Origin of the sequence: Streptomyces sp. NPDC056361 (assembly GCF_042262805.1) — a bacterium.
Lineage (GTDB): Bacteria > Actinomycetota > Actinomycetes > Streptomycetales > Streptomycetaceae > Streptomyces.
Window position 1 is genome coordinate 1 of record NZ_JBHJQI010000038.1, and the last position, 57,671, is coordinate 57,671.

38 protein-coding genes (1 of these 38 running past the window's edge) are annotated in these 57,671 nt (G+C 73.8%); 13 read left to right on the top strand and 25 right to left on the bottom strand.

All coding sequences use genetic code 11. The features are described 5' to 3' along the window. Positions 1-35: 35 nt before the first annotated feature. Positions 36-530: an Lrp/AsnC family transcriptional regulator gene (locus tag ACFCY7_RS15085; protein WP_376484857.1), complete on the bottom strand. Its 495-nt coding sequence runs from the start codon at positions 528-530 to the stop codon at positions 36-38. Between the two features lie 159 nt (positions 531-689). On the opposite strand from ACFCY7_RS15085, the gene ACFCY7_RS15090 reads away from it, so the two are divergent. After that, a complete protein-coding gene (locus ACFCY7_RS15090) occupies positions 690-1,700 on the top strand; it encodes a DMT family transporter (protein WP_376484860.1) in 1,011 nt (336 codons plus the stop codon). Beyond that, positions 1,693-2,880 (top strand): aromatic amino acid transaminase, encoded by a 1,188-nt coding sequence (locus ACFCY7_RS15095; protein WP_376484863.1) that lies wholly within the window; start codon positions 1,693-1,695, stop codon positions 2,878-2,880. Before ACFCY7_RS15090 ends, ACFCY7_RS15095 begins: the two co-directional genes overlap by 8 nt. 9 nt (positions 2,881-2,889) lie before the next feature. On the opposite strand, the gene ACFCY7_RS15100 is transcribed toward ACFCY7_RS15095, so the two are convergent. The 4 genes from ACFCY7_RS15100 to ACFCY7_RS15115 all read right to left on the bottom strand — a co-directional run bounded on the left by ACFCY7_RS15100 (position 2,890) and on the right by ACFCY7_RS15115 (position 6,672). Beyond that, positions 2,890-3,756: a hypothetical protein gene (locus tag ACFCY7_RS15100; RefSeq protein ID WP_376484866.1), complete on the bottom strand. Its 867-nt coding sequence runs from the start codon at positions 3,754-3,756 to the stop codon at positions 2,890-2,892. Beyond that, positions 3,753-5,594, bottom strand: coding sequence for a GMC family oxidoreductase (locus ACFCY7_RS15105; protein ID WP_376484868.1), 1,842 nt, complete (start codon positions 5,592-5,594; stop codon positions 3,753-3,755). Before ACFCY7_RS15105 ends, ACFCY7_RS15100 begins: the two co-directional genes overlap by 4 nt. Continuing rightward, a complete protein-coding gene (locus ACFCY7_RS15110; protein WP_376484870.1) occupies positions 5,591-5,965 on the bottom strand; it encodes a hypothetical protein in 375 nt (124 codons plus the stop codon). The genes ACFCY7_RS15105 and ACFCY7_RS15110 overlap by 4 nt, the downstream gene beginning before the upstream one ends. Before the next feature lie 137 nt (positions 5,966-6,102). Then, positions 6,103-6,672 (bottom strand): TetR/AcrR family transcriptional regulator, encoded by a 570-nt coding sequence (locus ACFCY7_RS15115; RefSeq protein ID WP_376484872.1) that lies wholly within the window; start codon positions 6,670-6,672, stop codon positions 6,103-6,105. A gap of 63 nt (positions 6,673-6,735) precedes the next feature. Here ACFCY7_RS15115 and ACFCY7_RS15120 point away from each other — a divergent pair, with 63 nt between their 5' ends. Then, the gene (locus tag ACFCY7_RS15120; RefSeq protein ID WP_376484875.1) at positions 6,736-7,848 is read left to right on the top strand and encodes an FAD-dependent monooxygenase; all 1,113 of its coding nucleotides are present in this window, start codon (positions 6,736-6,738) and stop codon (positions 7,846-7,848) included. 177 nt (positions 7,849-8,025) lie between these two features. Here the strand turns inward: ACFCY7_RS15120 and ACFCY7_RS15125 are convergent, their stop codons facing one another. The 3 genes from ACFCY7_RS15125 to ACFCY7_RS15135 form a co-directional block, all read right to left on the bottom strand. Further along, positions 8,026-8,934, bottom strand: coding sequence for a M56 family metallopeptidase (locus ACFCY7_RS15125; protein WP_376484877.1), 909 nt, complete (start codon positions 8,932-8,934; stop codon positions 8,026-8,028). Continuing rightward, positions 8,931-9,299 carry a BlaI/MecI/CopY family transcriptional regulator gene (locus ACFCY7_RS15130; RefSeq protein ID WP_376484879.1) on the bottom strand — a complete coding sequence of 123 codons (369 nt, stop codon included), beginning with the start codon at positions 9,297-9,299 and terminating at the stop codon, positions 8,931-8,933. Before ACFCY7_RS15130 ends, ACFCY7_RS15125 begins: the two co-directional genes overlap by 4 nt. Before the next feature lie 80 nt (positions 9,300-9,379). Further along, the gene (locus ACFCY7_RS15135; protein ID WP_376484881.1) at positions 9,380-10,420 is read right to left on the bottom strand and encodes an NlpC/P60 family protein; all 1,041 of its coding nucleotides are present in this window, start codon (positions 10,418-10,420) and stop codon (positions 9,380-9,382) included. Positions 10,421-10,612: 192 nt separating this feature from the next. On the opposite strand from ACFCY7_RS15135, the gene ACFCY7_RS15140 reads away from it, so the two are divergent. Further along, positions 10,613-11,611, top strand: coding sequence for a DUF5937 family protein (locus ACFCY7_RS15140; RefSeq protein WP_376484884.1), 999 nt, complete (start codon positions 10,613-10,615; stop codon positions 11,609-11,611). Positions 11,612-11,668: 57 nt separating this feature from the next. Here the strand turns inward: ACFCY7_RS15140 and ACFCY7_RS15145 are convergent, their stop codons facing one another. Then, positions 11,669-12,655, bottom strand: a complete 987-nt coding sequence (locus ACFCY7_RS15145) for an FG-GAP repeat domain-containing protein (protein ID WP_376484887.1) — start codon at positions 12,653-12,655, stop codon at positions 11,669-11,671. A 189-nt stretch (positions 12,656-12,844) separates the two neighbouring features. Continuing rightward, positions 12,845-16,219: a pyruvate carboxylase gene (locus ACFCY7_RS15150; protein ID WP_376484889.1), complete on the bottom strand. Its 3,375-nt coding sequence runs from the start codon at positions 16,217-16,219 to the stop codon at positions 12,845-12,847. A gap of 372 nt (positions 16,220-16,591) precedes the next feature. On the opposite strand from ACFCY7_RS15150, the gene ACFCY7_RS15155 reads away from it, so the two are divergent. Beyond that, complete coding sequence (locus ACFCY7_RS15155; protein ID WP_376484891.1) at positions 16,592-17,782, top strand: serine hydrolase domain-containing protein; 1,191 nt, start codon at positions 16,592-16,594, stop codon at positions 17,780-17,782. A 64-nt stretch (positions 17,783-17,846) separates the two neighbouring features. On the opposite strand, the gene ACFCY7_RS15160 is transcribed toward ACFCY7_RS15155, so the two are convergent. Then, positions 17,847-21,089, bottom strand: a complete 3,243-nt coding sequence (locus ACFCY7_RS15160; RefSeq protein WP_376484894.1) for a hypothetical protein — start codon at positions 21,087-21,089, stop codon at positions 17,847-17,849. A 364-nt stretch (positions 21,090-21,453) separates the two neighbouring features. Between ACFCY7_RS15160 and ACFCY7_RS15165 the strand changes: the two genes are divergently transcribed. The 4 genes from ACFCY7_RS15165 (at position 21,454) to ACFCY7_RS15180 (ending at position 27,917) form a co-directional block, all read left to right on the top strand. Next, complete coding sequence (locus ACFCY7_RS15165) at positions 21,454-22,434, top strand: LysR family transcriptional regulator (RefSeq protein ID WP_376484897.1); 981 nt, start codon at positions 21,454-21,456, stop codon at positions 22,432-22,434. 617 nt (positions 22,435-23,051) lie between these two features. Then, entirely contained in the window at positions 23,052-24,653 is a 1,602-nt protein-coding gene (locus ACFCY7_RS15170; RefSeq protein WP_376484899.1) for a M4 family metallopeptidase, read from the top strand. A gap of 207 nt (positions 24,654-24,860) precedes the next feature. Next, entirely contained in the window at positions 24,861-26,006 is a 1,146-nt protein-coding gene (locus ACFCY7_RS15175) for a 4-hydroxybenzoate 3-monooxygenase (protein WP_376484959.1), read from the top strand. Between the two features lie 108 nt (positions 26,007-26,114). Next, positions 26,115-27,917, top strand: a complete 1,803-nt coding sequence (locus tag ACFCY7_RS15180) for a methyltransferase (protein WP_376484902.1) — start codon at positions 26,115-26,117, stop codon at positions 27,915-27,917. Positions 27,918-28,070: 153 nt separating this feature from the next. On the opposite strand, the gene ACFCY7_RS15185 is transcribed toward ACFCY7_RS15180, so the two are convergent. The 9 genes from ACFCY7_RS15185 to ACFCY7_RS15225 form a co-directional block, all read right to left on the bottom strand. After that, positions 28,071-29,465 (bottom strand): Ig-like domain-containing protein, encoded by a 1,395-nt coding sequence (locus ACFCY7_RS15185; RefSeq protein WP_376484905.1) that lies wholly within the window; start codon positions 29,463-29,465, stop codon positions 28,071-28,073. Positions 29,466-29,503: 38 nt separating this feature from the next. Beyond that, positions 29,504-30,610: a WD40 repeat domain-containing protein gene (locus ACFCY7_RS15190; RefSeq protein ID WP_376484907.1), complete on the bottom strand. Its 1,107-nt coding sequence runs from the start codon at positions 30,608-30,610 to the stop codon at positions 29,504-29,506. Further along, positions 30,607-32,325, bottom strand: a complete 1,719-nt coding sequence (locus ACFCY7_RS15195; protein ID WP_376484909.1) for a hypothetical protein — start codon at positions 32,323-32,325, stop codon at positions 30,607-30,609. The genes ACFCY7_RS15190 and ACFCY7_RS15195 overlap by 4 nt, the downstream gene beginning before the upstream one ends. 2 nt (positions 32,326-32,327) lie before the next feature. Then, positions 32,328-36,998 carry a hypothetical protein gene (locus ACFCY7_RS15200; RefSeq protein WP_376484912.1) on the bottom strand — a complete coding sequence of 1,557 codons (4,671 nt, stop codon included), beginning with the start codon at positions 36,996-36,998 and terminating at the stop codon, positions 32,328-32,330. A gap of 14 nt (positions 36,999-37,012) precedes the next feature. After that, positions 37,013-40,570 carry a hypothetical protein gene (locus ACFCY7_RS15205; RefSeq protein WP_376484915.1) on the bottom strand — a complete coding sequence of 1,186 codons (3,558 nt, stop codon included), beginning with the start codon at positions 40,568-40,570 and terminating at the stop codon, positions 37,013-37,015. Then, entirely contained in the window at positions 40,567-43,248 is a 2,682-nt protein-coding gene (locus ACFCY7_RS15210) for a DUF6603 domain-containing protein (RefSeq protein WP_376484917.1), read from the bottom strand. The genes ACFCY7_RS15205 and ACFCY7_RS15210 overlap by 4 nt, the downstream gene beginning before the upstream one ends. A 224-nt stretch (positions 43,249-43,472) precedes the next feature. Next, a complete protein-coding gene (locus ACFCY7_RS15215) occupies positions 43,473-43,724 on the bottom strand; it encodes a hypothetical protein (protein WP_376484920.1) in 252 nt (83 codons plus the stop codon). 121 nt (positions 43,725-43,845) lie between these two features. Further along, on the bottom strand, positions 43,846-44,316 hold the full coding sequence (locus tag ACFCY7_RS15220) for a hypothetical protein (protein ID WP_376484923.1): 471 nt from the start codon (positions 44,314-44,316) through the stop codon (positions 43,846-43,848). Positions 44,317-44,466: 150 nt separating this feature from the next. Further along, the gene (locus ACFCY7_RS15225) at positions 44,467-44,616 is read right to left on the bottom strand and encodes a hypothetical protein (RefSeq protein ID WP_376484925.1); all 150 of its coding nucleotides are present in this window, start codon (positions 44,614-44,616) and stop codon (positions 44,467-44,469) included. Between the two features lie 148 nt (positions 44,617-44,764). Between ACFCY7_RS15225 and ACFCY7_RS15230 the strand changes: the two genes are divergently transcribed. From ACFCY7_RS15230 to ACFCY7_RS15245, 4 genes are all read left to right on the top strand, one after another. After that, positions 44,765-45,844, top strand: a complete 1,080-nt coding sequence (locus tag ACFCY7_RS15230) for a ferritin-like protein (protein ID WP_376484927.1) — start codon at positions 44,765-44,767, stop codon at positions 45,842-45,844. A gap of 287 nt (positions 45,845-46,131) precedes the next feature. Beyond that, positions 46,132-49,077, top strand: coding sequence for an AAA family ATPase (locus tag ACFCY7_RS15235; RefSeq protein ID WP_376484929.1), 2,946 nt, complete (start codon positions 46,132-46,134; stop codon positions 49,075-49,077). 260 nt (positions 49,078-49,337) lie between these two features. Continuing rightward, entirely contained in the window at positions 49,338-49,823 is a 486-nt protein-coding gene (locus tag ACFCY7_RS15240) for an ATP-binding protein (protein WP_376484931.1), read from the top strand. Between the two features lie 142 nt (positions 49,824-49,965). Beyond that, a complete protein-coding gene (locus tag ACFCY7_RS15245) occupies positions 49,966-50,643 on the top strand; it encodes a class I SAM-dependent methyltransferase (RefSeq protein ID WP_376484934.1) in 678 nt (225 codons plus the stop codon). 17 nt (positions 50,644-50,660) lie between these two features. Here the strand turns inward: ACFCY7_RS15245 and ACFCY7_RS15250 are convergent, their stop codons facing one another. The 5 genes in view from ACFCY7_RS15250 to ACFCY7_RS15270 are tightly spaced (at most 56 nt apart) and all read right to left on the bottom strand, a layout consistent with a single transcriptional unit that may run on beyond the window. After that, positions 50,661-51,917, bottom strand: a complete 1,257-nt coding sequence (locus tag ACFCY7_RS15250; RefSeq protein ID WP_376484937.1) for a TIR domain-containing protein — start codon at positions 51,915-51,917, stop codon at positions 50,661-50,663. 5 nt (positions 51,918-51,922) lie between these two features. Then, positions 51,923-54,850, bottom strand: a complete 2,928-nt coding sequence (locus tag ACFCY7_RS15255; RefSeq protein WP_376484939.1) for a hypothetical protein — start codon at positions 54,848-54,850, stop codon at positions 51,923-51,925. Between the two features lie 50 nt (positions 54,851-54,900). Further along, the gene (locus ACFCY7_RS15260; RefSeq protein WP_376484942.1) at positions 54,901-56,007 is read right to left on the bottom strand and encodes a hypothetical protein; all 1,107 of its coding nucleotides are present in this window, start codon (positions 56,005-56,007) and stop codon (positions 54,901-54,903) included. Beyond that, complete coding sequence (locus ACFCY7_RS15265; protein ID WP_376484944.1) at positions 56,004-56,885, bottom strand: AAA family ATPase; 882 nt, start codon at positions 56,883-56,885, stop codon at positions 56,004-56,006. Before ACFCY7_RS15265 ends, ACFCY7_RS15260 begins: the two co-directional genes overlap by 4 nt. A gap of 56 nt (positions 56,886-56,941) precedes the next feature. Further along, positions 56,942-57,671, bottom strand: the end of a protein-coding gene (locus tag ACFCY7_RS15270) for an NACHT domain-containing protein (RefSeq protein ID WP_376484946.1). The gene runs 1,445 nt beyond the window's last position; 730 of the gene's 2,175 nt are visible here — the last part of the coding sequence; its start codon lies off the right edge, out of view — the gene reads right to left on this strand; it ends in the stop codon at positions 56,942-56,944.

Consider the following 57,671-nt stretch of genomic DNA (forward strand, 5'->3'; position numbering starts at 1 on the left):
CGCCGGGCGGGCAGCCGTCGGTGGCCGACCCGGGATCAGCCGCCGGTGCCACCGGTGCGCGGGCGGGACGGGACGCCCGGCCGGGGGTAGACCCTCGACTGCTTGACGCTGCCGAAGGCGAAGCTGGACTCGATCGACGCGATGCCGGGGATGGCGTGGATACGGGTGCGGACGAGGGCCTCGTAGGCCTCCAGGCTCTCGATGACGACCCTGAGCAGGTAGTCGCTGCTGCCGGCCATCAGATAGCAGTCCTGGATGTGGTCGATGAGGCCGACGTGCTGCTCGAACACGTTGACCGCCTCCGCCGTGTGGCGCTCCAGGCGGATCCGCACGAAGACGGTGATCGGAAGGCCGAAGGCGACCTGGTCGACGGTGGCCGTGTAGCCGCCGATCAGTCCCGACTCCTCCAGGCGGCGCACCCGGCGCAGACAGGGGGAGGGGGACAGCCGGATCCGGTCGGCGAGGTCCTGGTTCGACAGGCGCCCGTCCGCCTGAAGCTCGTGGATGATCTGGAAGTCCACGGCGTCCATGGGCTCTCCTTGGCTGGACTTGGCAGATTCTGCCCCCACGCTATGCCTGGAGGGCATAACTGGCAATCGTCTGCCCCGCCCGAAGCCCTAGCGTTGCTGTTCGGGGGTGAAGCCGGACGTCGGTTCCGCCCGAAGGGCTACGAGCGGGAGGAATGGCCGGTGGCCGTAACGCAATCGGCGGGGGAGAGCACGGCGGAGGCGCCGGACAGGCGGGCTCCGTCCGGCGGACAGGACGCGCAACCCCGCACCGGACGGTTCCCGGGGCTCTCGCCGCACGCCGTCGGCATGCTCGCGCTGCTGCTCACCGTGACCATCTGGGCCGCGTTCGCGCTCAGCGCCCGCGCCCTGAGCAGCTCGACGCTGCTGCCCGCGGACGCCGCGCTGCTGCGCTTCGGCGTGCCCCTCGTGGTCCTCGCCCCGGCCCTGTGGCGGCGCAGGCGCCGGCTGGCCGCCGTGCGGTTCGGCCCCGCCGCAAAGATCATCTGCGGTGCGGGGGTCCCGTTCTTCCTCGCCGCCATGTACGGCGGATCCCTCACGTCGGCGGCCTTCGTCGGCGCGATCGTGCCCGGCATGGTCCCGCTGTTCGTCTCGGCCCTCATGGTCGCGGGCGGCAAGAGCGCCCCGCGCGGCACCCAGGCGGCCGGCCTCGCCCTCATCGTGGCCGGCGTCGTGGCCCTGGTGTGGCGCTACACCGCGTCCCTCGACGCGGACGTCCTCCTCGGCACGGGAACGCTGCTCGTGGCCAGCGGACTGTGGGCGCTCTACACCGTGGGCCTGCGGGAGGTCGACCTCGACCCCGTCGGCTCCATCGGCCTGCTGTGCCTGCCCTCCTTCGCCGTCATCGCGCTGCTGAGCCTGACCGGCGTCCTGCCCACCGGCCTCGCCCGCGCGGAGGGCGGCGACATCGCGCTCTTCCTCGTCGTCCAGGGCCTGGGCGTCGGCCTGTGCGCGGGACTGCTCTACGCCTTCGCGATCCGCCGGCTCGGCCCGGAGCGCAGCTCCGTCGTCGGCAGCCTCAGCCCCGTCGCCGTCGTCCTGCTCGCCGTTCCCCTGCTCCACGAGTCGCCGACCCTGCCCGTCGTGGTCGGCGTCCCCCTGATCACCCTCGGTGTCGCGCTCGCCAACCGACGCCGACGCTCCTCCCGAACCAAGGTGTCCGCCGATGCTTGAGCTGCTCCCCGCCCCGCCCGTGGACCCGCTGTGGGACCTGACCGCCGAGTACGCCGCCGACCCGCGCCCGGACCGCCTCAACCTCGTCCTCGGCGTCTACCGCGACCACACCGGGGTCACTCCGGTCATGGCGGCGGTCAAGGAGGCCGAGATGCGCCTGGCGGAACGCTCCGGCTCCAAGGAGTACCTGGGCCTGTCGGGCAACACCGCCTTCAACGACGCCATGCTCACCACCGTCCTCGGCACCGAGGCCCTCACCTCGCGCGCGACGGCCGTCCAGACCGTGGCGGGCACCGGCGCCCTGCGCCTCCTCGCCGACCTCGTACGGCAGACCCGCCCCGGCACCACGGTGTGGATCAGCGACCCGGCGTACGTCAACCACCGCCCCATCCTCGAAGGCGCGGGCCTCACCGTCCGCACGTACCGCTGGCTCGGCCCCGCCGGGCGGCCGGACGACGAGGACCTCCTGGACGACCTCCGCGAGGCGGGTCCCGGCGACGTCGTCCTGCTGCAGGGCTGCTGCCACAACCCCACCGGAGCCGACCCCTCCTTCGGCACGTGGGAACGGCTCGCCGGGCTCGCCGCGGCCAACGGCTGGGTCCCCTTCGTCGACCTCGCCTACCACGGCCTCGGCGACGGCCTCGACGCCGACCTCGGCCCGACCCGGATGCTGGCCGAACGCCTCCCCGAAGTGCTGATCGCCGTCAGCTGCTCCAAGAACTTCGGCCTCTACAGCGACCGCACCGGCTGCGCCGTCGTCCTCGGCTCCTCCGCACGGGCGCTCCGGCACGTCGAGACCGCCCTGCAGAACGCCGCCCGCACCCTCTACTCGATGCCGCCGGACCACGGCGCCGCCGTCGTCGCCACCGTCCTGGGCGACGAGCGCCTGAAGGCCGTGTGGCTCGCCGAACTCGACGTCATGCGCCACCGCGTCACGGCCAACCGGACGGACCTCGTCGCCCACCTGGCCGCCCTCGGCCACGAGGAGCCGGCGCGGGCCCTCGCACGGCAGAAGGGCATGTTCTCGATGCTGCCCCTCACTCCCGAGCAGATGCGCCGGATGCGGCACCGGTCCGGCATCTACGGCACCACGTCCGGCCGCATCAACATCGCGGGCGTCCCCGCGCACCGGATCCCGTTCCTGGCCCGGGGCATCGCCGACGCCCTGCGCACCGCCTGATCGGCACCCCTACGGCCGCGGCCCCGCCGACAGGTAGTACGGGCGGTTGTGGGCGGCCACCGGGGGTGACTGGTACGTCCAGGCGCCCGCCGCCGGTGTGCCGTCCGGGAGGACCGTGCGGAGGTCGCGGCCCAGGTCGCCGTCCGGGGCGTGGACGGTGAGGCGGGTGCGCCCGGAGTGCTCGGCGGCGGAGAGGTCGTACCAGGAGTAGGGCTGGTAGACGTTCATCGGTCCGGCGAGCAGGCGGCCCTCGCGGTCGGTGCCGTAGCCGGTGATCGGGGCGGAGTCGGCCGCGACGGCGGTCAGGCCGTCCAGCCTGGCCGCGAGGTCGAGCAGCGGCGCCGATCCCCGTTCCAGGACGTCGTCCGGACCGACCTCGGCGGCCTTGCAGCGCACGGTCCAGGTCGCGCCCGCGGGTCCGTTGAGGGACGGCAGGCCGACCTCGAACCAGCCGGGGTACTTGGGTTCGGCGTACAGCTCGCGCCCGGCCCTGATCGCGAACGGGTTGTCGCAGACGACGTGCAGGCGGGCGATGCCGAGCAGCTTCGTCTGGTCCCAGCCCCGCGCGTACCGCTCGTAGGTCAGCCGGGGCAGCCGGTCCGCTTCGGCGGTCGGGAAGGCGATGACGTTGAACTCGATCTCCTGGGTGACGCCGCCGCCGAACGCGTACTGGGCGAAGTACAGCTGGTAGTCGAGCGAGACCAGCGCGCGTCCGTCGTCGAACGTGGCCGCGGTCAGGTCCGGATGGTGTTTGGCGAGCAGGGTGTGGACCGGGTCGGGGTCCACCAGCCAGTCGACGCCGATCTGGTGCAACGCCCCGTAGTGGAACGGCAGCTGGAAGGGCTCGGGCACGGGCGGCAGGGGCAGCGGGGTCACGAGGGGGCTCCCGGGGTGGTCGGGCCGGTGGTCGGCAGTCGGTCGCGGGCCGTCAGGTCCGCCTCGACGCGCTCGGCGCTGCGCAGTGCCAGCGCGGCCATGGTCAGGGTCGGGTTGGAGGTGGCCACCGACGGCATGCTGCCGCAGCCCACCGCGTACAGGCCGGGGTGGTCCCAGCAGCGCTGCCAGGCGTCCACCACCGAGGTGGCGGGGGAGTCGCCCATGATGTGGGTCCCGGCCGCGTGGCCGGCCCCGCGGTAGCCGTAGGTGCGGCCGCGGTGCTCGAAGCGCCCCGGCCAGGCCGCCGACGGCGTGTAGTCCGTGTGGTCCTCGGCGCCGAGCAGCGCGAAGAGCTGGTCCGACACGGCACGGGCGGCCGCCATGCCCTCCTTGACGTGCTCGTCGAGGTCGTAGGTGACCAGGGGCCGGGGGAGGCCCAGCGCATCGCGCTCGGACGGGTGGAGGGTGACCCGGTTCGCCGGGTCGGCGCCCTGCTCCATCTCGAACTGGAGGGCGAACTGCCGGCGGAGCCTGTCCCCGAGCGCCGCCCTCAACTCCCCGCCGAGCAGTCCGCGTTCGGTCAGGAAGTGGTCCACGTCGGTCTCGACCGGCCCCTTCGCCCAGATCCAGCCCCACGTCCCGAACTCCACGCGGAACGGCGCCCGCAGCCGGCGCGCCGGGCCCCCGCGGAAGCCCTCGAAGCCCGAGACGGACCCGGGCCCCCGGTAGGACCCCCCGTGCTCGCCCTCGGGCAGCAGCCCCCAGGTCAGCAGGACCGGATGGTCCATCAGGTTCCGGCCCACCTGGCCGCTGCGCCCGGCGAGCCCGGACAGGAGCAGCAGTCGGGCGTTCTCCACCGCGTGGGCGGCGAGCACGACGACGTCGGCGTGCGCGACGGACACCTCCCCGTCGTACGAGCGGTACTCCACGCCCGTGGCGCGCCCCCGCCCGTCGACGAGGACGCGGCTCACCACGGACCGGTCCCGGAGCGTGACGGACGTGCTCCACCGCCCCTGGGTCCTGAGCGGGGTGTACTTCGCGTACGAGGGGCAGTGCGGGATGCAACTCGCGTTGCCCACGCACCGGTTGTCCGGATCGGGCCGCCCGTCCCGTCCGCGCGGGACGTAGCCCCGGCCGCCGTCGAACCGGGGGTCCGGGACGCCGTTGCGGGCGTGCGGGGTGCCGACCACCTTCAGTTCGACCTCGCTCAGGGCGACGGGGTCCTTGACGCGCCGCCCGTCGAGCCGGGTCGCGAGGACGCGGTCCAGACGCGCGGCGGGCAGCGGCCGCATGGGGAACGCGTAACCGTCGGGGAAGCGCAGGCCGAGGTGCGCGCGCTGCTCGTCGGCGTCCGCGGCGACCCCCAGGTGTTCCTCCGCCGCCCGGTAGTGGGGTTCCAGGTCGTCGTAGCCGAGCGGCCACCGCCGCCCGTACCCGAACGACTCGGTGTCGAAGTCCTCCGGCAGCATGCGGGGCGCGAGCCCCGTCCACACGTTGCCGGTGCCGCCGTTCACGCGGACGTATCCGCTGGCGTACGGGAGCGGGCCGTCCTGGCGCAGGTGCCCGGCCGCCCTGAAGCCGGGCGTCCCGTCCGTGCCGGCGAGGTCCGTCACCTCGGGCCAGGGCGCGGCCGGATGGGGCCGGTGGCCGGTGCCGGGCAGTCGGCCCGCGGCCGTCAGGTACGCGGTCAGCGGGTCGGTGTCGGCGCCGTGGGGGCGGGGGTCGGCCGCGCCCGCCTCCAGGACCAGGACCCGGCGCCGCCCGCCCCGGCCGAGCCGGTGTGCGACGAGGGAACCCGCGACGCCGGCGCCGACGACGATCACGTCGTACCGCGTCACCGGCCCGCCCCCTCGGCCCAGCTGCCGTACCCTCCGGGAGCCGCGGCGGGGGCCGTGAGGCCGGCCGCTTTCCACACCAGGCCCTCGGCGTAGGCCCGCGGGGACACCAGGAGCGGTGGGGGACCCGGCCAACTGCCCGTGTACCAGAGGTACGTCAACGCGCGGGCCGACACCCCCAGCTCGCCGTCCAGGGCGCCGGCCGGTTCCTCCGTCCCGCTCAGGAGGCGCCGGTACGGCTCCGCGCCGAGCCGTTCCGCGGCCACCGCCCGGTACGTCTCGACGAGCCCGGTGGCCGTCAGTTCCTCGTCGCCGAAGCCGGTCAGCCGTGCCGACAAGGCGGTGAATCGCTGTGTCTCGTCTGTGTGGGGCACGCGACCATCGGTGCCCCACCGCCCGTCGGCCCATGCCCCGCGCCCTGGGTTCGGCTTGATCGTGACGCTGGGCGCTCCCTCACACGGATGGCGCGGGTCGACCGGGCGTTCGGTGCACGGTCACGTGCGCGAAGGGCTCACGGTCGCGGGCGCAGGCCGTCCATCAGGACGGTGAGGTAGGCCTCGGTCGGGTCGTGGTCCGCGGTCCGGCCGCGGGCGACGGCGTACGCGGTCCGGCCGACGAGCGTCGTCAGGAGGCCGGCGTCGAGGTCGGTGCGCAGGAGCCCGGCTCCGCGTCCGCGGTCGATCATCTCCTCGACGGCGGCGACGAGTTCGGCGCGCAGGGCGTCGGTGGCAGGCAGGTCGAGGCCGGAGAGCCGGTCGCCGACGCCGTGGTGCGCGGCGTGGACGTCCATGAGTTCGGCGAGGAACGTGCGGAGTGCCTCGTCCGGCCGGGTGCTCCCGCGCAGTTCCCGCGCGCGCAGGACGATCGGTTCGAGCAGGCCCGCCACGGCGGCGTCGAGGAGGGCCTCCTTGCCGCCGAAGGCCCGTACGACCGTCCCGGCGCCCAGGCCGGCGCGCTTCGCGATGGCCTCGACGGTCAGGGCGGCGTCCGGCTCGGACAGCAGTTCCGTGGCCGCTTCCAGCGCGAGCCCCCGGTTGCGGACCGCGTCGGCGCGGCGCCCGGCACTCCCCGGCGTTGACATCTGGAACGCTCCTTCCACATACTCATCTGGAATCGTTGTTCCAATTAGCATAGAGGAGAGCACATGAACGAGCGCATCCTCATCTCCGGCGCGAGCATCGCAGGTCTCACCCTCGCCCACCGGCTCGCCCGGCACGGATTCCGCCCGACCGTCGTCGAACGCGCACCCGCCCCGCGCACCGGCGGCAACGGCGTCGACCTGCGCGGCCAAGCCCTGGAGGTTGCCGCGGACATGGGCATCGGGCCCGCCGTCGAGGCCGCGGCCGCCGACGTCCACGGCATGAAGTTCGTCGACGCCGACGGCCGCACCACCGCCCGCATCGACATCCGCACCCCCGGCGCCGTCGAGATCATGCGCGGCGACCTGGTCGCCCTGCTCCGGGAGGAGACCGACGTCGAGTACCTCTTCGGCGCGTCGATCCACACCCTGGAGCAGGACGGGAACGGCGTCACCGTCACCTTCGACGGCGCCGCCCCGCGCCGCTTCGACCTGGTCGTCGGCGCCGACGGCCTCCACTCGAACGTCCGCCGCCTCGCCTTCGGGCCCACCGAACGCTTCCTCCGCTTCAAGGGCCACTACTTCGCCTTCGCCGACGCCGACCCCGCCCTCGGCGAGAACCGCTGGGTCACGATGCACAACACCCCCGGCAAAATGGCCGGCGTCTACCGCTCGGGCAACCACGCCCGGGCCAAGGCCTACTTCATGTTCCGCTCGACGCCCCTCGCCCACGACCACCGCGACACCGGCCGGCAACGGCGTTTCCTGCGCGACGCGTTCGGCGGCGACACCTCCTGGCACGTGCCCCGCCTCCTCGCGGACGCGCTCGACGACCCGGCGCTCTACTTCGACGCCCTCGGCCAGATCCACCTCCCCGCCTGGTCCACCGGCCGCGTCGCCCTCGTCGGCGACGCCGCCTGGTGCGCCTCGCCCGCCTCCGGCGCGGGCGCCGAACTCGCCCTCGTCGGGGCCCACCGGCTCGCGGCCGCGCTCGCCGACCGCCCCGACGACCACACGGCCGCCTTCGCCCGCTACCACGCCACCCACAGCCCCCTGGTGCGCAGGAAGCAGCGCATCGGCCTCAACGTCCGCCTCATGGTCCCCAGGACCGCCGGCGGGCGCCGCGCCCGCGACACCCTCGCCCGCCTCCCCCTCCTCGCCCGGGGGTCCGGCTCCTGAGCGCGCCGGGACGCCCCACCCCCATGTACGGCCAGGTCGTCCACTGCGGACTGCTCAAGGCCGCGGAGCCGGTACGCCTCGACACGGGCCGACCGGACCGCACCGTCGAGTTCAGGCCCACGGGCTCGACGGCCACCTGAAGCAGCCCCCGTGGCGCGGCGCCCGGCCCCGGAGGGATCAGAAGCCGGGCGGGCAGGCGACCAGCAGCGGAAGCAGCGGGACGGCGAGGGCGAGCGAGGCCATGGAGCCGCGGAACGCCGGGTGCGGAGTCCGGTGGGGGCCGAGGACGCGGCTCATGCGGAGCAGCGCCGTCGACCCGCCCACGGCGAAGGCGCCCTCGGGGGCGCGGCTCGCGGCCATCTCGTACATCGCGGTCGCGAGGACCTCGCGGGAGTGGTGTCGCAGCGCGCGATCGTCCGCCGCCATCTCCAGGAGGACGGCCAGCTGCTCGCGGGCGAGGCGCGCCAGCGGAAGCCGGGGGAAGACGGTGGCGAAACCGTGCGCGGCGGCGAGGAGCACGTGGTGGCGGCCGGAGACGTGCGCCCGCTCGTGGGCGAGGACCGCGCCCATCTGCTCCTCCGTCAGGAGCTCCACGGCGGCGTCGCTGACGACGATCCGCGAGCGGAATCCCGGCAGGCAGTACGCCCCCGGCGTGGCATGGGGGAGGACCGTGACGCGGAGGCGCTCGCAGCGCACCCCCACCTTGTCGAGCCGGTCGCGGTGCCGGGCGCGGACGAGCCCCGTGCGGGCGAGGTGGAAGAGGGACGCGGCGACGACGGCGGTGACGACGGCGAGGGGCAAGGCCAGGGCCAGTCGTTGCGCGGTGGAGGGGCTCGGCGCAGGCGCCGGGGCGCCGAGACCGCAGGCGTGCAGCAGGCCGAGCAGCCCCGCGTGGAGGTGCTCGGTCGGCGTCGCGAGCTGGGAGGCGGCGAGCGCCACCGCGAGCGTGAACGACACGGTCAGGGCGAGCCACACGGCCGCGGCCGGCGCGGGGGTCCGGTACGGCCAGGCGCTGCGCGTCATCAGGCGCGGCACGGCGAAGCCCACGACGGCCGCGTACCCCAGCAGGGCCGGGGCCGCGTTCACCCCTTGTCCCGCCGTCCGACGCCGCGGAGGGCCTTGCGGAGGGCGGCGATCTCGTCGGCGTCGAGGTTCTCCACGAACCGGGCGAGAGCCGCCGGCCGGTCCTCGCTGGCCCCCAGGCCGTCCTCCATGAGCGCCGCGGCGTACGCCTCGCGTGACGCGACGGCCTCGTAGTGCCAGACCCGCCCCTCGCGGGTGCGTGTGAGGTGGCCCTTGTGGAAGAGGATGCTCGTGACCGTGGTCACCGTGGTGTAGGCGACGTCCCGGTCCTGGTTGATGTCGTCGACGACCTCGCGGACGGTCGCGGGGCGGTCCCATCTCCAGAAGCGGTCCATGATCTCCGCCTCGAGCTCCCCCAGCCGACGCATGCGCCGTGTCCTCTCCGCCGTTCCCGCACTCGGTTTCATAGTAGACGGGCAGGTCGGGGGGCCGTCGACGGTGCGGGGCGTCAGCCGACGCGCACGCCCCACATGAAGGGCATGCCGCTGCGGGCGATGGACTCGTAGCGCACCTTCGCGCCCGGCTTGGGGGAGTGGAGGATCTGCCCGTTGCCCGCGTAGAAGCCGACGTGGCTCAGGTCGGTGCGCATGATGACGAGGTCGCCGGGCCTGAGGGCGCCGAGGGAGTCGATGCGGGTGCCGATGTTCGCCTGCGCCTGCGACGTGCGCGGTATGGACACGTCGGCCTGACGGAACGCCCACGAGGTGAGGCCCGAGCAGTCGAAGGACGTCGGTCCGCTCGCACCCCAGACGTACGGCAGGCCGACACGGCTCTTGGCGGCGGCGAAGGCGGCGGCCGCGCGCGTCGACGCGCTCGTCTCGTCGCCCAGGTCGACCCGGGCGCTCGCGCGGTCGGCGCGGTCCTCCGCCTCCGCGATCCGCGCACGCTCCTTCGCCGTCAGGGTGTTGAGGAGCCGCTGGGCCTCGCGGAGCTTGCCCTGGATCTCGCCCTTCCGCCGGCCGAGCTCCGTCTGCACCTCGTCCAGGTCGCGCAGTTTCTCGGACGCCTCCGCGCGCTGCTGCCGGAGCGCCCGCTGCTGGGAGAGGAACTGCTGCAGGACGGCCGTCTGCCGGTCCCCGGCCCGGTCGAGGGTGGACGCCCTCTCCAGATAGGTGTCCGGATCGCCGGAGAGGAAGAGCTGCAGGGCGGGGTCGAGACCCCCCGCGCGGTACTGGCCGGCCGCCACCGTGCCGATCCGGTCGCGGAGTTCGTTGAGCTCGCCCTGCTTGCGCGCGGCGGCGTCCTGCAGCGTCGCCACCTGCTTCTTCAGCGTCTCGGCCTTCTCGCCGGCCCCGTTGTACTTCTCCGTCGCCTGTGTCGCCTGCTCGTAGAGCCGATCGATCTGCGCCTGCACGCCCTTCTTGTTCGGGTCGGGCAGCGGGTCCGCGGAGGCGGCCTGCGTGGAGAGGGCGACAGCCGCCGCGGCCGTCACGGTGAGAACCCCGGTACGGCGCGGACCGGTCTGCTTCGGGCGGCGGTGGGAAGCCACGGAGGAGCTCCTTCTCGTCTTGCTCGACCCGCCGGTCGGGGCTGCGCCCCGCGGGCACGGCGGAGCCCCCGCCGCCGCCCGGGTGGGCGGCAGGCCGTGCGAAGGCTCCGCGAATTCTAAGCTTCTTAGTTGCTAAGTCTCAACGAGACGGCCCGGAGGTGCCCGCCGACCGCCGGCGGTACGCTCCCTGGCGTGATCGAGATCATCTTCGGGCCCGACGATCTGACGCGGATACGGTTCGCACGCTCCCCGCTGGAGGAGCTCGTGCACAGCGTCCCCGTGCTCGCCGGCACGCGCCACGCCGTGGTGCACCGGCCCTGGCTGGAGTTCGCGACCGGACGGGTGCGCGGCCTCGACCTGAGGGTGCTGTGCGCGCTCGCCCAGGGCCCGCGGATCGTGCCGGACTTCCTCGCCCCGCCGCCGGAGGCGCTCACCGGACACTTCCGCGACGAACTGGACGCCATCGCCGCGACACCCGCCGACGTCGTACGGACGGCACTGGACGAACTGGGCACGGGGGACGGCCTGCCCGCCCTCCTGCGACCGCTGTACGAGGACCCGGAGCGGGAACTGCCCGGCGTCGTGGACGCGATGGCCGCGTACTGGCGGGCGGCCGTCGAACCGGTGTGGCCTCGGTTGAGGGCCCTGCACGACGCCGACATCGCGCACCGGGCGGGCCAGCTCACCACGGGCGGCCTCGCCAAGGTCTTCGACGACCTCCATCCCGAGGCGCGCTACGAGGTGGACCGGCTCCTCATCGACAAACCCCTCCACTCGGCACGGCGTTCGCCGGACGGTGCCGGTCTGCTGCTCGTCCCGTGCGTCTTCGCGTGGCCGCGGCTCCTCGTCCTGCACAACGAGCCGTACCAGCCGACCCTCACGTACTCGCCGCGGGGGATCGGCCGACTGTGGACGGACGAGGCGTCCGGCGGGACGGCGCAACCGCTCGCCGAGCTGATCGGGCGGAGCAGGGCCGCGCTGCTCGCCCACCTCGATCTGCCGCTGTCGACCAGCCAGTTGGCGTCCTACCTGGACCTCACGTCGGCCGCCGTGTCCCAGCACCTGTCGGTGCTGCGGCGCTGCAGCCTCGTCACCTCGCGCCGCTCGGGGCGCTGGATGCTGCACCAGCGAACGCCGCTGGCGGGGGAGTTGCTGGGCGCTCCGGGGCAGCAAGCGGCCCCGGGACCCTAGGCCCCGGGGCCGCCTCCCCCGTGTGCTGCCGTCCCTGTGGACCCCCGTACCGCAGGATCAGGCGAAGTAGATGCCCTTGGGGTCGACGGCGGACCAGCCGGCGCCGGCGCCGACGGCCGCGGCCCAGTTCGTGTGGCCGCTGCCGGAGCCGTTGTTGGGGAAGTACCTCAGGGCGTCGCCGGTCTTCTGGACGAGATCGGCGCGGTTGTCGCCGGTGAGGTCGGCGAACCAGACGCCCGCCGGGTCCTGGCCGGACCAGCCGCTGCCGGTGAAGTACGCGGTGCCCCACGGCCAACCACCATTGCCTCCGGTGGTGTTGGGGGCGACCAGGAAGCTGTCCCCGAACTTCTCGATGCGCTCGGCGCGCCGGTCGCCGTTGAGGTCGGCGAACCAGATCGCCCGCGGGTCGTGACCGCCGTAGCCGTAGCCGATGGTCACCGCCGAGCCCCAGCTGTTGCCGCTGCCGAGGTTGGGGAAGTACCGGAGCTCGTCGCCGTTCCGGTCGATGAGGTCGGCCCGCCCGTCGCCGTCGACGTCCGCGAACCAGATCGCCGACGGGTCGTGGCCGGACCAGCCGCCGCCGGTGCGGAACGGCAGTCCGGTCCACGGGTTGGCGCCGAACGTCGCCGTGCCGTTGTGGTACCAGACGCGGAAGCTGTCGCCGTCCAGCTGCACGAGGTCCTTGTACCCGTCGTCGTTCAGGTCGGCGAAGTACACCTTGGCCGGGTCGACGCCGCTCCAGCCGCTGCCGTTGACCGCGCTGTCACCGGACCAGGGCCAGACCCGGTCGTCCCCGTCGACGTTCTGCCAGATGCGGAACGAGTCGCCCTCCTTCTTCACCAGCTCGGCGCTCGCGTCGCCGGTGAAGGAGGCGCCGCCCGGGGACAGGGAGCCGGCGGCGGCCGGCGTGGCGGTCCCGGTCGTCCCCGCGACCCCGAGCGCGAGCGCGGTCAGGCCGAGGGCGAGCGCCTTCAGGCCTCGGAGCACACGGGTGGGGCGGGCGGCCGCCGGGCTCGTCCCGGCGGCGGTGGTCATGCTGGTCATGGCCGTCCTCACGGTGGAAGGTGGTGTGGATGTCGGCCCCCGTCACCGGGTGCCGGGACGACCTTCCGCCGAGCGCCCCCACCCCGACCACCATTTCGTCACCGCTTAAACGGAGCCGGGGCCGCTAGGGGGTGTCCTGCCGAGCCCGGCACCATCGGCAGGACACCCCCTGGGTCCTGTCCGGACCCGTCACCCGATCTCGACGAGGAGGTCGCCGCCTTCCACCTGCTGGATCCGCGTGATGGCCAGGCGGGACACCCGTCCGCCGCGCGGGGCGGTGATCGAGGCCTCCATCTTCATCGCCTCGATGGTCGCCACCGTCGCACCGGCCTCGACCTCGTCGCCCTCGGCGACGGCCAGGGTGACCACGCCCGCGAACGGCGCGGCGACATGGCCGGGGTCGGACCGGTCGGCCTTCTCGGTCACCGGGAGGTCGGCGGCCGCGGCGTTGTCCCGCACCTGGATGGGCCGGAGCTGGCCGTTCAGGGTGGACATCACGGTGCGCATGCCGCGCTCGTCGGCCTCGCCGATGGCCTCCAGCTCGATGAGCAGCCGCACGCCGGGACCGAAGTCGACGGTGTACTCCTTCCCCGGGCGGAGCCCGTAGAAGAAGTCCTTGCTGTCGAGCACGCTGGTGTCGCCGTAGGCCTGGCGGTGTGCCTCGTACGCCTGCGTCGGGCCGGGGAAGAGGAGGCGGTTCAGCGTGGCGCGCCGGTCCTTGGCGAGTGCGGCGCGGTCCTCCGCGGTGAGGTCCCGCGGAGGCTTGGGGGCGGGGCGGCCCTCCAGGGCCTTGGTGCGGAAGGGCTCCGGCCAGCCGCCGGGCGGCGTGCCCAGCTCGCCGCGCAGGAAGCCGACGACCGAGTCGGGGATGTCGAACCGGTTCGGCGCGGCCTCGAAGTCCTCGGGCGCGACCCCGGCACCCACCAGGTGCAGGGCGAGGTCGCCCACCACCTTCGACGACGGCGTGACCTTCACCAGCCGGCCCAGCATCCGGTCCGCGGCGGCGTACGTCGACTCGACGTCCTCGAAGCGGTCCCCGAGACCGAGCGCGACGGCCTGCGTGCGCAGGTTGGACAGCTGCCCGCCGGGGATCTCGTGGTGGTACACGCGCCCGGTCGGCGAGTCCAGACCCGCCTCGAAGGGCGCGTAGATCCTGCGGACGCTCTCCCAGTACGGCTCCAGGTCGCCGACCGCCTGGAGGTCGAGGCCGGTGGGCCGCTCGGAGTGGTCGGTCGCGGCCACGATCGCCGACAGCGACGGCTGCGAGGTGGTCCCCGCCATGGAGGCGACCGCGCCGTCCACCGCGTCCGCCCCGGCCTGGATCGCCGCGAGGTACGTGGCCAGCTGACCGCCCGCCGTGTCGTGGGTGTGGAGGTGCACCGGCAGGTCGAACTCCCTGCGCAGCGCCGAGACCAGCGTGGCCGCGGCGGGCGCGCGCAGCAGGCCGGCCATGTCCTTGACCGCGAGGACGTGCGCCCCGGCGGCGACGATCTTCTCGGCCAGCCGCAGGTAGTAGTCCAGCGTGTAGAGCTTCTCCGCCGGGTCGGAGAGGTCGGACGTGTAGCAGAGGGCCACCTCCGCCACCGCCGTGCCGGTCTCCCGCACGGCCTCGATGGCGGGCCGCATCTGGTCGACGTCGTTGAGCGCGTCGAAGATCCGGAAGATGTCGATGCCGGTGGCGGCGGCCTCCTGCACGAACGCGTCCGTCACCTCCGTGGGGTACGGGGTGTACCCCACGGTGTTGCGGCCCCGCAGCAGCATCTGCAGGCAGATGTTCGGCACGGCCTCGCGCAGCGCGGCCAGCCGCTCCCACGGGTCCTCGGCGAGGAAGCGCAGCGCGACGTCGTACGTCGCGCCGCCCCAGCACTCCAGGGACAGCAGCTGCGGCATGGTGTGCGCCACCGCCGGGGCGACGGCCAGCAGGTCCTTCGTCCGGACCCGGGTCGCGAGGAGCGACTGGTGGGCGTCGCGGAAGGTGGTGTCCGTGACCCCCAGGGTCGGCGACTCGCGCAGGCTCCTCGCGAAGTCCTCGGGGCCGAGCGCGGCCAGCCGCTGCCGGGAGCCGGCCTGCGGCTCCCCCGCGGGCAGCCGGGGCAGCTTGGTGGCCGGTGCGACCAGCTCGGGCCGCGGGCCGTGCGGCCTGTTCACGGTCACGTCGGCGAGGTACGTGAGCAGCTTCGTGCCCCGGTCGGCCGAGTGACGCGCGGTCAGCAGGTGCGGCCGCTGCTCGATGAACGCCGTCGTGACGCGGCCGGCCTGGAAGTCCGGGTCGTCGAGCACGGCCTGGAGGAACGGGATGTTCGTGGACACGCCCCGGATGCGGAACTCGGCCACCGCGCGCCGCGCCCGGTCGACGGCGGTCCTGAAGTCGCGGCCCCGGCAGGTCAGCTTGACCAGCATCGAGTCGAAGTGGGCGCTGACCTCCGTGCCGGCATGGGTGGTGCCGCCGTCGAGCCGGATGCCGGAGCCTCCCGGCGAGCGGTACGCGCTGATCATGCCGGTGTCCGGGCGGAAGCCGTTGGCCGGGTCCTCGGTGGTGATCCGGCACTGCAGGGCGGCGCCGCGCAGGACGACGGACTCCTGCGTCAGGCCGAGGTCCGCGAGGGTCTCCCCGGCGGCGATGCGCAGCTGCGACTGGACCAGGTCGATGTCGGTGACCTCCTCGGTCACCGTGTGCTCGACCTGGATGCGCGGGTTCATCTCGATGAAGACGTGGTTGCCGTCGGGGTCGAGGAGGAACTCCACGGTGCCCGCGTTGCGGTAGCCGATCCGGCGGGCGAACCGCACCGCGTCGTCGCAGATCCGCTGCCGCACCGCCGGGTCGAGGTTCGGGGCGGGCGCGAGTTCGATCACCTTCTGGTGGCGGCGCTGCAGCGAGCAGTCGCGCTCGAACAGGTGGATGACACCGCCCTCGCCGTCGGCGAGGATCTGCACCTCGATGTGACGCGGGTCGATGACGGCCTTCTCCAGGAAGACGGTCGCGTCGCCGAACGCGGACTCCGCCTCGCGCGCCGCCGCCTCGATGGACTCCCGCAGCGTCGCCGGGTCCTCGACCCGTCGCATGCCCCGGCCGCCGCCGCCGGCGACGGCCTTGACGAACACGGGGAAGCCGATGCCCTCGGCCGCCGCCACGAGTTCGTCCACGTCGGTGGAGGGCGCCGAGGAACCGAGCACGGGCACGCCCGCCTCGCGCGCGGCCGCCACGGCCCGCGCCTTGTTCCCGGTGAGCTCCAGGGTCGGCGCGGACGGGCCCACGAACGTGATGCCCGCCTCCTCGCACGCGCGCGCCAGTTCCGGGTTCTCGGAGAGGAAGCCGTAACCCGGGTAGACGGCGTCGGCACCCGCCAGACGGGCCGCCCGGATGACCTCCTCCACGGAGAGGTAGGCCCGCACCGGATGGCCCGGCTCACCGATCTCGTACGCCTCGTCGGCCTTCAGCCGGTGCAGAGAGTTGCGGTCCTCGTGGGGGAAGACGGCCACCGTGCGCGCCCCCAGTTCGTAGCCAGCGCGGAACGCGCGAATCGCGATCTCCCCGCGGTTCGCTACCAGCACCTTGCGGAACATCCTGCTCCCTTCACCCTGCCGGTGATGAGCCCTACGGGTCGCCGACACCACCCCGGGTGCGCACCGCCCTCGGAGCGGCACCCGCCCGCGTCGCGCCCGGCTCGTTACGGCAACGCTAAGGGCTGCCCCGTGGCCTCCTGAAGGTCCCATGGCAGTGACACGGATCATCGCCGCCACGCTGTGCGCGCCGCGCGCGGAGCGCCCGCCCGCCGGAGCACCGCACCCCCTCGCGTCCGCCGCGCGCCGGGAGCCGGGGCACGCGCTCCTGGGCCGGATGGAGCATCGGGACGGGCGGCCTCCGACGGCGCGTCCGATGCTGAGGCGGACCCTCCCGACCGGGCGTCCGCCCGGCGTCCCCCCGAAGGAGTTCCCGTGCCGGCACGCCCCGCAGCCCGCTCCCGCTCGCGCGCACGTCTGCGCCTGCCCGTCGCGGGCCTGGCCGCGTCCGCGGCGCTCGCCGCCCTCGTCCAGCCCGCACAGGCGGCGGCCACGCCGAAGCCCCCGGACAAGGCCCTCCAGAAGCAGCTGGACGACCTCGTCCGCACGGCCGGAGGGCCGCCCGGGGTGATCGTGCTCCTGCGGCAGGGCGACCGTACGAAGGTCTACCGGGCCGGCGTCTCCGACACGAGCACCGGCCGCCCGCCCCACGCGACCGACCACATGCGGATCGCGAGCGTCGCCAAGGCGTTCAGCGGCGCGGTCGCCCTGCGCCTGGTGGACCGGCACCGGCTGGACCTCGACGACACCATCGGCGAACGCCTGCCGTCGCTGCCCACCGCCTGGCACCGGGTGACGCTCCGCCAGCTCCTCAACCACACCAGCGGGCTGCCCGACTACTCGAAGGCGCCGGCCTTCATCGACATCCTGCGGCAGGACCCCCGGCACCACTTCGACTCCCGCCGACTGCTCGACTTCGTCGCCGACAAGGACCTGGAGTTCCCTCCGGGATCGCAGTACGCGTACTCGAACTCCGACAACATCGCCGTCGCGCTGATGGCCGAGGCCGCCACGGGACGGCCGTACGAGCGACTGCTCGACCGCCTCGTGTACCGGCCCCTCGACCTGCGGCAGACCAGCCTGCCGCAGGGCTACCGCCTGCCGAGGCCGTACCTCCACGGCTACGAGGTGATCCCGCCCGAGCCGCCGGTGGACATCAGCGAGCTCATCGGCGCGTCGGGCATCTGGGCCTCCGGCGGCGTCGTCTCCACCCCGAAGGACCTCAACGCCTTCGTCCGCGCCTGGGCCGGCGGGCACGACTACCTCTCCGAGAAGACCCGCCGCGCACAGCGCACCTTCATCCCCGGCGCAGCCTCGGAGCCCGCCGGGCCCGGCGCCAACTCCGCCGGACTCGCGATCTTCCGCTACAAGACGCGGTGCGGCACCGTCTTCGGCCACACCGGCAACACCCCGGGCTACACCCAGTTCGCGGCCGGCACGGCCGACGGCACGCGCTCCCTCACCTTCTCGATCACCACCCAGACCAGCAAGACCGTCAAGCCGGACCTCCTGGCCAAGCTCCGCGCCGTCCAGGAGGACTTCGTCTGCGCCCTGCTGCGGCACTGACCCAGGGCGGTCCCGGCGGTCCCGGGCGGCCGGGGCCGGGGTCCGAGCGCCCCGGCCCCCCGTCTCAGTAGTTCCCGAGGCGGATGTTGTCCTGGATGTACCGGAAGTACGGGTCGGTCAGCGCCTTGTTGCCCTCCAGCTGCGCGAAGCCCGCCTTCGGATCGGTCTTGTTGCGGGCGTACTTGTTGAACCAGTCGGAGACGATCTGGGCCTGGCCCTCGATGGTGAAGCCGCCGGCGAACTCCGGGCCGGCCGGACCGTACTGGTACGAACCGCTTCCCTCGACCGTGGCGGACACGGCGTCGGCGAACCAGGAGGGGGCGAAGCCCGTCCACTTGATCTGCCACGCGTGGGTGAGCTCGTGGACGAGGGTCTCGTACGGGATGATCGGGAGCTTGGTCTGCCCCACCTCGCCGGTGTCGTAGCCGACGGGGTCGGCGAAGCCGGCCGGGCCCATGTTGAGGCGGATCTTGTCGCCGACGGGCGACGACATCGTGAAGGCCGCCGTCCCGCCGCTCCCGCCGACCGCGGCGACGTTGGTGATGCGGAGGTCCCCGTGCGCGGGAAGGGTGCGGCCGAAGACGTGCTCGTTGATGAGGTCGTACGCCTCCCTGGGGATCTCCTTCTCGTCGTAGGCGAGTTCGGTGATGGCGTGGGCGGCGATGGCGAGCAGGGTGTTCCCCGGCCCGGCCATCCACAGGACGTTCTCCACGATCACCGCGCCGGCGCCGAACTCCCCGGTGGCGATGAGCGAGCCGAGCTCGACCCCGATGAAGATCGCGAGCCCACCGGCCACGTCACCGATCAGGGACCCCACCAGCCACTTGAGCCCGAGGGAGACCACGCCCTCCAGGGTCTGCCCGATGTGACTGGTGTACTGCATGTTCATGGAGGCTTCGGCGCCGAGGAGGTCGGACAGGATCCCCGTGACCACCCCGGTCGGCGGATGGATCTCCTCCCAGTCGTGGTCCCGGCTGCCCGCCGACACGCTGCCGTTGTGCGACAGGGCGAGCATGCGCTTGTCGCTGCGCACGTAGAAGGCGACGCCGAAGTCGTAGCCGTCCGCGCCGCTGTCGTGGGCGTGGCCGTACCACTGCACGCTTCCGTCGACGCAGATGTTCACCCCGGCCCAGCCGCCGAGCGCCGCGAGCCCGCCGCTCTCGATGGGCTTCTGGAGCTTGATGACGGGGACGGGGAGCCGGTACCAGGGCTGCCACTCCTTGGCGAACCTGAAGCCGTGGATGCCCGCGTCGGCACCGACCCCGAAGACGTCGATCATGAACAGGTCGAAAGGCGGGGGAAAGACGCGCATCTGCACCGCGAGCGGGGTGAGCGTCGGAAGCCTGTCCTTCTCCTTCCCCCTGGGGAACCAGTACTTCGGCTGACCGTCCTCGCCGGGATGGTTCCAGTTGTCGCCGTCGAAGTACGCCGAGTACACGCGGCCGTCGCCCCCGACCCCGAACAGCTCCAGGTGGGAGCCGTCCCGGCGGCTGGTCCCGGTGAGCGGGGTGCCCGGGGGGAAGGTCATGCCGGGGATCGTGTACCAGTCGTGCCAGCCCCGGTCCCACCAGGCGCCCCAGACCTCGCCGCGCTCGTCGACGGCCCAGATCTCCATCTTGTCGCTGTCGCGCGAGGCGGCGGCGATCCGGGTGCCGGGCGGGAACGTCTTGGTGCCGATCCTGGTCCAGTTGCTGGGGTCCCAGGCGCCGTTCCAGCCGATGCCCCACACGGCGCCGTGCTCGTCGACGCCCCAGACCTCCATGGTGTCGTCGTTGCGGCTGACCGACGTGATGGGGGCGCGGTGCGGGAACTTCGGACCGGGCAGGGTGTACCAGTCCTTCCACTGCCCGTTCCACCACACGCCGTTGAGCGTGCCGTCGCCGTCCACCAGCCAGACGTCCATGAGGTCGGAGTTGCGGCTGAGCGTGGTCACCGGGGTCAGCGCGGGGAAGACCTTGCCGCCCGCGACGGGGAGCCACCGTGTGTCCCAGTCGTCGTCCGCGTTCCACCAGGCGGTGCGGAGCACCCCGTCGCCGTCCACGGCGAAGACGTCCAGATAGTCGGTGGACCGGGTGACGGCCGACACCGCGGTGCCGTCCGGGAAGACCTGCGTGCCCAGGGAGATGTACTCGTGCCACATGTGGTTCCACCACTGGCTCCGCACCCGGCCGTCCTCGCCCACCGCGAACACGTCGAGCTGCCCCGCGTGGCGGGAGACGACGGAGACCGGGGTGCGCGGCAGGAACCGGACGTCCTCGCCGGCCAGGCTGTGCTCGCCGTAGCGGGAGACCTTGTCGGCGTCGTCCCGTACGGCCTTCGCGGCCTTGTGCCGTCCGGCCCGGTCCAGCCGGTCGGCCCAGATGCCCATCGCCCACACCAGAGCGTCCGTGGCGCCCTCGTTGTGCGGGTCCTGGTGGGCGGCGCGGCGATAGAGGCCGACGGCGAACTCGGTCTCGCGGAGCATCTCCTCGACGGGAAGGTACTGGGCCACCATCAGGATCCGTCGGCCGTAACCCTGGAGGTTCCCCGCGGCGAAGGGCTCCTGGATGACGTCCTTGGTGATCTGGATGGACTCGCGCGCGGACGCCTCGGCCCCGATGTGCCGTCCCGCCGCCGCCTGACGCGGGGCGAGCCGGCCGGACAGCGACTCCGCCACCTGGTCGCGCAGCCGCGGGTTCCCGGGCTCGGCCGCCGCCAGCCTCCGGTACACGGAGATCGCCACCTCGGTGGCATCGACGGCCTCACCGGGCGGCAGGTACCGGGCGACGTCGCCGATCAGCTGGGCGTGCCCGGCGGCGTTCGGCGGCAGCGGGGGCACCGCGAGGATCCGCTGGGTGAGCTGCACCGCCTCGCGCGCGGACGCCGCCGCCCCGTCGGCCTGCTGCGCCGCCGCCTGGCGCGGGGCCAGCATGCCCGCGAGCACCCAGGGGAGCCAGGCAAGCTGCTCCAGGTCGTCCGGCCGCGCCGCCGACAGCTCCCGGTAGACGACCACCGCCGACTCGGTGGCGGTCACCGCCTCGGCGGCCGGGAGGTAGCCGGCGGCCACCGCGATCTGCCGGGCGAACGCCTGGCGCGACTGCGGGAAGGCCCCTTCCGCCAGCAGCTCCCGGGTGATGCCGATGCCCTCACGGGCGGCGGCCGCGGCCTCGTCGGGCCGCAGCGGCGCGAGCGGCGGCGCCAGTTTGCCGCACAGCGCCGAGGCCAGTGCGCTGCGCCAGTTGTTCCGCTCCGGGCTCTGCGGGTCGTTCTGCAGCAGGTCCCGGTACTTCTGTACTTCCTGCTGGGCATCGGTCAAGGGATCAGCCATGGGTGTCCTCCGTTTCGTCCACGAAGGTGCCCTTCGTCCGTCTCGGCATGCGGGCGCGTCTGGTGGAGTCACTCTCCAGAGGGCGGCGTCCGGGCGGCGCGTCCCTTCTGAGCCGGCACGCCCCCGGCGTGCGCCGGACGCGTCCCGGGCCTTCGGGCGCCGTCGACCGGTTCCGCCCGGGGAAGTCGTCGGCGGTCACGCGATGCCGATGCAAAGCCGTGGCATGCGCACGTAGATTTTGCCCTCCCGTGGTTGCCGCCCGGGCGGCGCCGTCGGAATCTTGGTGACCATGCCCCCGGGCAGTTGCCACTGCTGGTCACGGGGGGTGCACAGGGGCCCTCCGCCCTGAGCGGGGAATGTTCACATGCACCTCGAGTTCCGGCACCTCCGTGTCCTGCTCACCGTCGCCGAGGCCGGCAGCATCCGCAAAGCCGCCGCACGCCTGCAACTCTCCCAGCCCGCCACGAGCGCCCAGCTGAAACGGATCGAACACGAGCTGGGCGGCCCGCTCTTCATCCGCAGCGCCGAAGGCGTCAAACCGAACGAGAACGGCCAGTACGTGCTGCGCTGCGCACGCGACCTGGTGGTCGGCTTCGACCGGCTGCGCGAGCACGCGCGATCGGCCGCCGAGACGGACAAGGGCACGGTCGCGCCCCTGCGGGCGGGCGGAACCGCCGGACCCCTCGTGTCCCTGCTGATCTCCGCCCTCTTCGAACTCGTGCCGGAGAGTCGGCTCACCATCGACGCCCGTCGTTCCGTGCACGCCCTCGTGAAGGCGCTGAGCCTGTCGAAATGCGACATAGGGGTCTTCGGCGAGTTCCCGGGCTTCCCCCTGCCGGTCGGCGAGTCGGTGGTCACCCGCACCCTGCTGCGCGAGCCGGTCTTCGTCCTCCTCGCCGAGGACCATCCCCTGGCCCGCCGGGACAGCGTCCGCCTCCGGGACCTGAGCGAGGAGGAATGGGTCATGCCGGAGGCCGACGAGAGCGGAGTCCACGCCTACCTCCACCTCACCTGCCAATCCGCCGGATTCAGCCCCCGCATCGCCCACGTGACCCCCGACCTCTCCGTTGCCCAGATCCTCGTCGCCGGCCGCCGCGCCGTCTGCGGCGTCTGGCCCAGCGCCGACGTCCCCGCCCACGGCACCGTCCAGCGTCCCCTCGTCGACGTCCCCTTCCACCGCCGCCTGCAACTGGCCTGGAACACCGAGTCGGTGCCCCCGGAACTCGCCGACGCGGTGGGCGAGCGCCTCCTCGACGCCTACCTGGACCTCGTCCGCCGGCGACCCCACTACCTCTCCTGGTGGGACGCCGGCGGCAAGGACTTCGCCCTGGACACCCCCGGCTGACCCGCCGCCACCCGTCGCCCACCGCCCGTGCGGGCTGCCCCCGCCGCCGCCCACCCCCGTGTGGGCCCGCGCCTCGACCCACCGTGCGGGCCCGCGCCCTGGACCCCCGCCACCCTGTGTGGGCTGCGCCCGCGCTGGCCGCCGCCCCGGCCCACCGTCCGTGTGGGCAATCGTCCTGCTGGGGCGGGACGGGTGGGCACACGGGACGGCGCCCTCGGCGGCGCCTCCGCCCCTTGTGCCTGGACCCGCACCGGTAGTGAGTCGTACCTGTGGTGCGGGTTCAGGCGCGGAAGCCTAGGCCCGGCAGGGGGCGCCGTCCGTTGTGCCCACCCGTTCCGCCCCAGCGGAACGATTGCCCACAACGGGGTGGGCCGGGCGCGAGGGTGGGCCTGCCCCAGCGGAACGAGTGCCCACAACGAGGGGTGGCGGGACCGGAGAGAGTGGGCACCGCCCCAGCGGAACGATTGCCCACAACGGGGTGGCGGGTCCCGGCACCGTATAACCCCCGGGTTGTATCCCACATGGGATCACGTCAGGCACATGTCACCTGGTGAACACTTCGCGTCAACGTCCCAGGACGTCGTCACCCCCCACGACGAGCGAAGGAACACCCCGTCATGCCCCGTCCCCTCCTTGCCCTCTCCACGATGGTCGCCGCCGCCGTCGTCACCTCGGGTGCCCTGGCCGTACCGGCGTACTCGCAGTCCGACGCGGCGCCGAACGGCTCGTCCGTCCGCGACGCGGCGATATCCCGGGCCGAGGCGAACGTCTCCCGGCACGCCGACACCTTCGGCTTCGGGGCCGGCCAGGCGCTCCAGGTCAAGGACGTCGTGATCGACGCCGACGGCACCCAGCACGTCCGCTTCGAGCGGACCTACCGCGGCCTCCCCGTCGTCGGCGGCGACTTCGTCGTCCACCAGAAGGCCGACGGTTCGCTCAAGGGGTCGACCCACGCCAAGGCGCACAAGGTGGCGCTCGCGTCCGTCACGCCCGGCGTCGACGCCAAGGGCACCGCCGCCGGCGCACTGAAGCGCTCGAACGGACTGGTCCGCGACGCCCGGTCCACGCCCGAGCTGATCGTGTGGGCCGCCGACGGCACCGCCCGTCTCGCCTGGCGCACCACCGTGCAGGGCCTGGGCGACAAGGGCCAGCCGCACGGCGAGGTCTTCGTCACCGACGCCACCACCGGCGCCGCGATCGAGAGCTACGACACCGAGCGCGAGGCGGCCGGCACCGGCCACTCCGAGTACACCGGTGACGTCACCATCGACACCACGCAGCAGGCCAACGGCACCTTCGCCCTGATCGACCCGCTCCGCGGCCACGTCACCAAGGACGCGCACAACGTCTCGTCCTCGTCCCTGAACAGCTCCTCCGGCACCCTGTTCACCGACGCCGACAACGTGTGGGGCGACGGCCGCAAGTTCTCCACGGACCGCTCCACCGCCGCCGTCGACGCGCACGCCAACACCGCGAAGACGTACGACTACTACAAGAGCACGTTCAACCGGAACGGCATCAAGAACGACGGCCGCGGCGCCACCGTCTTCGTCCACGTGGGCACCAACTGGGACAACGCCCAGTGGTCGGACTCGTGCTTCTGCATGATGACCGGCGACGGCAACGGCACGGTCGACCCCGAGCAGGTCGACCTCGACACCATGGGCCACGAGATGACCCACGGCGTCACCTCCGCCACCGCCAACCTGCGCTACAGCGGTGAGTCCGGCGGCCTGAACGAGGCCACCAGCGACATCTTCGGAACCATGGTGGAGTGGTACGCCAACAACTCCGTCGACAAGCCCGACTACCTCTTCAGCGACCAGTCCACCCCGCCGTGGCTGCGCCGCATGGACAAGCCGTCCCTCGACGGCCGCTCCGCCGACTACTGGTCGAAGTCCGTCGGCCGGCTCGACGTGCACAACTCCTCGGGCGTCGGCAACCACTGGTTCTACCTCGCGAGCGAGGGCAGCGGCAGCAAGACGATCAACGGCGTCACCTACAACAGCCCCACGTACAACGGCTCCACCGTCACCGGCATCGGCAACCAGAAGGCCGCCGCCATCTGGTACCGGGCGCTGACCGTCTACATGACCTCCACCACGGACTACAAGGGCGCGCGTGTCGCGACCCTGAACGCGGCGAAGGACCTCTACGGCGCCACCAGCCCCGAGTACGCCACCGTGGCGGCGGCCTGGACCGGGGTCAACGTCTCCTGAGGACGTGCCGGAACCACTTGATCCGATGATCTCCTCGGGCCCCGCCGTGACGGCGGGGCCCGAGTGCCGTGCGGGGGCAAGGAGAATCCTTTTCTCATGGAATGTGGCATTCGGGTGATGTTTGACGAGTGACGTACTTCCCCGTGCTTAAGATCCACTTTCGTGACAGACGGTCAACATAGTGGCAACGGCCGGGAATCGGCCGACATCGTCATCCTCGGAGCCGGCCCCGCCGGGCTCGTGCTCGGCAACCTCTTACTGCGGAGCGGCATCGACTGCGTCGTCCTCGAACGCACCGGACGCGACCACGTCCTGAACCGGGCCCGCGCCGGGTTCCTCGCCGCCCACACCGTGCGCGTGCTGCGGCGCCACGGCCTCGACGAGGGCCTGAAGCGGCGGGGACGCGAACACGGCGTCTGCGAGTTCCGCACCGAGGACGGGACCTTCCGGCTGGACTACCGGCAGCTCGGCAACGGCGACCCCCACACCGTCTACCCCCAGCACGAGCTGGTGGCCGACCTCCTCGCCGCGTACCTCGACGCCGGCGGCCGGATCCGCTTCGACACCGAGGCCGTGGAGGTCGGCGACGCGGACGGCGACCGGCCGTGGGTGGCCGCCAGGGAACCGGACGGGCGGACCGTACGGTGGCACGCCAGGTACGTCGCCGCCTGCGACGGCCGCCACGGGGCGGGCCGCGGGTCGCTGCCGGACCGGGCCGTACGGCACCACCGCGACCACGGGGTCTCCTGGCTCGGGCTCCTCGCCGAGGCGCCGCCCAGCCTCGACGCCGTCGGGTACGCGACACACCCACGCGGCTTCGCCGGGCACATGGCCCGGTCCGCCGACATCACCCGCTACTACCTCCAGTGCGAGCGCGGCACCCCCGCCGAGGACCTGAGCGACGAGCGGATCTGGGACGAACTCGACCTGCGGATGCGGAGCGCCGACCACGGCCCCCTGCGGCGCGGGCCGATCCTCCAGCGGGCCGTCGTCGACCTCGAGTCCGACGTGCTCGACACGCTCCGGTACGGTTCCCTCCTCCTGGCCGGCGACGCCGCCGGCCTCGTCAGCCCCTCCGCCGCGAAGGGCGCCAACCTCGCCGTCCTGGAGGCCGAACTCCTCGCCGGGGCCCTCGCCGACGACCTCCACTGCGGCGACCCCGAACCGCTCGCCCGCTACTCGGACCGGTGCCTGACGCACATCTGGCGTGCGCAGGAGTTCTCGCACTGGATGATCGGCCTCCTCCACGGCGCACCGCCGTTCCAGGAAGGCATGCGCCGGGCCCGCATGCAGTCGCTGCGGACGTCCCGTACCCACCAGGACTGGTTCGCCGAGCAGTACGTCGGCATCTGACGGCTGCCGCCCTGCCGCCCCAACGCCCCACCGTCCCACCGCATTCCGAGGTCCCGGCCCGTCGGCCGGGGCCCGCTCACTCCGCCCTTCTCCCGAGGATGCCCGCTGATGACCACCCCTGCCCTGGCGACCGGCCTCGCACCCGAAGACGTCCGGCGCCTGCGCGCGACCGCCGAGTTCGTCCGGGAACAGGAGACCTCCGTCCTCCTCTCCCGCGTCCTGCCCGGCCTCGATGGTCCCGAACTGCGCGCCGTGGCGGACCGGTGCTGCTTCGCCCACGCCGCACTCCTGGTCTTCCCCGCCGACCACGCGGGACTCCGTGCCGGACTCGCCGCCTGCGGCCTCCCCGACGACGCCGGATCCCGGCCGAGCGTCGTCGTGCGCGACCGGCTCGCCGCCCGCCACGGACACGACGCCACCGATCTTGACGTAAGGATTCTCCGGCCCGCCGTGCACGGCCCCTCCGGCGAACGCCGCGCCGTCGAGGTCTTCGCCCTCGCCACGCCGCCCGGCTCCGCCCTGTCCCCGCTCGCCGCGCACGAGCGCGACCACGACCACGAGGCCCACCTGGCCTTCGACGTGGACCGGCCCGACCCCCTGGTCCTGCGCGGCCTCCGCGCGAGCCTCGCCCGGCACGGCGCCGTCGCCGACGGAGGCGGGTACAACCCGCACGAGGACGGCACCGTGTTCTACTTCGCCACCCCCACCGAGACGAAGACCCCCTACCGGCGCATGGAGCTGTACGCGACCGGCGACCACCGCGACCTGCTCGCCGAGCACCTGGCGGAACGGCACCCCGCCGAGCACCTGGCGGAAGGACGCCCCGCCGAACACCTGGCGGAGCGGCGTCCCGCAGACCACGGACCCGACGCGCTCCGCTCACCCGGCAGCGGCTCGGACTCCCACGCGGCGGAGACGCTCCTGCGCCTGCTGACCGGAGCCTGGACCACCCAAGCCCTCGCCACCTGCGCCGAGTTGCGCCTGCCCGAGGCCCTCGGCCCGCACGCGCCCCGCACCGCCGCGCGACTGGCGCACGAGGTCGGCGCGCACCCCGACGCGCTGGAGACGCTGCTGCGCTACCTCGCCATGCTGGGCGTGGTCACCGAGGACCGGGACGGCTTCCGCCTCACCGCCACCGGCCTGCTGCTGCGCGAGGACGCCACCGGCTCGATGCGCCCCCTGGCGCAGATGTACGGCGGCCCCTTCTACCAGTCCTTCGCGCACCTGGCCCACTCCGTACGCACCGGCGAACCGGGCTTCGAGCACCTCTACGGAGAGAACCACTTCGACCACTTCGCCCACGACCCCCACCTCGCCGCGACGTTCGACCGCTCCATGGCGGCCGGCTCGCGCATGTTCGACCCGCTCCCCTCCCACCCCGTCCTCACGGCGGCCGCCGCCGCCCCCACCCCCCGTACGGTGATCGACGTCGCCGGCGGCACCGGCGAACTCCTCGGCCGGATCCTGGCCGCCCACCCCTCCCTGCGCGGCATCCTCCTCGAACGACCGCACGTCGTGGCCGCCGCGCGCGACCGCCTCACCGCCACCGGCGTCGGCGACCGATGCGCCTACCGCGTCGGCAACTTCGCCGACGTACCGCCCGCCGGCGACGTCTACCTCCTCTCCCGCGTCCTCCACGACTGGGACGACGCCCGCTGCCGCGACATCCTGCGCCACCTCGCGCGGGCGATGCCGTCCCACGCCGACCTCCTCGTCGTCGAACGCCTGCTGCCCACCGGCCCCACCCCGTCCCTGGCCACCGCCTGGGACCTCCACATGCTGTGCAACACCGGCGGCCGCGAGCGCCGCGCCGACGCCTACGCCCGCCTCCTCGACACCGCCGGCCTCGAACTCGTCGGCCACCGCCCCCTTCCCCTCGACGCCCACGTCCTCCACGTACGCAAACGCTGACTCCCCCCGGCAACGACGCACCGGCCCGCCGCGAGCGAGGAGGGACACCATGGGCCACCTCGGCGGTCGTGGCGGAGTCGGACATCAGGAGCCCCGACTGGGCCTGGGCGTACCCCGCGACCTGTCTCGACGCCAACGGCGCCGGCGCCGCGACTACACGCTGGACGGCAAGCGGGTCGTCTCCGACGAGCCTCCCGTCCCCCACCCCGAGCCGCCGCCCGAGCTTTCGTGAGGCCGGTACGGAACGGTCGTCTCGTACGGTCGGTGGTCGTCGTCCCCTTCGTACGCGACGACGATCAGCGCTTCTCCTGGGGGCAGTGCGCCGGACCGGAGCGTCGCGAGCCCCACTTCGTCGAGGAGGACCGTCGCGAGGACCCGGTCGCCGGCGCTGAAGGTGACCCGGCCCCGGGGCGGGCGGCCGCCGGGGACGGTCGGAGCGACCCGCACCGTCAGGGCCGTCAGAGGCTTGCCGCCCGACTCGCCCGCTTCGGTGGTGAGGGCGGGCCTGGGCGCGAGCGAGCGGGAGGCCGCCGGATCGATGGCGAAGGAGCCGTCGCGGGTGATCCCGAAGGCGCTGCACAGGCCGTGCGCGGTGCGGACGAGGTACCCGGCCGCCGGAGCGAGGACCGCCGTCAGCTCACGGGGAGCCTGCGGCAGGGCGTCGAGGGCCGTGACGCCCAGGAGGTCGCTGTCCGCACGGGCCGCCGAGAGGACCACCGGAAACCCACCGACGACCAGGGTGTCCGTGCCCCGTCCCGAAAGGAATGCCTCGCAGGACTCCTCGTAGTCCACGGTGCCGTCGGGACGGACGGAGTACGCGAGGTCGGCGGTCACCCCGGGACCCGCCTGGAGCAGGTACCCGGAGGCCGGCAGCAGCGTGAGCCGGTGCGTCGTCCCGCGGGTCAGGAAGCCCGTGCCCGTCAAGGGCGCGCCGACCGGGAGCAGGTCGTGGGAGAGGGAGCGGCCGTCGACGGTGATCGTGCGCCCGTGGATCCTCAGCCGGTGTCCGTCGGTGTCGGCGATCCCGGTCGCCTCCGGTGCCGGCACGACCTGCCCGTCCCGCGTGACGGCGAACTCGACGGCGCCCTCGGCGGTGCCGGCCGCGACCCGCAGCCGGTAACCGTACGCGGGCAGCAGGTTCAGCTCGTGGACCCGGTCCGCCTCCAGGGGAGTCGCGTCCGGCAGGTCGGGGACGACCGGATGGTCCAGGTCCCGGGCGTCGACGGTGACGGGCAGGCCGCGCACGGTCAGCCGTCGGGTTCCGCGGCCTTCGAGGAAGGCGTCGCACTCCGGCCCGAAGTCGAGCGCGCCGTCCTCGCGGACGTCGAAGGCGACGGCGGCCGTGAGGGAGTCGCCCAGACGGAGGCGGTACCCCGCGCGGGGCGGGAGCGTGACCTCGGGCGGTGGATCGGCCGCGCCGTCGAGGAACCGGGTTCCGGGGCGGGCGCCGTACTCGGAACCCGCCGCGCATCCGGTCTCGTCCGCGGCGTCGACGACCGAGACACGGGGAAACGTCAGCTGTGAGGTGTCGATGGTGATGGCCGGCATCGGCTCTCCCGATCGTTCGAGGGTGCGGGGGAGGGAGCTCAGAACGGCGTGGTGCCGGTGATCTCCAGTCGGGGGACGAGGTCGATCCGGGTCTCCTTCCTGGCCGACCGCGTGGGCTCCCCGGTGCGGCGTTCCCACCGAAGGATCCTGTTGTCCCACCCGCAGGTCACGAGTTCCGACTCGTCCCGCGTGGCGGCGAAGGACACCACGCACCAGCTGTGGGCGGGGAAGGGCGTACCGATGCGCTGACCGCCGCGGTCCCAGCGGTGCAGGGTGCCGTCGGCGCATCCGGCCGCGAGCTCGCCGTCCGTCGTCAGCAGCAGCGACCACACGGGCGAGCCGGTGTCGAGCGGGGGTCCGAGCGGCCGTCCCGAGTCGAAGTCCCAGCGACGCACCCGGCCGTCCTGCCCGCCGGAGGCGAAGTCCCGTCCGCCCGGGGCGGCCGTGATCGCCTGCACGGGGCCGCTGTGGCCGACGAGCGGATCGCCGGTCTGGGTGCCGGCCGTCCGCTTCCACCGTCGTACGGTGCCGTCCTGCCCGGCCGTGACGATCCCCTCCCCGTCCGCGGTGAGGGCGACCGCCCGTACGGTCCCCTCGTGCCCCGGCAGCGGCAGGCCGAGCGGCGATCCCGTCGTGCGGTCCCAGCGGCGCACCGTGCCGTCCTGGGAGGCGGAGACGACCTCCCGCCCGTCGCGGGTGACGGCGAGTCCCCGGATCCGGCTTCGGTGGCCGACGAGGGGTTCGCCGACGGGAGTGCCGGCCACCCGGTCCCAGCGGCGCACCACTCCGTCGCCGTCGCCGATGAGGATCTCGGCGTCGTCGGAGGAGAGCGCCATCGCCCAGATGGTCCGTGGGTGGACCTTCGTCGGACCGGACAGGCGATGGCCGAGGACGCGGTCCCAGCGGTAGGCGTTCCCGAGGTAGTCCGCCCCGACGATCTCCGCGTCGTCGGAGGTCAGGTCGAGGACCATCAACGACGCGCCGCCCGCGTCCACTTCGCCCGCCGCGCTGATCACGGCCTCGCGGACCAGGGTGGTGCTTTCGGATGCCGGCGGGCGCCGGAGGCCCGGCGTGCCCTCGTCGGTCGGCGTGCCGCCGACGGCGCCCGTGCCGTCCTGCCCGGGCGTCCCGTGCTCCGTGCTCATCGCGCCCCCCTCGGCGGTACGACCCCGTCGAACGCGAGGGCGCTCGAGGCCTCACCGCGCCCGGCCCGGACGCGGCGGCCCACCCAGGCGTAGACCCGGCCGTCCTCGCCGCGCGCCACGACCGGCACCCGGCTGACGGTCACTCCCGCGCGCGGCACCTCCTCCTCGCGGAAGAACACCCGCTTCGCCTCGGGTTCGAGGACCTGCCCGGCCGCCTTGACCTGCGGCAGCCTGACGCCCTCCGCGTCGAACCGCGGGATCTGGCCCCGGCGCAGGCAGATCGCAGCCGAACCGGGCTTCAACGGAACCGGCACCAGGGGGATCCAGTGCGCGGGGACCTCGGTCAGGAGCCGGTAGGTCAGCGCCGCGGGGTCGGCCGGCGGGAGCTGCTCCGGTCCGTCGTCGGGCGGTTCGTCGGACCGGACCCGCGGTCTGCCGGTCGCGCTCTGCACGACGCGCTCGATGGCGAAGCCCAGGTTGGCCATCTCGTCCCGGGCGAACAGGACCTCCTCGACGGGAGCGCCTTCGAGGCGGGCCGCGGCGGTCGGCAGCAGGGGCAGCAGAGGCGGTGCCGGGAGGCCGGTGGCGGTGTCCGTCAGCCGGAACACCGACCAGTGGCCGTCGTCCGCGGGCTCGATCACCGTCGTCTCCTCGAACGTGTCGACGACCGTGAGCGAGGCGATCCGGTGCAGGGCTCCCGTGGCGAGGTCGACGGGGATGATCCAGTGGTCGTTCCCGTAGATGTTCGCGAACTCGACCACGAGGAGCCGGGCCAGGTCCGGCACGCCCGCGCCGACGTCGGGCAGGTTGACCGTCGTGTCCTCGAACTCCCACCAGCGCTCGGCCGGCATGCCGGGGTACGTGACCCGGGTGGGCAGCCCCTCCAGCCGCGTGCCGCCGCCGGCCGCGGGCAGCGCGACGCCACCGGTGTCGAGGTCGAAGTGGTACGCGTCGGCGGTGCCGCCGGTGTACTCGGGCGCGGTCAGCTTCACCGTCCGGCCGCCCGGCGCGGCGGTGACCGCGAAGCGGTGCTCCAGGCGCTCCCGGGTCCAGCTCGACGGCGCGGGCGGGCGGTGCCGCTCCGCGAACCAGTCGAGCCAGAGGCGCGCCGCATCGTCGAAGGCCGTGCGGTGGGCCTGGGGCAGCCCCGGCGGCCGCCAACCGCCGGCCAGCTCACCGGCGAGCGCGGCCCCGTCGGGGACCCGGCCGGCGAGCACCTCGCGCAGGGCGCGCCCGGCCGGGTCGCGCCGCAGCGGATCCCGATCCTGATCCGGCACCTCCAACGGCACCTTCGCGAGCACCGCGGCGTCGATGTCCTCCACGGCCGAGGACGGCAGATCGACGGTACGGAGAGTGGCGAGGAACCGCTCGCCCGCCCGGGCAGCGGCGCGCAGCGTCAGCGGCGCCGCCGTCGCGCCCGCCGCACCGGCCTCCGCCAGGTACTCCACCGGCACACCCTGCGACAGGGGGACGGGTGCGCCACCGCCCGACGGCAGGAAGGAGCCCAGCGGCGTGCTCTCGGTGTCGAGGGTGGACCACACGGGCGAGCCGCCGTCCTCGCCCGCGAACTCGGCGACCTGCCACTGACGGGCCAGGAGGAACAGCGGGTCGGCGACCCGCGCCGCGAGCGCGTCGTCCAGCCGGCCGCCCGTACCGCTCGGCCTGACCACCGGCTCCACGCGGTGGAACTGGCCGAACTGCATGACATCGAACACCGTCAGGACTCCTTGTCGGTCAGCAGCTTCACGATGTCCCCCAGCTCCGCCCGCTTCATGAGCGACTTCAGGTTCACGGAGGGAGCCGTGCCCAGTGCCGTGTCGGGAAGGTAGGCGGCGGGCAGGTAGCGGCCCAGCCAGCCCAGCGCGTCGAGGTCGACGAGCCGCAGCTTGGCCAGGTCGAGTGCCTCCTGCACCGTCGCGGCCAGGACGTCCGGCGTCCAGGGCGCTCCCGCCACCGGCGGCACGGCGAGCAGCACGGCCTGAGGAGCGCGCGCCCCTGGAGCGTCGTAGTGGAACGTGGCGCCCGCCGTGTGCCGTTGGGCGGGGATCAGCTCCGACCACGCGTCGACCACGAGGACCGCCGCCCGCCGCGTCCCCAGCGGTCCGCCCGGGCCGTGCACCACCAGACCCGTCGCCGGCTTCTCCTCGTCCTCGGGCTTCCTGTGGGCCCCGACCCAGCGGTCGCCCGCCGCGAACGGCGTCTGGCCGATCCGCAGGGACTGGCCGGCCCCCGTCCCGGCGGCCTGCGTGTGCAGCAGCAGGTCCGCCAGGGCGCCCGTGCCGGGTCGGACCGCGCCCATCTGCTCGACCCAGTCGCCCGGGACGAGCCGTGCGTCGCCGCCGCGGTCGAGACCGGCGCCGAAGGAGGCGTCCAGCTGGTCCGCGTCGGCGGCCTCCACCAGACCCACGGCACGGAAGCCGGGACCGAACACCGCCTCCAGGACCGCCGCGTCGGCCCCCGGATCCGTCCGCTCGGCCTCCTCGTCCGCCCGGTCGAGCCGCTCCCGCCCCTTGCCCAGGGCCGCGGTCAGCTGGTTCGCGAGCTCCGTGTCGGGGCCCAGCGGCAGGCCGATCACCCCGTAGGCGGCGAGCGCTTCCAGATTCCTGGTGTCCAGGGCCGTCCGCAGGCCGTTGCGCGCGGCGTCCGCCCGGGTCTTCAGCCCGGGATCGGCGACGGGCTGCGCCGGGTTGTGGGCCGCGGCCAGATCGGCCGCGGTGCCCGCCCGGCCCGCCGACAGCACACTGCCGACCGCCGCGCCCACCGCCTCGACCTGGGCGATGCCCACGGTCGTACGGGGCCAGGAAGCGGCCCGCCCGGTACGCAGCTCCGGCACGGCGTCGGCGGGCACGCTCGCCGGCCGTTCCTCGATCAGTTCGTGCTCGAGCACGGCGCGCAGCCGGCCCGCCGACGCGAGCGCCACCACGTCCAGGGCGCAGTACCGGGCGAGCGGCCAGGCGTGCTCGGTGACGGTCGCCGTCCCCGACCCGCCCACCTGGCCGGGACGCACCCACGCGGCCCGCAACCGGATCCGGCCGGTCGGCCCCAACTGGTGCCCGGCCCAGGCGTCGAGCCGCGGTTCGGCCTGCGCCCGGGGCCGCGCGGTCTGCTGTGTGCCGTCCCAGCCCGCGGCGCGGGCGGTCCCCTCCGGCACGAGGACGAGGACGCGGTGCCCCACGGGAACCCCCCGCCGCGGGGTGTCGAGCACCTGGGGCAGCGGCGGCGGCTGCCCGCCCGCCGCGAGCGACTCCATGGTGGCGGCGGCCCGGTCGTGGTTGCCCTGGGCCAGCTGGTGGACGCTCTCGGCGAGGAGGAGGTCGGCCACCGCGTCGAGGTCGTCGCGCAGCGCGTCGAGATGACGCAGTACCGCCGTCCGCTCCGCGGTGGACATCCCCGTGGACCCCGCCTTCTCCTTCAGATACGTGATCACCTGAAGTGCGGGCACCTCCGCGAGCCGCGCCCCGTCCGTGACGTCGTGGGGGCCGATGAACTCCTGTGCCCCCGCGCCCGGATGCTGCGGGCTCTGCACGGACCACTTCTCGCGCAGCGGCGCGATGAAGCGGTCCAGTTCCGGGCCGCCGGAGAGCTCGCGCTCATCGTGGAGCCGTCGTTCGAGCCGGTAGCCGAGCAGCGCGCCGAGGGGTTGCCCCTGGGCCATGCCGTCGACGACGGTCATCGCCACCCGCATCCGGCGCGAGGACAGGTCGACGGCGAAGGCACCGGGGTCGCTCGGGTGCGAGAGGGCGCCGCTGTGCAGGATCGCCGCGGTCGCCGCCTGGGGGAGCGAGGGCGCGAGCACCCACCCCCGGCTGCGCCGCCCCGGATGGCGCGACAGGTTCTCCACCCATCCGTACGCGCCCAGCTGGACGCCGGCAGGGCGCCGTTCCCTCAGGGCGCGGAGCCGGGCGGTGGCGAGAGAGGTGATCCACGCGTCGAGCCGGTGGGAGACGAGGTCGAGGGACTCGCCGAGGAGCCGCTCGACCGGGCCGAAGGCGTCCCCGCGCTGCTGCCACGTCCCCACCCGCCGGGCGAGGTACTGGAGCGCGGCGTCCATCTCGGCCAGCCGCACGCTCCACGGACGCTCGGTGCCGAGCAGGGTGAAGACGCCCCTGCGGTTCGCCGCCGCGTCCGAGATCCGCCCGGCCAGGGACAGCCGGGCGTCGACGATGGCCTGGAACACCGTCGGACCCCGGTCGGCCGCGGACCCGCCGTCGGCCTCCGTGCCGCCGCCGTCCTGTGCGTCGACCCCGCCGATCGCACCCGCAGGCGACTGCATGATCTTGCCCAGGGTGAACGTCTTCGCCTTCAGTCCGGCCGAAGCGATCGTCTGCACCGCCGTGTCGGGATTGAGCAGCACCTCGGCGAAGCGCAGCCGGGGCCGGAACACCAGCGGGTCCTTCGCCCCGGCGGCGGCGCGCCCGTACTCCAGGTTGGCGGCGTGCCGCAGCAGGGCCTCCAGGAGCGTGCGGGCCTCTTCCTTGCCGACCATCAGCCTGCGCACCTCGAAGCGTTCGACGACGCGGTCGAGGAAGTCGGTGAGCGCGCCCACCGGGTCCTGGCCCTCGGGCAGGTGCGGCCGCGCGTACGGCAGCCAGAGCCTGGTGGCCCGCCCGTTGACGTGATGGGTGATGCGGGGCCGGTAGCGGATGCCGAGCGCCTCGTTCAGGGCCCGGGACTGCCGGTCCTCCGGCGTGCCCTGCAGGCACACCTCCCCGCCGCCGAAGCCCATGCCGAGGATTCCGATCCCGAGGTCCTTGAAGCAGGCGAGCATGCCGCCCTGCACGGACCGCACCGACACCGTTCCGGACACCGGTGCCATGCCGAAGGCCCGCAGCACGTCACGCTCGGGCTTGGGCAGGTCGAGGGTCTCCCCGGCCTGGTCGGGTCCGCCGACCCGGGGGAGCGTGCCGACGCCCACCTCCCAGAAGGGGCGCAGCACGCCCAGGACGCGGTGGAGACCCGTGAGCCCCGGCGGCTCGTGCTGCGGCGAGTCCGGTCGCCACCGCGATGTCGCGGTGACGGGCAGCAGCCCGTACGGCTGCCTGCCGGCGCGCAGCACCGGCAGCGGGCCCCGGGCCCGCACGTTCTCGTAGTGGTGCGCGCGCAGCCACTCGCGGTCGACGTCGAGCTCCGCGTCGCCCTTGTCCTGTTCCATCAGTTCGTCGAGGAAGAAGTCCCCGGTGGCGCTCCACAGGGCGAGCTGCAGATTGCGGGCGTCGGCCTGCTCCGGCTCGTCGGCACCGGGAAGCGCGTCGAGGCTTCCGGGCGGCAGGCCGAGCGCGGCCGCCGTGCGGGTGCCGTTGTCCCACGGGTCGGCGACTGCGGTCGGGACGGTGCCCAGAACCCGGTCGACGTCCGGAGGCGGGGGCGGCGGCGCCCCCGCGTCGGGAAGGTTGTTGGTGGGCGTGCCCTGCGGCACGAACGCGGCCTCGCCGTCCCCGTCCCGGCCGGCCAGCAGGGCGGACACGCGGGACGCGGCGGCGTCGGGGGAGAGCGAGGCCGACACGCCGAACACGACGACGCGGGTCAGCAGCGGCTCGTGGTCCGGGGAGTACCCGTTCTCGGGGCGCAGTTCCAGGGTGACGGCGAGCCCGTTCTCCTCCGCCGTCCCGTACTTCGTCAGCCAGAGCATCCCCGGGTCGATCCGGGGCCCGCCGGGCGCGGGCGCCGCGTCCGGGTCGGGGCCGAGCTGCACCACGTCCGGGACGGCCCGCCCCGTCCGCTCGGCGACGAGGCGGTCGCCCTGGTAGGCCCGTACGACGAACATGTCCGGCAGCGTCGACGCGGTCGCGGCCCGGTTCCAGCCGCGGCCCCGGACGGGCGTGTCGGGCCACTGCGGTTCCGGCACCGCGACGTGGGCGTCCGGCACGGGCAGCGGCGGCCGGGTGTCCGACGTCGGCTTCAGGACCCGGACGAGCCACCGGGCCCGCCGCGCGCCGACGGCGCCGCTCAACTGGCCCCAGGCGGCGAGCAGGAGCCGCTCCCGGTCTCCGTCGGCGTTGTCGGTGCGGCCCGCCCGCCACACGGTCCGCCAGTACCGCCGTGCCTGCTGGACCTCCCCGTCGGTCGGGTGCGGCTCGTGGGACTCGACGTGGATGTCGTCGGGGAAGATCCGCACGAGCAGCCGGTCGGGTCCCGGACCGTCCAGGCGCAGCCGTGTCTCCAGCCGCACGGGCAGGAGCATCAGCGGTACCTCGGGGTCCACTTGACGCAGCAGCGGGGCGAAACCGTCGTCGGCCAGGCTCCGCAGCTCCTCGTCGACGGACTGCCGGGCGGCGCCGAGCCGGGCGCGGGCGGCCTTCCGCTCGTCGTCGGTGGCCCCGGGGCCGAGCAGGGAGCGGTGCTCCTCGGCCTCGGCCACGGCCTGGCGCAGTGCGCCGAGATCTCTCATCGGGTGCTTTCTCCTCAGGGGGCCAGAAGCCGATCGGCGGGCAGGACGACCCTGACGGGCTGCTGGAAGCACTGGCGCGCGGTTCCGGCCGCGCTCCTGCCCCAGACCAGGCCGCCGTAGGAGACGTTGGGCCGTACGGTTCCCGGGGCGTGCGTCGCGCCCAGATACGCTTCCTTGGAGTCGAACAGGTGACTCCATCTCAGGTCGTTCCAGTCGTCCGCGGTGCTGGGGGTGTTCGGCGGGTTGTAGGGGCCGCCCCAGGCGCCGACGGGCGGCGAGCCGCCGAGTGCCGCGTCGTCGGGGTCGTCGAGCCCGAACCGGGGCTCGGTCGGCTGCTCCGCGATCACGAAGCACCAGGACCCCGCGTGGAGTTCCGTCTCCGTGAGGGCGAAGCCCACCATCGCCGTGTCCGGATCCAGACCGCCGCGGAAGATGGGGAACCGGGCCTCGGCTTCCTTGGGCTCCGTACCGTTGAGCGGAGCGGCGTAGATGATCGCTCCGGGGTAGCGGCGCAGCAGCGCGCTGCGGATCAGCAGGACGACCCGGTCGGGCGGAGCGGTCAGGTGCGCGCCCAGCGGGAGGTCCGGCTTCCACGTGTGCAGCGGGGGCAGGTCCGTCCCGTACCCCCAGAACGTGTCGAAGTACGTGCCGCGTTGGTCGGTGGGGTACTCGCGCCAGCGCAGTTCGCGGGCGAACTCGTGGTTGAGGCCGGTCATGTAGGCGGCCACGAAGGGGGCGTTGGTGAGCGCCAGGACCGCCGAGTCGGCGGGGATGTGCTCGAGACCGCCGAAGAGCCACTCGTTGGACTGCCGGGACAGCGGTGGCCACATGGCGTCGTGGAAGACGGGCGCCCACTGCACGGGCGCCTCGGGGTCGGTGCCCGCGGGCCGATCGACCCGGGACGCCACGACCGCCGGCACCGTGACCGACGGATCGGTCAGGGCCACGATGGTGTGCTGCGAGGCCCCGGCGGGGAAGGTGTCGCGGTGCGGGACCGGTGGGGCGTCCGACGGCCCCAGGACCCGGTCGTGTGCCGAGACGACCATGTCCTTCAGGTCGGCGGATCCGGCGCCGAGGACGGCGGGGGCGGGCAGCCTGTCCTGCTGCCGGTCGAGCAGCCCGCCGCCGGTGAAGACGTCGAGCGGCAGGGTGCCGGTGTCGTGCCAGCGGTCGACGAGCCCCTTGAGGGCGTCGGGCTCCCAGGGGTCCTCCGGGGCGCCGGGGCCGTCGCCCGTGATCCTGAGCTCGCCGTAGAAGTCCGACCACCAGTCGCCGCGGCTCTCGCCCGGCGTGGTGTTCCAGTCCCAGCTGCCCGGGCAGACGCCCCGGAACGTGCCGTGGCGCGCCTCGGATCGCCACGTGCCGGTGAACACGCCGTCCGAGGAGTTGTTCAGGTCGCTCCAGGTGCCGGTGCACACGCCGCGCCACACGCCGTGCTCCTCGCCGTCCACCCAGGTGCCGGTGAAGAGGGCGAGCCACGTGGGATCCTTGCCGTCCGTTCCGGGACTGTTGCTCCAGGTCCCTTCGAAGACTCCCTGCCACGTGCCCGTACGGTCGGGGCCGACCCGCCACGTGCCCGAGCAGGTGCCCCGCCAGATGCCGGCGGGTTCGCCCGATCCGTTGCCGACGGCACTCCACGGCCCGGTGCAGGATCCGGTGAAGCGTCCCGGTGGTGTTCCGGTCGCCGCCGCGTCGGTGAACAGGTCGAGTCCGGCCGGGGCGGTCCTGAGGGTCGGGAAGACCAGATCGCCGTGCCGGTCGAGCCGCGTCTTCGCCAGGAAGTCCTCGGGCGCCTCCGCCTCGGGCAGCGAGACCAGCCGGAAGGCGCGGTTGAGGGTCGAGGCGGGCAGCGCCTCCGTGGCGGCGAGCTGCTCGGTGGTGACCGCGCGCCGCAGCGAACGCGCGGTCGCGTCGGCCGCCACGCGCCGCCAGGCGTCCGCGTCCCCGTCGTCGGGCGCGAGCACCTGCCGTACGGCGGCGAGGCGTTCCCCGCTGACGACCCGCTCGGGAGCGACGGAGAAGGCCACCGTGCCGTCCGGGTCGCGCCGGGGCACGGCGAGCCCGGTGGCGGAGGCCGCGACGGAGGTGAGCACCGTCGAGAACGGCGGCGGTTCCGGAGCGTCCGCCGCCCGTCCCGCGACCAGCCCGACCCGCCGGCTCAGGACCCCCATGGGGCGCACCGTGCGGTGGAACGCCGCGGTCGCCATGGCGTTCGGCAGCAGGCTGGCCCGGATCGACGACCACAGGGTGGAGTCCGCGGCCAGGGCGATGCGGCTCTGCAAGGGCGTGGCCAGCCGCAGCACCTCGTCCGTGGAGAGCGGTTTCACGTGCCGCAGGTGGAGGCGGCCGGAGATCAGCCGGGCGAACCGGGCCAGGTCGAGGAACCGGTTCGCCGCCCGGACGTCCACGAGCTGACGCCACGCGGACGCCATGAGGGCCTCCTGGTCGGCTTGCACGGCGCGGGCGCCCAGGCCCGCGGCGACCCGCCAGCGAGGGTCCAGATTGAGGGTGTCGAGCCAGCCCGCCGAGGACGGGTCGGCGCCCTCCCGCAGGGCGTGGAAGCCGCCGTACAGCGGGGGCAGCACATCGGGGTCCTCGTCGCCGTCCGGGTCGGCGACCTGGACCAGCGCCTTCGCGAGTCGCTGTTGCCACTGGGCGCTCTGCGGGCCGGCGGGCCACGGTTCGCGGGGCAGGTTGCCGGGGGCGCGCAGGGCGCTCTCGACCTCCTGCACGACGGGCCCGGGGCCGTTGGCGAAGAGTCCGGGGCGGCGGACGTCGAGCGGCCTTCGGCCGGCGTGCGGAGGGAGCGGGCGGGCCCGGAGTCGCGCCGCCAGCGTCTCGAAGTCGCCGGCCTCGCCGGTCGAGAAGGACCAGGAGAAGTAGACGGGGAGTTCGGACCGTGAGGTGTCGCTCTGCTTCCATGCGGGAGCCAGACTGCCGGGGGTGGGGCTGGCGGTGTCCTTGCCGAGGCCGGCGAGGCGGCCGACTTCGAACGACGGTACGAGACAGGCGGTGTACGAGGTCTGCGGCTCCAGCCGGCGGGGCGCCAGGAGCCGTGAGACCGACCGGCGCGGATCGCTCTCGTGACCCGGGAGCGTCTGGGCGTGCGCCCACAGGTGCAGGGTGGTCGGGTCGGGCAGCTGGCTGCCCCTGACCCGGAGGACCGGCAGCGGGACGCCCGGTTCGCGTTGCGGACGGCCCTCCGAGACGGGGACGCAGACGAGGGCGAGCCAAGGACGGAGTTCGCCCGTCCCGGCGGCGCGCAGCGGGGTGAACAGCCAGGGCAGCTCGACGCGTTCGAGTTCGAGCAGCGGGAACCGGGTCGGCTCCGCGTCCGGCGTGCCGGGCAGCGGGAAGACCCGCACGATCTCCTTGGGGTCGATCGCTCGGACGTCCCCGGGGCCGTACAGCCGGAGCGCGGGCACCGGTACGGGCCGGCCGGGGCGGCCGTTCACCGCGGCGGTGGCCTTGAGCTCTCCCCGGGCGGGTTCGGTCCGGGACAGGTTGTCCTCGTCCGTGAGACAGGCGGCGGCGCCGGCCCGCTCCCAGGACGCGAAGGTGTACACGGTCATGGCCTCACCTCGTACGCGGGCACGACCTGGAGCAGCCCGGACCGGCCCGTGACGGTCCTGAGCAACGCGGTGGCTTCGGTGAACGTGGCGGGCTTGCCGAACGCGGTGTCGGCCTTGAGCGTCCCCAGGTGGGCGATCGCGAACGCGCGCTCCTTCAGCACCGGCCGGGGCGGCGGGGTGGCGTAGCGGGCGCGCAGTTCGTGGACGAGACTGCGGCCGACGGCGCCGTGCGGCAGCGCGGCCTGCAGGGCGGCGTCGCTGATCCCCCACGGGGTGATGGGCACCGGATCGGTGTCGCCCAGCCACTTGGTCTCGTACTCGACCGGCACGGTCGTCCGGGTCGCGCTGCCCGCGGTGGGCGGCGGGGTCAGCTCGGCGCCGGAGCGGAACCGTTCGAAGGCGGGCTGGGTGAGTTTCTGGTCGTCCGTGAGGTCGAAGAAGTCCGCCCGTGCGAAGTCCTCCGTGACCGGCTGCACGGTCCCGGTCCCGGAGGGGAACGTGACGGCCACGTCGAACGCGGTCGGCTTCGGCAGCCTGCCGGGCCCGAACCGGACCACCTGGATCCCCAGCGGCACCGTGCGCTGGCTGAACCGCAGCCTGCCCAGCGGATGCAGCAGGCGTCCGGCGGCCACGCCGTCGGCGCGCAGCGACACCATCGTGCGCGCGCCCTCCGGCAGGACCGGCTCCCAGCTGCGGGGGTCGTCCAGGGCCTGCTCCAGTGCCCGGAACACGTCGGGGGGCGCCGGGGCGACCGCCTGGCCGGTGCAGTTCCAGTGTTCGTCGAAGGGGAAACTGACGTCGAAGAAGAGAAAGGACACCGAGGCCCGCCCGGCGACGTGCCAGCACGGAGTCGGCCCGTCCACGTGCACGTTCAGCCCGACGGAGCACAGCGTCGCCCCGGCGACCCGCAGCGCGAACGAGCCGCCGATGTCGAGCATCACCCCGAAGCTGGGTTCCCAGCGCACCAGCGCGTCGAACGAGAGCCGCCCGGACACGCCGGTGCTCCGCGACCCGATGACGGCGGACAGCTCCGCGCCTGCCTGGACGGTGCCGGGGGTGAGAGCGAAGTAGCCGGAGAAGACGACCTTCAGGAACGGACTGTCCGCGATCGGGATGGTCAGGCGCTTCGGCGTGCGGAAGTCCGCCGGAGGCGTGTAGCGGGGGTGGAAACCGCCGGCGCTGAGGATGAACGTCGCGTCCTGGCCCGACTTGGCCCGCAGGGCCAGACCTCCTTCCACGGAGGCGGTCAGCAGCCGGGAACCGGCGAGGTTCGCGTTGATCTCGACCAGGCCGTTCGCGGCGTCGACGATCCCCGCGACCGAGGCGCGGAGGTCGATCACCGGTGCCTGCGGCGCCGGCAGCGCCACCCGGAGCCGGCCGAGGATGCCGACCACCCCGCTGGGCAGCTCCAGCACCACTCCGACGTCGGCCGTGACGAACGAGACCGGACGGCCCCAGCCGACCCGGAACATCGGGCCCACGACGGTGCTCCCCGCCCGTGCGGGGAACACGGTGCCCAGGGTGGTGAGGATGCGGGGCGCCGCCGCTGCCGCGTCCGCGGGGAAGAGCAGGTCGTCGAGATGGCCCTGCTGCACGACCTCCGCCAGGCCCGCCCGGTCGAGGGCGCGCCCGACGCCGAGCAGACCGCCGACGGCGTTGAGCGTGAACGCGAGGCCCAGTTCGATGGCCGGGGTGAACTCGGCACTCAGCGCCACGAGCACCGACGGCGGCCGCGGCCGCAGGATGCCGAAGGCCTTGACCTCCACGACGCCCAGGCTCAGCGAGAGCGCTCCGCGGTACTCCCCGTCGTGCTCGCCGAGGAAGCCGCCGCCCTTCGCGGGCCCGAGGGCGAGGGTGAGCCCGAGGCCCTTCGGTGGCACGGGGACCGCCGTGTACCCGCCGCCGGACGGACGGACCTCCAGGCCCACGCCGTCGATCGCGGCGTCCGCGACGCCGAGCAGCGAGGCGCGGAAGGAGACCGCGAGGCGGATCCCGCCGTCGCCCGAGGACAGGTAGAGCGAGGGCGCGCGCAGTCCGGAGGGGGCCTTGGCGAGGGGCAGGGCGACGCCCTTGCCGGTGCCGCCGCCCTCCAACCGCAGCCCCTTCGCGTCGATGCGTGCGCCCAGGCCGCCCTTGAGGACGAGACCGTCGGGGGCGAGGAGCCTGAGCAGCTGATCGTCGGCGAGACCGAGCTCCACCCCGTCCGCCCGGAAGGAGAGCGTGCAGGTGTCGGGCGCGGCGCCGCCCGGCGCCGGGGTGGGCAGGGAGAGCGTGAGGCCGAGCCCGTCCCGGACGGCCAGTCCGGGCACGAGCGGGAGCGCGCCGCTCAGCGATACGCCGAGGTCGATCGTGGCGGGCACGGCGGTGCCGAGCGGCTTCACCTCGGCACCGTTCGCGACGAGCACGTTCTTGATCGTCAGCGTCCAGTCCGGCGGGGTCAGCCGGGCCGCGGTCCGCAGCAGGTCGACGAGGACCGGCCACAGTTCCCCCTGCGGCGCCACGGAGGGCACGGCGAAGCGCAACAGCAGCGCTTCCGGCGTGAGGGTGGTGGCGGAGAGGCCGAGCGCCTGTGCCAGGCGCTCCCTGCGGGCCGTGTCGGACAGGCCCGGCAGGAGCGGGAGCAGGGGCGTGAGCCCCGCGCGGAGGTCGGTGGCCAGCTGTGCCAGTGGGCTCGTCATCGGCGGGCCGTGAAGGAGCGGGAGACGTTCATCTGATCGTCGCCGTTCTCCGTCCGGAGGCCGCGAAAAGGCGCGGCCCGGCGGGGCGGATGGGGGATCGGAACACGTCAGACGCTAACTCCGGGCACGGTGCGACGCGCGGCTCACAAGCCGCCCTGGAGCCGAACCGGTGCCCATTTCACCCGCGCGGCAGGGGCGCGCGGGGGCTCGCGGAGGGGGAGCCCTCAGGGGCGCCCCATACGGATGTCGTCCTGCACGTACCGGTCGAGGCTCGCGAGGTAGCCGGCCCGCGTCGGCCCGCGCGCGTCGGACCGCTCCGACACCCGCACCCGCTGGAGCGTGCTCGCCCCGTCCCCGCCGTCGACGTGCGCGGTGACGTCGACGGCGGGCAGCTCGGACGGCGAGGCGAGTACGGTGCCGACCCCGCGGGGCGTCAACTCGGCTGACAAGAGGCTGGGGTTGATGTTCGGCTCCATCGCCCTGATCCGTCCAGGAGAGCTGAAGCGGGCCCGGCGGAGCGGAAGCGCACCGCCTTCTCATTCTGGTTCCGTACGCGTCACCCCGCAGCCGGAGCGGCGGCCCGACGGCCGCCGCGCCTCACGCCCCCTTGCCGAAGTGGACGACGAACATGCCGTTCTCGAGGTAGGGCTTGGTCACGTACAGCTCGTGCTCCCCGGTGGCGTCGTTGCGGGCGACACCCGCGTGCACCGGCTCGCCGAGGAGGGCGGCGTTCGTCATGATGCTCTTGGCGATGACGCCGAGGCATCCCTCCACGCCCATGTCGCCCGAGAGCTCCGCGGAGAAGTCGACCGCGAGGGTGGGCTCCTTGAGTACGAGGCAGATGTCGACGGTCGTACGGGACGGCAGGGAGAGGTCCGACGGGAAGCGGACCCGCAGCACCGCGCCGCCCTCGAAGCCACCGAGTTCGACCCGGGAGGCGGGGGACTGCTCCAGATCGCCGCAGTAGGTCCGTGGGTGCGGTGCGGTTCCGCCGCGCCGTGTCCTCGCGATCTCCTGCGGGGAACGGGCCGTGACCTTCGAGGCCCTTCCCCTGCCCCTTTCCATCATCCGAGCCCGCACCGCCGCCCGCACATCGGCCGTTCCGCGACGACGGGCCCCCGACAGTCCGGCGACCTATGATGGGTTCGGTGGCGCAAGCAGGGACCGCGTGTCCCGAAGAGCCCCCAGGGACGGCAGATGACTCCCTCCCCTTCTCCTTCAAGGCAGTTCGGCGTGCGGTTGCCCGGCCGGTTCCGGCTGGAACGCCACGACGACCCCGTGCCGCCGTGCGGCGACGCGCAGCGTCTTCCCCGCGTCGGTCACGAACTCCTGCGCTGCCCGCAGGAATCGCCCGTCCTCCTCCGCCACCTCCCGGCACCTGTGGCGAGCGGAGCTCGGGGCCGAACCTTCCCTCCGGTTCGCGCCGGATGATCCCGATCGGACGGCGCTGACGCCGGGGTGACGGCACGGACCGACCATCGAGCGCGGAGAGATCCGCAAGACAAGGAGGCCGGCGATGAACGCCGTTCGGTTCGCCCAGAACACCCGCATCGTCGAGTTGATGCGGCGGCCCGCGGAACAGCGGGACCTCGGCTGGCTCCAGGAAGCGGTCCAGCAGGCGATCCAGCTGGAGCTCGCCACCCTCCCCCCGTACCTGTGCGGCATGTGGTCCATCGACACCACGACCGCGGGGAACACCCAGGTGTCCCGCACCCTGCGCGCGATCGTCTTCGACGAGATGTCCCATCTCGGGATCGCGTGCAACCTGCTCACCACGATCGGCGGCAGCCCCCGCCTCGCCGACGAGGCGCTGGTGCCGACGTACCCAGGCCCGCTGCCCGGCGGAGTCCGGCCCGACCTGAAGGTCTACCTGAGCGGGCTGACGCCGGAATCGGTGAAGATGTACGCGAGCATCGAGGAACCCGACGACCCGATCGTACGGTCGCTCCCCGCGGCGTACACCTCGATCGGTGCCTTCTACACCGCGATCCGGGACACCTTCCGGGCGAACCCGCAGTTCATCACCGGGGCTCGACAGGTGATCAAGGACATGGAGTTCCACGGTGCGGGGAACAGCCTCGACCGCCTCGGCACACCGGCGGACGTCGAAGCGGCCATCGCCGTCATCAAGGAGCAGGGCGAGGGCACGTCCGTGTCGCCCGAGAACCCGCACCCCGGTGCAGCGGGCGAGCTCGCCCACTACTACGCCTTCCTGGAGATCGTCCACGGACGCAAGCTCGTACACCCCGAGGGCCACCCCGACAAGTGGGACTTCCAGGGCCCTGTGGTCCCCATGCCCCCCGTCCTCCCCATGGGCGTCGTGCCCCAGGGAGGCTGGCCGCGGACCGGCCCCGGCGCGCCCGCAGACGACGTGACAACCCTCCTCGACAAGGTCAACGGCATCTACAGCGCCATGCTGAAGGCCCTCGAAGAGACATGGGAGCAGACCGACGAGGGCGAGGCCACGGACCGGCTGGACGAGGCGATCCGTCAGATGCGTCTTCTCCGTTCACCCGCACGGGACCTGATGAAGCGTCCCATCCCCGACGGCGGCGGCAAGAACTACGGCCCGGAGTTCCGCTTCGTGGCACCGTGAATCCGCCCGCCCCGCCTGCGACGGGGAGGCGACCGAGGAGCACCTCCGGGGAAGTCCGCGCAGCGCCCTCCTCATGCCGCCCTCGGCCGTCGGCACCCGCCTCCCCCCGACCCCGCCGGCACCGGCCCGGGCACACAGGCCGTCGTCAGGGCGCCCGAGTCCGGGCCCGGGCCCGCGCCCGGTCGTCCGCCGCGGCGAGCGAGCCTAGGCTGGAAGGGCCGGGGGCTTACGGGGGCGAGGTGGGTGAGCGTGTGGCGGGGTCACTCGGCGAGGGAGCGGCGGCGGTGGTGGGTACGTTCCGTTATGTGGGGCGGCGGCGGGAGCTGGAGCTGCTCATGGAGGCGGTGCGGCATCCGCCCGCGGTGGTGCTGATCGAGGGGGAGGCGGGGATCGGGAAGTCGCGGCTGGTGGGCGAGGCCGCGGCGGCGCTGCGGGCGGAGGGGCGCGGGCCGGTGCTGGTCGGGTTCTGCCAGCCGTTGCGCGAGCCGTTTCCGTACGGACCGGTGTCCGACGCGCTGACGAAGGCGGGGCCGTGGCTGCCGGAAGGCGGGCTGCCCGAGGCCGTCGGGGCCTTGGGGCGGCTGCTGCCCGGTCTCGCGGACCGGCTGCCGGCCGCGCCGCCGGGGGTGGGAGGGGAGCAGGCCGAGCGGCTCCGGCTGGTGCACGGGGTGCGGGCGCTGCTCGCCGCGCTGGGGCCGACCGTGCTGATCATCGAGGACATGCACTGGGTCGACGAGGAGACCAGGGACCTGCTCCTGCTGCTGGCCCGCGACCTGCCGGCCGAGCTCGGCCTGGTCCTCACCTACCGCGCGGAGGACCTGCCACCGGACACGTCGGTGCTCGGCGCCGCGTACCGGCACCCGGCCGGCGCGGGCGGCGCGGTGATCAGGCTCGCGCCGCTCACCGCGGAGGAGATCCGGGAACTGGCGTCCGCCGCGCTGGGACCGGTCGCCACGCCCGCGCTGGCGTCCGCGCTGTACGAGCGGAGCGAGGGTCTGCCGCTGGTCGCCGAGGAGGACCTGCTCACCCTCGCGGAGCAGGGCGGCACGGCGGACCAGCGGGACGCGGTACGGCGCCTCCGGGACACCGACGTGCCGAAGGGACTGCGGGAGGCGGTCACCGAGCGGCTGGCCGGACTGTCACCGGCCGGGGCGGCGATCGTCGACGCCGCGGCCGTGCTCGCCGTCCCCTCCGGCGAGGCACTGCTCGCCGCCGTCGCCGGACTGGACGCCGAGACCGGCACCGACGGGCTGATCGAGGCACTGCGCAGCTCCCTGCTCGTCGAGACGGAGGACCACCGGTACGCGTTCCGGCACGTCCTGGCCCAGCAGGTCGCGTACCGGCACGTCCCGGCACCCCGGCGGAGCCGCCTGCACCGCTCGGCCGTGACGGCGCTCCAGGAGCTGACACCGGCCCCGCTCGTCCAGATCGCCCACCACACCCTGTCGCTCGGCGACCGCACCGCGTGGCTGCGCCGGGCCGAGGAGGCCGCCGAGCAGGCCGCCGCCGTCGGCGACCAGGGCACGGCCGCCGCACTGCTCCACCGGATCCTCGACGAGCCCGGACTCGACACCGAGCGCCGCTCCCGCGCGGCCACCTCGCTCGCCCGGATCGCGTACAACGGCGTCGACTTCACCTCCGCCGCCCGACGGCTGCGCCGCCTCGTGGAGGACCCGCACCTCCCGACGGCGGTCCGCGGGGAGATCCGCCTGGGGCTCGGCCTGCTGTTCCTGAACGAGGCCGCCAACCCGTCGTGGGTACGCGAACTCGAAATCGCGGTCGACGAACTCGCCGAGCGGCCGGTGACGGCGGGCCGGGGCATGCTCGCCCTCGCCCTCGACGAACGCGCCGGGCCCGAATGGTCCGCGCGCTGGATGGAACGGGCCCGGGAGGCCCTCGACGCCACCGGCGGCGAGGCCCTCCAGGCCGCCTTCGAGGCCACCCGGCTGACCCTGCTCAGCTGGCGGGCGGACCACACCCTCTGGGACCTCCTCGACCGGCTGCCCCGGGACACCGACTCCCCGGCCGAGCTCTGGCAGACCGCCCGAGCCCTCCACAACGTCGCCGAGGCGGCCATCGGACTCGGCCACGACACCCGCGCCGCCGCCCTCATCGCCGACAGCCGCCGGCAGGGCCGCCGCGCCGGCGCGGTGATCGTCGAGTGCTACGGACGCGTCCTCGAACTCTCCCTGGACACGCTCGCCGGCCGCTGGGACGGCCTCGAAGACCGCTTCGACGCCCTGATCGCCGCCTACCCGGACATCGGCGTGCCCGACGCGGAGCGCCTGCTCGCCCTGGGCACGACGGCGTTCGCCCGAGGGCAGCGCGACCTCGCACGGGAGTGCTTCGACAGCGCCGCCCAGCACGGGGCCCGGCAGATCGCCGTGAGCACCGAGCTCCGCGCCACCGCCGGCCGCATGTCCGTCCTGCTGGCCCAGGGCGCCGCCCAGGACGCCTGGGCCGCCGCCCAGCCCGCCCTCGCCGTACTCCGCCGCGCCCAGTCCTGGCCCAAGGCGACCGGGCTGCTCCCCCTCGCCGTCGAAGCGGCCCTCGCCTGCCACGACCGCCCCTCGGCCCAGCACCTCGTCGACGAGGCGCACCAAGGGCTCAGGGGCCGGGACGCGCCGGCGGCGGAGGCGGAGATCCACCTGGCCCGCGGACTCCTCGCCCTCGACGACGCCCCCGCCCGCGCCGCCGAGCACTTCGAGGCCGCCCGAGACGGATGGCTGGACATCGGCCGCCCCTACGACGCGGCACACGCCGCCGAACGCCAAGGCCACGCGCTCGCCCTCGCCCACCGGCCCGACGAGGCCACCACCCGCCTGACCTCCGCCGTCGACACCTACACCGCACTCGGCGCCCACGCCGACGTCTCCCGCTGCCGCCACCTCACACAGGACCTCGGCCTCACCCGCCCCGGCACCCCCGGCCGCCGCGGCTACGGCGACCGCCTCTCACCCCGCGAGCGACAGGTCGCGGAACTCCTCGCCGTCGGCGCCACCAACCAATCCATCGCGGACACCCTCTTCCTGTCGCCCCGCACCGTCGAGAACCACGTCGCCAGCGTGCTGCGCAAGCTCCGCACGACCCGCAAGGCCGTGGGCGACGCCCTCGCGACGCCGGACCAGGACCAGGACAGGGATCAGAACCCGGGCCAGGACCGGGACCGGAATCCGGACCAGGGCCAGGGCCGGGACCGGGACCGGAATCCGGACCAGGGCCCGGACGCGTGACATGCTCCGTGGTCCCTGCCCCGCCCGTTCCCGGCTCTGCGAGCCTGCTGCCGCCCCCGGTGGTCCCCGGCCCTGCCGCCGCTCCCGCACGCCTACCCTGTGTACCCCGCCGCCGCCCGCCCCCACCCGCCTGACCTGCGTACTCCCGTTCCCGCCCCCTGGTGTGCGTACCCCTAAAGCCGCCGCCCCGGATTGTTTCCCGGGCGTCCGGCCCCGATTGTGGAGAGCGGGGGAATCCATCCGCAGTCCCGGGAGACCCGATGCCCACCATCCCGCACCTCGGCCAGGCCGTCCTCACCGACGACCGGCCCGCCAACCGCCCGCCGCACCGACCGGACCCGTCGTTCGCCGTGCGGCGGACCGCGGGATGCCTGGCGGTCGCGACCGCCGCCTCGGTGCCCGCGCTGCGGCGGTTCGCGCGGGGGATGGCGGCGCACTGGGGCCTGCCGGCGGGCATCGACGACGCCCTGCGCCTGGTGGTGAGCGAGCTGGTCGGCAACGCGGTGCGGCACAGCGGCGGCCGGGAGGTCGCGCTGTTGCTCTCCGTCGACCTCGGGACGCTCAGCGTCGAGGTCAGGGACAACGGCCGCTGGCTGCTCCGCCCCGGCCGCCCCCGCCACGAGGGCGAGCTCGCCTGCGGCGGGCGGGGCCTGGACATCGTCGGGGCGCACGCGCGGCGCTGCACGGTCGACGTCCGGCCGGGCGGGACGCACGTCATCGTGGAGCTCGCGCTCTCGGACCGCTAGGGCGGACCGCTGGGGCGGACCGCTGAGGCGGCCGGATTTCTCCGATGTCCCCGGGTGGGTAGGCCCGCCCGTGGTACGTACCCCGTGTACGCATCCCGTGTGCGCATCACCCTGCGCGCACCCACGACGGAAGGGACACGGAATGGAAGACGACGGTACGAAGGGGCGACCGGTCACGGCGGCGGAGCTGTTCGACGGCCTGGGGATCGAGTACGAGCGCGCCTTCGTCCGGCTGCCGGCCCAGCTGGCGGCGGTCGAGTGGCTCACCGCACGGCTGGGCGCCGGGGCCAGGGTCCTCGACGTCGGCAGCGGCACCGGACGCCCGGTGGCCGACCTCCTGGCGCGCGCCGGCTGCGAGGTGACCGGCATCGACGTGTCCGGTGCCATGGTCGCCCTCGCGAGCGAGCAGGTGCCCGACGCCCGCTTCGAGCAGTGCGACGTCCGCGCCTTCGACCCGCCGGACGGCAGCTTCGACGCGGTGTGCGCCTTCTTCCCGCTCATGATGATGACCCGCGCCGAGGCCGCCGCCACCCTCCGGCGCATGGCCGGCTGGCTCGCGCCGGGCGGCTTCCTCGTGACGGCGACCGTGCCCGCCGACGTGGAGGACGTCGAGATCGTCTGGATGGACCGCACGGTCAGGGTCTCCAGCTTCTCGGTCGACGAGTACGTGCGCCTCCAACGCGAGGACTGCGGTCTCGACGTCCTCCACCACGCCCTCTCGGTCTTCGCCCCGGACGACGACCGCGCCGCCCCCGAGGACCACCTCTTCACCTACGCCCGCCGCCCCTCGCCCGCGGAGGACGGGGCGCCGGCGGTCTGACCCGCCGCGCCGGTACGTCACCGGCGCGAGCGGAACTCCCGGTGCGTCCGCACCATGTCCTGCTCCTGGCCGAGTGTCATCCCCTCCAGGCGGAGATGTGTTCCGCCACCGGAGTCGGCCCCCGCCTGCTCGTGCGCGAAGAGGAACAGCAGGCGGGGGAACTCGGCCAGCAGCGTCTCCAGCAGCCGGTCGTCCGGAGGGTGGTGGAGGACGATGGTGAAGGGCCCCGACCTCTCCTCGTGACGGGCGAGGTAGCGGTCCAGGGTCGCGTCGTCGCAGGGTATGTCGAAGAGGATCTCGTGGAGGAGCACGTCCCTGATCTCCGCGATCAGCTCCTCGGCGAAGCCCAGGGCGCCCATCCCGGGGACCGGCTTGCGGACCACCCAGGGTTCGGGGCTCTCGCTCGCCCTGCGGACGTACATGTCCGGCGTCTCGCCGAGCGTCGACCGCAGCAGCGCGACCCGGTCCCCGTCCTCCGACGCGACCCGCCGCAGGCCCTCGGCGTCGTCCTTCGGAACGCGCGCGAAGGGGACCACGGTGTCGACGATGTCGGCGCGGCACGCCGGTTCCCTCACCTGGTGCAGGAAGCTCTTGAACGCGTCCTTCAGCGCGCACTTGTCGCCCGGGTGCCGCACCGGCCGCTCGGTGAGGAGCCCCTGGGCCACCAGGTGGCGGGAGTGGTCCGTGGCGTACGCGAGGGTGGCGACGCCGAGGACCGACGCGGTCTTCTCCAGGGCGGCGTCGGAGACGTCGGTGATGAGCCCCGCCACGAAGTCCGTGACCTCGGGATGGGGCACTCCTCCCATACGCTCCACCAGCGGGCGCAGGGCCGAGAGGATCTCGTCGGGCGGAGCCTCCGGGCCGGCCGCGGCGGGCCAGTCCACCATGTCGAAGCGCCCGAGGTCCAGCTTCTCCAGCCCCGTTTCCTTGAGGTCGGCGCGCCGTACCCCGGGCAGCAGCACGGGCATGATCCCGTACCTGTCGTCGCTGGCCACCCGCTCGGCGGTGGCGATGATCACCTCCTCCATCACGTAGAACGAGCTCAGCGCGTGCGGCGAGATGAGGACGATCAGGCCGTGCGCGCTCTTCACCTCCCTGAGGATCCTCTTGTTCCACTCGACACCGCCGATCAGGACGGACCTGTCGACCACGGGATCACAGCCGCCGCTACGGACATGTGCCTCCATCGCATTCAGGTACTCGACGCAGCGACACCCGCTCTCGGAGGTGCACTTCGACGAGCTGTGGCTGAGGAAGATCCGGGGACGTGCCATGGCCGCTACCCCTCGGTGCCGACGGAGGGCGATCCGGTGAGGACCAGCAGCCAGCGGACACCCTGACCGGGGATCACCACGCTCGCGGGATCCCCGGAACGGCTGTCGAACACGCTGCCGTCGACGAGGTCCAGCAGGAGCGAGGACGATTCCCGGCGCCCGATTCGCTCGGGACCAAAGGTCACGACCGTGGGCCGGGTGGCGGAGTTCGCCAGGCAGAGGATGGTCTCCGTACCGTGTTCACGGAGTGTCGCCAACGTCCCTGGACCGGCGTGGTAGACGTGCAGGGTGCCTCGGGAGAGGGCGAGATGGGCACGGCGCAGCCCCAGGAGGGCGGCGGTCCCCGGCTCGCGCAGCAGGTCGAGCGGCAGCGCGGGGCAGCCGGGGAGGCCGAGCAGAACGGCGGCCGCCAGCCGCCGCTGAGCCGGGTCGAGACCGCCGGGCAGTACGTGTTCCCACTGGAAGCCGGGACGGGCCGAGGTCGGAGCGGATCCTGCCTCCACCAGAGCGGAGCCGAACGCGGCCCATGCCTCCGACCCGAGCTCGGCGTCGCGGACGCCCCGGGCCAGGGCTCCGCCGAGCGATGAGGTCGCCACGTGGAACAGGGCTCCCGGATCACTCGGACTCGCCGGTTCGAGGTCTTCGTCGGCGATCAGGGCCGGTGACGGAGAGCTCCTGCGTATCAGGACGCGGTCCTCGTACCCGTCGAGGAGGTGGTGCAGGTCGTTCAGGAGCTGCCGGCCGGTACCTTCGGCGGCGTGGAGGCGGACGCCGCCCGCACCCCGGTCGAGCAAGCGGCGCACACCGTCGTAGATCCTGGCCTTGGCGACCGGGCTCATCCTGCCGAACTCGCCCTCGGGGAGGAGGAGGTCGACGACGACGCAGATGCCGTGCCGATCGGCGGCCTCGACGAGTTCGGCAACGGTTTCGAGATCGTCGGCCGTCACCCTGCGCGGCACGGTGGTCCAGACGCCGCCGAGGAAGTGCGGCGGCACGAGGGGGCCCACGGCCAGGCACCGGACTCCAGCAGCGGCGATGTCCCGCATCGAGTCCACCAGTTCCGAGGCGCGCTCCCCGCCCGCTCCCAGGTCACCGGTCTCGGCGATGACGCACCCGCGGATCCACGGCGGCACCCCCGGGGCGGGCGGTTCCGCCGGGAACTCGGGAGTGACGAGGTGACGCCGACCGTCCTCGGTCCGCAGTTCCACCGGACCCCCCTCCCCGCTCACGATCCATCCGCCGTTGCGGTGGGGGAACACGCGGTCCGCGGAGAAGGCCAGGCGGATCTGGCGCGGTGACATCCTCCGCTCGTCATCGCCGAGGTACCAGAACAGCACGAGCGAGTCTCCGCCGACCGCGGCGACCGTCCGGCCGTCCGTGCTGACGGCGAGGTCCGTGACCGCCCAGGGGGCCGTGCCCACGAGGAACTCCAAGGATCCGTCCCCGGACCACGCGGTCACGTCGCCATTGGGCTGTCCGCCGATGATCCACGCTCCGTCGCCGTGCCCCGTCACCGTGGTGAAGCCCGTGCCCAGGAGATGCTGGGGCGAGCTCAAGCCGTCGGCCTTGCGCAGCCACAGGTCGCCTTCCCCGTCGACCACGGCCACGGCGTCCCCGCTCGGGTACTGCCACGTCGCACTGATGCCTTCGCGCGGGCGACCGCACCGGATGTCCGGCAAGAGGGAGCGCCGGAGCACGAGCTCGCCGTCGGCGACGAAGAGCCACGCGAGTCTTTCGGAGTCGCCGTGGAAGGAGAGACTCACCATGGTCTCGTCACCTGTCGCCACCGACCCGCTCCCCACCCCGTAGGGTTCCAGCGCGTACTGGTGGACCTCGTTGCCCTCGATCCAGGCGAGCAAGGTTCCGTCGGCGGACAGGGCCACGCCGTGCCGTGCCGTGCCGTCGGGCGGCGGGGGCACCTCGTCGATCACGGAGCCGTCGCCGGCGTGCAGCACGATCGTTCCGTCCTTCATGAGGACCGCGTAGTGGGCGCGTGCCCTGCGCGCCCCGTCCACGTCGTCCGGCATGACGTTCGCCGCCACGGCCACCTCGCTCGCGGTACCCGGGTGGGCGATGCTCATCAACGGTTCACCCGACCCGTGCAGCCGTTGCACCACGGTGACCGGCAGGGAGACGCTCTGTCCCCGCCGGACTTCCAGGCGGGAGAGCGCGGCCTGCGGGACCGGCACCAGCGTGCTCCTCACGTCAAGGCGCACGGTGCGTCCGCCGATGGCGCGTACCGGCAGGCTGCCCGCGGCCGCCGGATAACTGACCACCACACCGCCGGGCCTGGCCCGTACCCCGACGGAGACCTCGCGCCGGACGAGTGCACGGGCGCTCTCGGTGACCGACGAGGGACGCTCGAAGCGGTCGGTCGGCGGCTCGATGCCGAGCCTCTCCGAGGACGCGACCTGGATCCGCCAGGCGTCGTCGAGACCGAGCACCGCCGCGGGCAGGCGGGGGAGGTAGCGCAGCGCCCACCGGCCGAGGTCGTCCGCCGCGTCGTCACCGTCGGCGGCGACTGCCGCGAGCATCCGACCGAGTCCGGCCCGCACGATCCGGTCCGTCGTCTCGGACGGGAAGAGCCCCTCCCACGTCAGCTCCTCGAACCAGCGCACCACGGGCGGTGACTCGCGATGCGCCTCCTCGGTGAACTCCCTGATCCCCACGGCCGATGCCGGATCCCTCCGGGCCAGTCGGCGCCGCAGGACCTCGGCCGCCGCGCCGTCGAGGAGGAGCATGTGCTCGCCGGCCGCCTCCACGAGCGGCGAGAACCACAGCTCGGCCTCCAGACCCGCGGTGGAATCGGGTACGAAGCGCAGCCGGGCGCGGCGCAGGAAGGCCCGCTCGACACCGGCGGCGAGGCACAGGCATTCGGCGAGCCGGACGAGCTCGGGCCTCACCTCGGCGAGTTCCGCGACGAAGTCCTCCATGTCCTCGTGGACAGGGGCCCGCTCCGCGCCTCGTGCTTCTCCGCGCCCGGTCACGACTGCCCCAGCGCCCTGCGCACCCGCGCCGTCGCCTCCTGCGCACGTCGGATCGACATGTCTCGCGTGAGGGGGACGAAGGCCACGGTCCGGCGTAACGTCTCCGGATACTCGTACGGCTGATAGGGCGTCAGGCAGACGATCGGGCAGCCCGTGTGCACGACGGAGTCGACGAACGCGTGCCACTCGTCCGTACCCGCGACGGTCGACCCGGAGAACGGCGGGCGCATCCGACCGAGATCGGAGAAGAGGACGACGGGCGTGCCCGGCGCCGGCGCCCGGTACGGGTCACGGGCGAGCGGATCGTCCCGGACCACCCCTCGCCGGGGTGTGCCGCGGAACCGCAGCACCTCGACCCTGTCCCGTCCGGCGATGCTGCCCAGGAGGTCGCTCAGCCAGATCCGGTCGTCCTGGAACGGCACCATCGCCTTGCCGTGGTCGAGCAGGAGCTGCGCCCCGCGCCGAGTGGTCAGGCGCCGCCTGCGCGGGATCGTCACCAGTGCCTTCTGGCGGGCGACCCCGCGCAGGAGGGCCGCCTGGTCGCAGACGGTGCTCTCGGCCGGCATCGCGACGGCGCCGAACATCACCCCGCGCGCCCAGCCCGGCTTCCACGGCGGTTCATGGCGGAGCGCGGTCGTCACCGTGTGGCGACGGAGCAGTCCGGCCTCGGGGCCGGTCGGCACGGCGGAGTCCTCGACGCCCGCCGACGCCGCGCCCCGTGCGGAGAAGCCGTCGTGTGCCGTGAGGGAGAAGTCGACGGGGCGGTCGGCACGCTGCGCCGTACGTCCGGGGGTGGGCGCGCGGCGAGGTGTCGGCGACACGTCCGTCGGCCGGTCCGGGACGGGCTTCGCCCGCACGGCAGGGGCCCGGCCCACGTGCAGGCCCTCCGCCCCGACGCCGGCGCCGTCGGCCGTGCGGACCGGACCGACCGACCGGGCCGCGGGCGACGGCCGGTCGGTCGCGGGCGACGGCGCCAGGGCGGGCACGCCCGGCCCGAGTCCGAGCAGACCGGCGATGGCGGCCACCGTCTCGGCGTCCGTGGCCCGCAACCCCGCGGTGGCCCGAACGAGGTCGCCGAGGAACACCTCCCCCCGCGCGCTCATACGAAGGGCTCCAGTCCTTCGCGCCGCTTGTACAGCGTGAGGGCCCGCAGTTTGTCCCACTCCTCCGTTCCCGGTACGACGCCGAGCTGCCGGCAGGCCTTGACCGCGTCCAGGAACTCGGCCGTGCTCGGCCCGGCGTCGGGATCCGCCATCCGCTCGCGTGCGAACAGGATGGAGTCCGCCACCTGCTCGGCGAGGTGCTCGTCGTACTCGTCCCCCAGGTGCGAGGCCGCGACCTTCAGCAGATGCTCCCGCGAGGGCGCTTCGAGCACGAAGACGACGCAGCGCCGCAGGAACGGCCGGGGCAGCTCGCGTTCGTCGTTGGAGGTGATGACGACGAGGGGCTCCAGGCCCGGTCGCGCGGACACGGTCAGCCGGTCGTCCCACGGGTACGGGAACGACAGCGAACCCAGCGGGCCCAGCAGGCTGTTGGGCAGATCGGGGTCCGCCTTGTCGATCTCGTCGATGAGGACGACGGACCGCCGGCCCTGCTCGGCCTTGAAGGCACGCCAGAGCGGGCCGTGGGCGTAGTACGTGCCGATGGGCCCGATCTTCTTGGCCTGGGCGTCGTTCAGCCGCCGCAGCGCGTCGAAGCGCCACAGCAGGTCCTCGGGTTCCGTCCTCGCCGTCACCACGAGCGGGTGGAAGTCCCAGTCGAGGACGCGGGCGACGTTCGGGGCGAGCGACGACTTGCCGGAGCCCGGCGGCCCGAAGAGCAGGAGGGGACGGCCGGTCTTGAGCGCGACGTTGACGGCCAGCACGACGTTCTCGTCGTCGAAGACGTACACCTCGTCGTCGCTCGCGTACCGGGACACGAGCTCGCGCGTCCCGTCGCCCCCACCCCGAGCAGGGTCGAACTCCTTGTCGTACCTCAGCACCTTCCCCTACCTCCGCCGCCGGCCAGTCCTGTCATTCTGCACCGCGCCGCCCGCCCTCACGCGTCGATGCGAAGACCCGGCAGCACGGCCACGCCCGTCAGTTGCCTGCCCAGCCGAGCGGAGTCGAAGCGGACCGCCTCGACGGGGAGGTAGAGGGCGCGCAGCCGACTCGCCGAGGTGAGCCCGACGAGCACCCGGTCTTCCGGTGTCGGCGAGAGTTCGAGGAACATCACGCCGGTCGAGGCCAGTGCCGACAGGTCGAGCAGGCCGGGGCAGCGGGAGATCACCAAGGTGCGCAGCCTGGGCAGCCCCGTGAGGTCGTCGAGGTGCGTCAGGGACGGGTTGTCCTCGATCACGAGGGTGTGCAGGAGCGGCGCCCGCCGAAGCGCGGAGAAGTCCTCGACGTCCCCTCGGTACACGAGACGGTGCCCGGAGTCCGTGGGTGCCCTGTGCGTCACCCGCCCCTCGTTCCCGACGAGTTCGACGGAGCGGACAGCGGGGGCCCGGTCCACGGTGTCGTGGTTCCAGGTCTCGACGACGAGCGGGGAGAGGGAGCGGGGCCTGGACCGGGGCGGAGCGGTGTCGTAGGCCGGGTCCGGAGGGGGCGGAGCGGGTGCAGGGACCTGCGAGCGGTAGGCCTCGGCGGCCGGGCCTCCGATCGTGTCGACGGTGAGCAGAAGGAGTTCTGTGGACGGATCGCCGGGATCCAACTGTTCAGGATCGGGAAGCAGCGGGATGATGTGCGCCCCGGCGCGGGCCAGCGCGAGCGCGTCGCCGACCCTGCGG

Coding starts and splice junctions, on each gene's coding strand:
- ACFCY7_RS15085 (WP_376484857.1), bottom strand. CDS start 530: ATGGACGCCGTGGACTTCCAGATCATCCACGAGCTTCAGGCGGACGGG.
- ACFCY7_RS15095 (WP_376484863.1), top strand. CDS start 1,693: ATGCTTGAGCTGCTCCCCGCCCCGCCCGTGGACCCGCTGTGGGACCTG.
- ACFCY7_RS15115 (WP_376484872.1), bottom strand. CDS start 6,672: ATGTCAACGCCGGGGAGTGCCGGGCGCCGCGCCGACGCGGTCCGCAAC.
- ACFCY7_RS15120 (WP_376484875.1), top strand. CDS start 6,736: ATGAACGAGCGCATCCTCATCTCCGGCGCGAGCATCGCAGGTCTCACC.
- ACFCY7_RS15130 (WP_376484879.1), bottom strand. CDS start 9,299: ATGCGTCGGCTGGGGGAGCTCGAGGCGGAGATCATGGACCGCTTCTGG.
- ACFCY7_RS15145 (WP_376484887.1), bottom strand. CDS start 12,655: ATGACCAGCATGACCACCGCCGCCGGGACGAGCCCGGCGGCCGCCCGC.
- ACFCY7_RS15150 (WP_376484889.1), bottom strand. CDS start 16,219: ATGTTCCGCAAGGTGCTGGTAGCGAACCGCGGGGAGATCGCGATTCGC.
- ACFCY7_RS15160 (WP_376484894.1), bottom strand. CDS start 21,089: ATGGCTGATCCCTTGACCGATGCCCAGCAGGAAGTACAGAAGTACCGG.
- ACFCY7_RS15165 (WP_376484897.1), top strand. CDS start 21,454: ATGCACCTCGAGTTCCGGCACCTCCGTGTCCTGCTCACCGTCGCCGAG.
- ACFCY7_RS15170 (WP_376484899.1), top strand. CDS start 23,052: ATGCCCCGTCCCCTCCTTGCCCTCTCCACGATGGTCGCCGCCGCCGTC.
- ACFCY7_RS15180 (WP_376484902.1), top strand. CDS start 26,115: ATGACCACCCCTGCCCTGGCGACCGGCCTCGCACCCGAAGACGTCCGG.
- ACFCY7_RS15185 (WP_376484905.1), bottom strand. CDS start 29,465: ATGCCGGCCATCACCATCGACACCTCACAGCTGACGTTTCCCCGTGTC.
- ACFCY7_RS15190 (WP_376484907.1), bottom strand. CDS start 30,610: ATGAGCACGGAGCACGGGACGCCCGGGCAGGACGGCACGGGCGCCGTC.
- ACFCY7_RS15200 (WP_376484912.1), bottom strand. CDS start 36,998: ATGAGAGATCTCGGCGCACTGCGCCAGGCCGTGGCCGAGGCCGAGGAG.
- ACFCY7_RS15205 (WP_376484915.1), bottom strand. CDS start 40,570: ATGACCGTGTACACCTTCGCGTCCTGGGAGCGGGCCGGCGCCGCCGCC.
- ACFCY7_RS15210 (WP_376484917.1), bottom strand. CDS start 43,248: ATGACGAGCCCACTGGCACAGCTGGCCACCGACCTCCGCGCGGGGCTC.
- ACFCY7_RS15215 (WP_376484920.1), bottom strand. CDS start 43,724: ATGGAGCCGAACATCAACCCCAGCCTCTTGTCAGCCGAGTTGACGCCC.
- ACFCY7_RS15220 (WP_376484923.1), bottom strand. CDS start 44,316: ATGATGGAAAGGGGCAGGGGAAGGGCCTCGAAGGTCACGGCCCGTTCC.
- ACFCY7_RS15230 (WP_376484927.1), top strand. CDS start 44,765: ATGAACGCCGTTCGGTTCGCCCAGAACACCCGCATCGTCGAGTTGATG.
- ACFCY7_RS15240 (WP_376484931.1), top strand. CDS start 49,338: ATGCCCACCATCCCGCACCTCGGCCAGGCCGTCCTCACCGACGACCGG.
- ACFCY7_RS15245 (WP_376484934.1), top strand. CDS start 49,966: ATGGAAGACGACGGTACGAAGGGGCGACCGGTCACGGCGGCGGAGCTG.
- ACFCY7_RS15250 (WP_376484937.1), bottom strand. CDS start 51,917: ATGGCACGTCCCCGGATCTTCCTCAGCCACAGCTCGTCGAAGTGCACC.
- ACFCY7_RS15255 (WP_376484939.1), bottom strand. CDS start 54,850: ATGGAGGACTTCGTCGCGGAACTCGCCGAGGTGAGGCCCGAGCTCGTC.
- ACFCY7_RS15260 (WP_376484942.1), bottom strand. CDS start 56,007: ATGAGCGCGCGGGGGGAGGTGTTCCTCGGCGACCTCGTTCGGGCCACC.